We start from the raw sequence: 57,671 nt of genomic DNA, 5'->3' as shown, positions 1-57,671 counted from the left end.
GGAAACAATCACTGAAGCATTAAAACAAGGAGGTATTACCTTAATGATGGATCGTTTATCAAATCCAGCTAAATTAAGAGCAAATGCCTTAGCAAAAGAATTGAAAGTGATTATGACGGATCTTTATCGTAAACATATGGATGATATTATATCTGGTGAGTTCTCATCAACCATGATGAAAGACTGGGCAAATGATGATGTTAACCTACTTAAATGGCGCAAGGAAACTGGTGAAACCGCATTTGAAAAAGCGGCTGAATATCAAGGTAAAATTGACGAACAAGCTTATTTTGATCAAGGCGTAGTGATGATTGCAATGGTAAAAGCTGGTGTTGAACTTGCGTTCGAAACTATGCTTGAATCTGGTATTTTAGCTGAATCAGCTTATTATGAATCATTACATGAATTACCACTTATTGCTAATACCATTGCGCGTAAACGTTTATATGAAATGAATGTGGTAATTTCTGACACAGCTGAATATGGTAACTATCTATTTGCTAATGCCGCTGTACCACTATTAAGAGAAAAATTTATGCCAATGTTGCAATCAGGCGATCTTGGTAAAGCGATCCCTGAAGGTAGTGTTGATAATGCACTATTACGCGATGTGAACGAAGAAATTCGCAATCATCCAATTGAAATAATTGGTCGCAAACTACGTAGTTATATGACAGATATGAAACGTATTAATGTTGCAAGTTAATTAATGATGATTTCATAAAATAACAAGGTGCTGAAAAGCACCTTTTATATTTAAAATCTATAGCTAAACTTTATCGTAAAAAACTTTCAGGAAATCAAATGTTTTAGTATAAAAATAAATTAATCTAAAGGGATATAAATTCATTAAAATAGATATAAATATGATTGAGTTTAGTTTATTTCGATTTTTTTCTTATATCTTTAAAGTTTTTAAAAATTATATAATTAAATGATTTTTGCTTTAACTTTTTATTTATTTTTTAACTAAGTTATGTTATCTTCTTGAATTAATTTAATTCACTTGACGAGGATAACATATCAATGAAAATGGCTTTTCGACCAACTGATTGTTGGCGTTGGTATTTTGACAGTGAATACGATAGTTTAATGCTTGAAGTTTCATCTGAAATGTTATTCCGTTCTTGTTATCCAAGTAAAATGTTAATCCCTGATGTTTTTGGAGAATTTCCATTTTCTGTTAGTGATGCAACGTCTTATTACCTATTTCGTGATAGTTGTCAGTTACTTAATTTGAGTGATTCACAAAAAATTGAACTATCCATTAATGCAATTGTGGCAGCTAAATTTTTAAAACCTCAAATGCCCAAAAGCTGGTATTTTTCTCAGCAGCCAATGCTACATACACCTAAAGTAGCCGATATTGTTGAGGTAAGTTTGCAAGATGGTGGTCAAAAGGTTTGTTTGATGGTTGTTGAAGCGGGTGAAAATGCATCGCTTTGTATTATTGCGCAACCTTCGTTTATTGCTATGAATAAAACGTTTGTGTTTTCTGAAGCAATTAAAGTGATGAATGATAGATTAATGCCCGTAAAGAAAAACTTAACTGAACAAAAGCTAGTGTTAGATAATTTAGGATTTAAAGCTATTTCTTAAGTAATCCAATTGTAATATCTCCCTTAGGTATACAGCTACAAGCTAAAATTTTATTATGACGTTTAATCGCAGATTGTGTTAATGCACTGACTTCACCTTGTTTTAATTCAACCAAACAACGCCCACAAACACCTGCACGACAAGAATAAGGTAAAGCTATTTTATGCTGTTCTAGCTGCTCTAAGATAGTTTGCTTATTATTAACTTTAATCGTTTTATCTTCAAAAGTGATTGTGCAAAGTTGTGCTTCACTTTTTATTTTCGGTGGAAAGGCCTTAATATAGTTTTTGGCTATTTGCCTTTCCATGATTTTTACTTTATCGTGAATCGAAATAGTTCCATGATTCCGAGCAATCATATTTACACCAAAATCGATTTGACCTTGCTCATCGGCTCTAAAATATCGTAACGTTTTAAGCGGTTCATTATTAGCTAATGGTTCTGCCGAATTGACATCAATTGTTGTTAGTACACAGCGAGTGCAAGGTTTAACAATATCAAAAATCACCTCACCAACTTTGATTGTTTTCCAACCATCTTCAGCAAAAGGCAGTGCACCTTGTATAATAATATTACCGCGAAATTGCCTAATATCCAGCTTTTCTGGGCATTGATGTTGTAAATATTCAAATGAAGCCTTGTTTAATAATAAATAGGGATAACCATCAGCAAAACTAACAGGTACTTCAGGATAGCGTTTTGTTCGACGGGTTAATGGTTGACCGACCCATCGCAACTGTACATCTTTGTGCAGAATTTGACTAAAAAATTGGTTTACTCTTATAGGGGCAATATGTGAAGTAAAATAGTTTCCCCAAACTTCGGTTGGTGCATTGGATAATGAAAATTCATCAAAATTAAATTTTATCGTTTCTGTTAAAGATCGGGATACAAATACTTGATTTTTTATTACTGAAGTTTTTAGCTTTAAAAGCTCAGGATATTGCCTTGCGGTAATAAACGTGCCATCGGGTTCACTAATCATCAAAATGCGATCATACTCAAAGCCTCCATCAATGGTATTTGCCTTTTTAAGGGGTACTCCTTGCATCGATTTGATTGGATAGATATAGAGCTGATCAATAGAAATCATAATATATTAAATTAATTATAAATAGGTTGGCATAATTATATACTGAATGCCAACCTATTTGTAGGCAACAGGCGTCTGAAGTTAATTTAAAAAAAGAATGAGTATATATTTGTTGTTAAACACACGACTTAAGGCATCAACTCTTTATAGCTAATCTCTAGAATATAATAAAAAATTTTGCCATTTGGGGTGATAACGGTTATTTCATCATCAACTTTATGACCTATTAGTGCTCTTGCTACAGGGCTGTTAATTGAGATCCAATTTTTTTTAGGATCAAACTCATCAGCTCCCACAATGCGATAAACATATAGATTTCCATTTTCATCTTCTAATTTTACCCATGCACCAAAAAATACTTTGCCTTCTTGTCTAGGGTCTGGTTCAACAATTGTTAGTGTTTCTAATCGTTTGGTTAGAAAGCGAACTCGTCTATCGATTTCTCTTAACCTTCGTTTGCCATAGATGTATTCGGCATTTTCACTGCGATCACCAAGTGCAGCTGCATCCGATACCGTTTGGGTAACTTTAGGTCTTTCTTCTTTCCATAAATATTTTAGTTCACGATCGAGTGCTAAATAGCCCTCTCTTGTTATATAATTAGCTTTTTGCATGTTGAAGATAAATTCTGTTAATTGACAAAATATTCAGAGATACCATGATAAATAATCAAATTAGCCATATTATAGCTGGGGAACTCAGTGTAAAACCAGAACAAATTTTAGCTGCGATTCAATTATTGGACGAAGGTAGCACTGTTCCATTTATTGCTCGATATCGAAAAGAGGTAACGGGTGGGCTTGATGATACCCAATTACGTACTCTTGATAGCCGTTTAAGCTATTTACGTGAACTTGAAGATCGCAAGAAAACGATTCTAAAGTCCATAGAAGATCAAGGTAAACTCACGCCAGAATTAAGCAAAAGTATTACACAAACACTCAGTAAAACCGAACTTGAAGATCTCTACCTACCTTACAAGCCCAAACGTCGTACTCGCGGACAAATTGCCATTGAAGCAGGTCTTGAACCATTGGCAAATGACTTATGGCAAAATCCAATGCTTGCTCCGGAAATCGAAGCCGAAAAGTATATCAATTCAGACCAAGGCATTGCTGATACTAAATCAGCACTAGATGGCGCGCGTTATATTTTAATGGAAAGATTTGCTGAAGATGCGGCATTACTGGCAAAAATACGTCATTATCTTTGGAATAATGCTCATTTAGTTTCGCAAGTGGTGAGTGGTAAAGAAGAAGAAGGCGCAAAATTCCGAGACTATTTTGCGCAAAGTGAACTTATTTCTAAAGTTCCATCTCATCGTGCATTAGCGATGTTCCGAGGACGAAATGAAGGTTTTTTACAACTCTCGTTAAATGCCGATCCACAATTTGAAGAAACACCAAAAGAAAGTTATTGTGAACAAATCATCACTGAATATTTAGATGTTCATTTTAATGATCAGCCAGCAGATAAATGGCGTAAAGCCGTTATTAATTGGACATGGCGCATCAAAATTCTAATGCACATGGAAACCGAATTAATGACAACATTACGTGAACGCGCCGAAGAAGAGGCGATCAACGTATTTGCTGCCAATTTGCATGATATGTTAATGGCTGCTCCAGCTGGTATGAAAGTGACCATGGGGATGGATCCAGGATTACGTACAGGCGTCAAAATTGCTGTTGTTGATGCAACCGGTAAATTAGTTGCGACCGAAACGATTTATCCGCATACAGGTCAAGCGGATAAAGCAGCCATGATAGTGGCATCGCTTTGTATTAAATACCAAGTCGAATTAGTGGCTATCGGTAATGGTACGGCATCGAGAGAAACAGAGCGTTTTTATCTCGACGTTCAAAAAAAATACCCAGAAGTTAAAGGTCAAAAAGTTATTGTCAGCGAGGCAGGGGCGTCAGTGTATTCAGCTTCTGAACTTGCAGCACAAGAGTTCCCCGATCTTGATGTATCGATCCGTGGTGCGGTATCAATTGCAAGACGATTACAAGATCCCTTGGCAGAGCTTGTTAAAATTGATCCTAAATCAATCGGTGTTGGTCAATATCAGCATGATGTAAGCCAAACTCAGTTAGCTAAAAAACTTGATACGGTTGTTGAAGATGGTGTAAATGCCGTTGGCGTTAATTTGAATACCGCCTCAATGATGCTACTTGCACGTATTGCCGGACTTAATAAAGTGATTGCCCAAAATATTATTGATTGGCGTAATGAAAATGGACAATTTACCGATCGTAAGCAGTTATTAAAAGTTTCGCGTTTAGGTCCTAAAGCCTTTGAACAATGTGCTGGCTTTTTAAGAATTATGGATGGTAAAAATCCGCTTGATGCATCTGCTGTCCACCCAGAAGCTTATCCTGTTGTAGAGCGAATATTAGAAAAAAATCACAAAACTTTAAAAGAAATCTTAGGCGATACAAACTATTTAAAATCACTTAACGCAGTCGATTATATTGATGACCATTTTGGTGTACCAACAGTCACAGATATTATTAAAGAGCTCGACAAGCCAGGCCGTGATCCAAGACCTGAATTTAAAACTGCTCAATTTGCTGATGATATCGAAACCATGACAGATCTAAAAGTTGGCATGGTTATGGAAGGCGCAGTAACCAATGTAACCAACTTTGGCGCTTTTGTGGATATTGGTGTTCACCAAGATGGTTTAGTGCATATTTCGGCACTGTCAGATAAGTTTGTTGATGATCCAAGAACAGTAGTAAAAGCGGGTGATATTGTGAAAGTTAAAGTAATAGCTGTCGATATCCCACGCAAACGTATAGCTTTAACTATGCGTCTTGATGATCCAACATCATTAACTAAGCAAGACAATAATCGATCCTATAAGATTCGAACGCAAACTAGCAAACAAAATAGCCATAGTGCAACACTTGGAAATAGCGCAATGGGTAATGCATTTGTCGCAGCATTTAAAAAAGGCAAATAGCAATAAGTTGAATCCATTAAAATTAAAAAAAGGGGGAACAATGTTTCCCTTTTTAATTAGTTTATTTTCATACTGTTTTTTATTGTTATTATTTGCTGACGGTAAAAAATTATAAATATACAGTGGGCAAAGTAATCTGTTTGAATCCACTTTGTTTTAATTGCTGGGCAAAAAGCTCGATTTGTTGTTTACTGGCAGACTGCCATGTTTTAGCAATGCCATGTACGCCATGGTTATGAAATGCATTAATTCTTATTCGAATATTGGGATCTAAATCAATTAAGAATTTGGCAATATTTTCTGCGTTGTCTTGTAGATCGGTGTGTTCAGGAATAATTAAAAATCTCACTTCATATAATTTGTTAATTTTTACAAGGTATTTAATTGTTTCTTTTACGCGCAGATTGTCTCGCCCCGTTAGACTTTTATGGACATCATTATCCCAAGCTTTGAGATCAATCATCGCACCATCCATAATGTTTTCTACTTTTTGCCACCCAGTTTTGGCTAAGTAACCATTGCTATCAATAAAACAGGTAAGGTGTTTTAAATCATTGGTTTGTTTGATAGCACTAAATAGTTTTTCAATAAAGGGTAACTGCATTGTTGCTTCTCCACCACTGAGCGTAATACCATTTAAAAATGGTAGATATTTTCGAATGGTGATTAAAAGATCATCGACACTATATTTGTAAGTCATTGGTGTTGAATGATGTACGCAAGTATTAATACAAGTATCACATTGTTGGCAAACTGAAGTTTGCCATATAACTTTATGGTTGGTAAAGCTTAATGCTTTATGCGGGCAAGACTTTACACAATTCCCGCACTCCTTACATAAAGATATAGTGTAAGGATTATGGCAATTTAAACATTTAAAATTACATCCTTGTAAAAAAATGACAAACCGATTCCCAGGTCCATCAACACAAGAAAAGGGTAACAGTTTATTAACGATTGCCCATGAATTGTTCATGACTAATGACTCGTGGTGTACGACATAAATAGCTATTATTTTCTTTGTCGTCGGCAGCTTCTGCTCCTAAAGGGGTTGTATTAATACGAGAACCTTCTTGTTTGTATTTGGCAATATCAGAAAGCCTAACCATATAACCAGTTACTCGTACCAAATCATTACCACTGATATTGGCGGTAAATTCTCGGAAACCAAATTTAAAGGCCGCTTTACAAATTTGCAATAATGCGGACGGATTATCTTTAATGGTTTCGTCAAGAGTCAAAATATCACTAATGCCTGATGTATAATAATGATGATGTTTAAACAATGCCATAATATGGGTAACAGGATCGGGCTCATGACCATAAGGAATTCGTAATCCAGGAGTTGCACCTCTGTCCGAACTAATGCCTGATTGGGCATGTAACATAGCTTTTCCTTTCCAAGCATATTTAATTTCATGACTATCAACAAATTCGGCTAGTTGTTTAGAGATCGTATTAGCCAGTTCATTAGCATCCTCATTTTTACCATAGCGTCCTGCAAAACCTGATTTTTCTTGCAAAATATTTACGGCTTCAGCCATCGCATAGATACCAAACATAGGCGCAAATCGATTAACTTCAATGATCCCTTCGTTAATTAAAAAGCTATTGCTAAAAAAGTTGGATCTTTCAAAAAGAAACGCTGATCTTTCTTTAATTAAATTCAATTGTAATTGACAGTAGTAAGGAAGGACATTTTGTAAAAAATCATCAATATTTTTACTACGTAATGCCACTTCTTTTAAATTGATTCTTGATAATGTGCTACCACCGCCCGCAATTGGTAGTGAATTATAACAACTTACTACACCATAGCCTTTGTCATCAAAATCTTTCTTGATCATCATATTATTGGCAATATGTGGTTTTGCAGTATCACAAATATTGTCAATAACCGTTAATAATAATGATTCTGGTGTGATGTTTTCATCATAGATAAAGGTTAAGTTTGGTGCGACTTGTTTTAACTCTTTATCCACGCGCAAGATTACACGACTGATAATATTATCGGTTGGTCCTATATTGGCATGCATAAAGGCATCGGGTAAATTTCGATCTAGCATTATCCAAAAATGTTTTAATCGCTGATAAAGCTGATCTTCTGTAAGACTGCCAACGTAAGGAAGTAATATTTGATCTAAACAGCCCAAATAAACTGGCATACCCGTTACTGAAGGCACATGATGATAAGCAATGGTGAGCATATTTAATGCATCATCAAAAGTTTTGGCTGGGTCAAGTTCAAGCCATTTTGAGCCTTGTTTTAAGAATTTAGTATAATCGGGTAGCACATAACGTGGTTTATACGGTGCGTGACCCTCATACATATCACAAATAACACGTTCATTTAAGGCTTGTTGGGTTTCACTATCTAGATCTACATAAGGCAGATTATTTTCCGCAGCAAGCGCAAGCAAGTTAGATTTTTGTTTTGGTGACAAGTTGGTATCTGTCACAATATTGTAACAATTTTGTTGAAATTCGGTCATGCTCATAATTGCCTCAATACTTATTTATCAGTAATAAATTGTGTTGGTTCATAATCAGATGCGTTAATTGGAGAATTTTCCTCAAAATATTGTTTTACAACATCAGCATCTCGATAACCAGTATCCACATATGTTGGTGATGTATTAGTTATTGGATAACCGTCACCACCTGCTGCTAAAAAGTCAAGTGTGGCAATGCGATATGATTTTTGTAAATCAATAGGTGTATTATTAATTTTTACCTCTGCGATATTATCGCCAGATCGTATTAAGATGACATTTTTCAAATGGGGAAATCCACCCGAACCTTGTTTTTTATTGAGTACCACTTTAAGGTAATCGATTAATTCGCTACCTGTTAATTCAAAATAAACAACACTATTGCCAAAAGGCTCAACTTTTAGAATATCGCGATAAGTAATATTACCTTCAATTAACGAATCGCGAATCATGCCTCCAGACATAATACCAATATCCGCATTGGTTTTTTCAATAAAAGCGCTGAGTAACAACTGCCCCATATTACTCTGTTGATATCTTACAACACCGCGATCACCTTCAAGTCGACCGGTTAATTCACCAATTTTAACTAGTAATTGTTGTTTGCCTTGTTCTTGATAAGGTTTTAAATTTTCCAGTAAATTTTTATCTTGTATAATCTCTTTAGTGTAATATTCAAGGCGTTTTGTGCCGTTACCATTATCCACTTCTTTTTTTAGATTGATTGGAATTAATTGGTAATTTTGCAAAGTTATTTTGCCATTTAAAAAGACAAAATCAGCGCGCCCAACATATTTCCCCCATTCGTGAGCTTGTACAATCCATGTGCCGTTTTGTTGATCGGGTGCGCAGGGAGTGCCTGGTACATATTCGGTAATGCGTTTATTCGGGCTAGCCATACAAACGGGATTTTGCGAATGACCACCGACAATCATATCTAATTCGCCTCTTTGTAAGCTTCTGGCTAATTCAACATCCCCTGGTGCCATAGATCCATGTTCGCCATTTTCGTAATGACCCATATGTGTTACGGCAATCATCATGTCTGGACGTTCAGTTTTTTTTATATGGGCAATAATTTTTTGTGCTTCGGGTAAGGTTTTTCGAAACTCAACTTCATCGGTATTTTTAGGTGAAGCTAAAAAAATGGTATCATCAGTAGTTAATCCAAATACCGCTACTTTGATACCATTTAAATCAAATATTTTGTAAGCATCAAAAACACGATTCTCTGTGCCTTTAAAGTAAGTATTAGCAGATAAAAATGGAAAATTGGCCCATTTTTGTTGTTCACGAATAACAGTTAAAGGATGATCAAATTCATGATTACCTACCGCCATCGCATCGTACCCAACTTCATTCATACCTAAAAAATCGGGTTTGGCTTGAAGTACATCAGATTCAGGAACACCAGTATTAATATCACCACCAGACAGAAGCAACAATTTTCCTCCTTTAGCCGCTACTTCCTTTCTTATTTCATCGACAACTGTTTTTTGTGCAGCAAGACCATATTCACCAATATCATTTTGCCAAAAACGACCATGATGGTCGTTAGTGTGTAAAATAGTAAATTGATAAGGCTTGTTTTTTTCCCAACTCGACGTTGTTGAAGGTTTAGTTGAAATAGCCGCTATAGCGTTAACTGAAAATATCCCCAAAACTACAATCAGTGATATTTTTTTATTCAAATTTGAATGATACATGGTGTCTCCTAAATCCTTATTGCCAATGATTACTCCGTAATCACTTTATAAATTAATTGTGTTTCATTTGCACAATCACTAACAATAATATTGTCATACAATTTTTGCTTTATCGTATCAAGCTTATCGGTATTGGCATGAATTGTTAACAACGCTTCACCTTCGGCAACTTTATCGCCCACTTTTTTATGTAATATGATTCCAACAGCGGGATCGATGATATCTTCTTTGGTTGCGCGTCCTGCACCTAGTTGCATTGCAGCGATCCCGATTTGATCTGCGATAATTTTTGATACATAACCTGATTTTAGTGCTGGTAGGGCAATTTGGTAAGGTGCACTAGCTAATTTTTCAGGATGATCAACCATTGAACTATCACCGCCTTGTGCTTCAATTAAGGTTTTGAACTTCTCGATAGCTTTGCCGTTTTTAATGACTTCTTGAAGTTTTGCTCTGGCTTCTTCTAATGTTTTTGCTTTATTGGCAAGCACAACCATTTGGCTACCTAATGTTAAAACCAATTCAGTTAAATCAGTAGGACCATGACCTCGTAAAGTATCAATGGCTTCTTTTATTTCAAGTGCATTACCAATTGCAAAACCAAGTGGTTGTGACATATCTGAAATGATTGCCATGGTTCTGCGGCCAATTTGGTTGCCAATATTCACCATTTCGTGGGCTAATTTTTCTGAATCAGCCATATTTTTCATTAGTGCGCCATCGCCTGTTTTGACATCAAGCACAATAGCATCAGCGCCTGCCGCTAATTTTTTACTCATGATTGAGCTAGCAATTAGCGGAATAGAGTTAACAGTGCCTGTGACATCGCGTAATGAGTAGAGTTTTTTATCTGCTGGTGTTAAGTTGCCCGATTGACCGATTACCGCCAGACCTTTTGTATTAACTTGATTAATAAAATCTTGTTTACTTAATTCAATTTTAAATCCTGGGATAGACTCAAATTTATCAGTGGTACCACCTGTATGCCCAAGTCCACGACCTGACATTTTAGCTACTGGCACATCTAAGGCTGCAACTAAAGGAGCAAGAACTAAGGTTGTTGTATCGCCCACACCACCAGTTGAGTGTTTATCAACTTTAATGCCTTGAATTGATGATAGATCAACGGTATCGCCCGAATACATCATTGCACTGGTTAAATCTGCACACTCTTTTGATGTCATACCTTGATAATAAATGGCCATTAATAAAGCACTAACTTGATAATCGGGGATGGTGCCATTAGTATAGTTGGTGATAAAAAATTGGATTTCATCTGTGGTCAATGCATTGCCATCACGTTTTTTTTCAATAATATCTACAAATCTCATAACGATTCTCTCTTAAAATCAATAAATCAAGTTAGTGTATTGCTCTGTTCATACCAAGTATGATTGTTTAGTTTTTGTCGAAAATAGTCGACTAAAAATTGGATACTATAAATAAATCTCAAATTATATTTACCATTTTTTTTATTCATTTTCCTTTAAAACAAACCAAAATTAATCTAGATCACTTGGTGAAAAAGACCAAGGTAATAATTCACCCACCGTTGTTTCTTGGGTTTTTCCTTGCATATTGGTCAAAATAACAGGCATATCTTTAGCACAAAACTCGCTAATAACTTGGCGACAAGCCCCACAAGGCGAAATCGGACCCTCGGTATCACCAATGACTACCAATTTTTTAAATTTTGTTTTACCTTCAGACACCGCTTTAAAAATTGCCGTTCGTTCTGCACAATTGGCCAATCCATAAGAGGCGTTTTCAATATTACAGCCTAAAACTGCTTCATCATCTTCGGTAATGAGCACGGCACCAACCTTAAATTTAGAATAAGGCACATAAGCTTGAGAACGGGCGGTTTTAGCAAGTTCAATCAGTTTTTCAATTTTCATATTGATAATCCTTGAATCGTAATAATACTAATTAAATTTTGGGCTGAGTGTTAACTGGCGACTGCAAATCTATTCGATAAACCCCTAAACCAGATGTATCTGTGTCGATAAAGCGAATAGGGTATAATGAATGTTTTTCAATATAAGATTTAGCTTCATCCGCGGGTGATGTTTCAAAGCGAATATCCAATTTTATGTCACTAGTAATTGGGGCAATTTGCCAATTATTATCAACGGTAACATTCACTATGCCATATTTTTGGGTGATATTGGTGATATAAGCCGAAAGAATCAATCTTAAATCATCTGGCGAATTAAATTTGATATTTTTTTCACCAGTACCCGGAAATATGCCGCTATAAGCACGATAATTATTGGTGGCAATTAAGAATTTTTGATTAGGGACAATTGGTTTTTGCTGATAAGTCAGATGGCTAATTCTTTCAGAGGTTGGATTAATTAACTGACAATTTGCATCATAACGTGGTGGTTTGGTCACATCTATTTGATAATTCACTCCATCAATAATATCAAAATTATAAGTTCTAAATTTGTCCCAATTAATTAAATATTGTGGTTGTGATGAATTTTTATCTATTTGATTATACATACCGGCTGAACATTCCAGCCACTCTTTAACATCTTTACCTGTAATTTTTATGGCTGACAAAATATTAGGATAAAGGTAGATATCTGCGGCATTTCTAAACGACAAATCGCCTTTTTTGATATCAACAAAAGCACTTGGATCGTTTTTCCTGCCACCGGCTTTAAATGGTGCAATAGCTGATAGAACGGGTAGACCATCAAGGTCAGGATCCCCTTGAATAAACTGCTTAACGTAATTGATTTGCGCATCGCTAATAATTTGTAAGGCAGAAGTATCTTCGACCAGGGCTAAATAGCTCGTAATATCAGTTGAAACTTTACCAATTGGCTTGCCAACAAATTCACGCGTGCCTTTATGGTCTTTTTTTAGAATATTGACAATCTTTTTGTCGGCTTCAACTAGTGCCTTCTTATTTTTTACATCATAAATAGGTCTAGCTTCGGATTTACCTGAGGTTACTTGCCAATCGGATTTATTACCCTTTAGCACTAAATCCACCACACCTAAATGGCTACCCCATTGACCAGGCATCACAGCTGGGACATGATTAATATTGCCGGTTTTAAGATCCGTATTTGGCAGTGATTTAAACTCTTCACTAGGAAATACGCCGTGAGAGTGACCAAACATAATCGCATTAATACCCTCTACTTGGCTCAAGTAGTAAACCGAATTTTCAGCTAACGCTTTATAAGGTTCAGTCGATACGCCAGAGTGAGGAATCGCAATAATGACATTGGCACCTTGTTTTTTCATTTCGGGCACTAATAATTTGGCAGTTTCAGTAATATCTTTAACGACAACTTTGCCATCAAGGTTAAGTTTGTCCCATTGCATAATTTGTGGTGGAACAAAGCCAATATAGCCAATCTTAATTGTATGCTTCTTGCCCTTCCTATCAACCACTGGAGTATCTACAATAATATATTGTGTAAAAAATGGTTTATTGGTTTTGGCATCATAAACATTTGCGTTAACGTAAGGAAATTTAGCTCCTGAAAGGCTTTTTTGCAGAAATTTCAATCCAAAATTAAATTCGTGGTTACCAATATTACCGACAGTATAATTAAGCGTATTGAGTGCTTTATAAACAGGATGAATTTCGCCATCATTAAGACCTTTATTTACTGCGTAATCAGCCATTGGACTACCTTGAATCAAATCGCCATTATCAACAAGAACACTATTTTTTACCTCACGTCTTGCTTGATGAATCAAATTGGCGGTTTTTACTAACCCAAACGTATCAGCTGGTTGATCTTTAAAATAATCATAATTCATCATGTTACCGTGTAAGTCAGTGGTTTCAATAATCCTTAAATCGACCGTCGCAGCATTAACAGCGCCAGATATACATAGGGTTAAAAAGGTTAGGATTAATTTATTTTTTTTCATGCAAATCTCCTATTATTCTGACAAATTAATTAGTTAACGGGTATGGCTAGTAATAGTTTTTGATATTCTAAAAATCTGTCAATGATTGCTGGATGATATTTTTTGTCATTAATAAATTTTTTTAGCAACTGCTTATCTTCAGAGGTAAAACACGAAAGAACCTGCTCAGTCAAACGACTTTTAACCGATTCTTCAATAAATGCGGCTTGAATGCCACACAGCGTTATATCAAGCAATTCTAATCGTGAAAATGCAAAGATGGATTGAGCAATGTGATACTCTTTTTCAATATCGGTGCCAAAAATTCCAGCATCATCTGTATTGAGGGTAATGCGAACGCCTTGGTCATAAAGCTGCCTTATTGGGTGCTGATAAATATCACCATGCAATTCATTAACTAAAATTCGATTACTCGTTAAAGCAATTTCGAGAGTAATTTTTTTATCGACCAGTTCACAAATAAGCGCTTTGTTTTCAATAGCACGAATGCCGTGTCCGATTCTATTTGCACCGTGCTTAAGGGCTTGCACAATACTCTCGGCTGAATCAATTTCACCAGCGTGATACGATTTCTTTAAATTAAGCTTAGCCGCCAAGTCATGGGCATCTTTAAAATCATCAAAATGTCCGGTCATTTCGTTGCCAGCAATATTAAATCCTGTAATAAATGGATGATGATTATGTTGAATAAAACGCAACGTATCATAAACAACTTTTGCACCTAAGTGCCTAACGCCAATAACATGATATCTAACCGTAATGTCATAATCATTTTGTACCTTTATAATCGCTTTGTCCATTTGAAAAAGAGTCTGATTAAATCTTTCTTTATTCCAAATAATTTCGCCATTAACTTCAGTTGTGCAAATATGATAGGGGGACAGGAACAGTTCGCAATAAATTAATCCTTGCTTGGCATTTCTATAAAGAAAATCGTAAGTAATGGAATAATAATCTTCAGGGTCTTTTAGAAAGTTAGAAACGGTATCATACGTTTTGATAAACTCTTCAAATTTGGACTCATCATACAAATATCTACCATTTTTATATTCTTTAACGTTATATTGACCAGGTTGATAACATAATGTATCAGGAAAAGGAATATTATTTTTTCGAGCTAGCTGATGAGCCATAATAGGGGTAATACTTCCTTCAATGTGCTCATGTAATATGACTTTGGGTATAATTTGATCGTTCATTAGGTATTTAATCTATTTTAAATGAGTTAAATTGGCTTTAGTAATAATGACATTAACACACTTATCAAAAACTCAAAATAGCATACTTAGTATTGCTAATTATAAATGGGGCTATTTTACATTGATAAGACACCTGTCTGCTATATCTTTTGTATTACTTATTTATATTTTTGTGGAATGAATCATATTTTTAAACTAATTTTTTACTGATAAAAAGGCAACAACGTTTATTGTTGCCAACATATTGATGTAAGTGGAGATGTCCGCTACACATTGAATTATTAATTAGCTAGTTGATTTGTTTTCACGTTAGGATTTTCGTTTTTAAAAAGCAGCATAAACACAATAGCTAAAACCAAAGCATAACTTGCAAAAACAAGCCAGACTGTTTGCCAATCAATGCCACTTGTAGTTGTGTAATGATCGACTACAAAGCCACTAATTACCGAACCTAAATAAGCACCAAGCCCATTGGTCATGGTCATAAATAGTCCTTGAGCACTATTACGAATAGTTGGCGATACCGATTTTTCAACATACATCGAACCTGATATATTGTAAAAGTCGAAGGCACAACCATAAACAATCATTGAAAGAAGTAATAGTATAAAACCGACTGGAGATGGATCACCATAAGCAAATAAACCAAAACGTGCAACCCAAGCAAACATACTAATTAGCATAACGTATTTGATACCTAAACGTTTCATAAAGAAAGGTACAAATAAAATAAATACCACTTCTGAAATTTGAGAAATAGATAATAGTACGGAAGGATACTTAACCACTAAGCTATCGGCATATTCAGGAAATTTTTCAAAATCATGTAAAAATGGATTACCAAAGGTGTTGGTGATTTGTAAAATGCCACCTAATAAAACTGCAAATAAAAAGAAGATAGCCATTCTAGGTTGTTTGAATAAAACAAAAGCATCTAATCCTAATGAGCTAATGATGTTTTTTTCATCATTCGTGTTTTTTGTTGTTGGAATTAATGGTAATGAAAATGAATAAAGGCTGAGTAACAAAGAAGATGCAGCAGCGATATAAAGTTGCATACTACTAAGTTCTAACCGTAAAAAACTCACAAGCCACATAGCAACAATAAAACCGATCGTGCCAAAAATTCTGATACAAGGGAAGTGAGTAATGACATCAAGTCCTTGTGATTCTAAGCATGAATAAGAGATTGAATTTGAAATGGCGATAGTAGGCATGAAAGCTAAGCAATGAACAAGTATCACTATCATCATCATGAAAGGTGATGTGACAGAAGCCGCAATAAATAGCGTTATCGCACCGATTAAATGACAAAGCATATACAAACGATTAGCAGGTATCCATCTGTCAGCGACAATACCAAGTAAGCTTGGCATGAATAACGAAGCGATGCCCATTGTTCCATATATTGCTCCTACTTCAATACCAGTAAATTCTAATTTACGCATCATGTAAGAACCTAGGGTGATTAACCAGCTTCCCCAGATAAAAAATTGCAAGAAAAATATAACTTTAAGTTGAAACTTAATATTCATTTATGATTCCTTAATAAACGCGATCTTGTATAACCTATTATCCAAATATTAATAAAATAATTATTTGATCAAAATAAAAAATGGCAGATTTCCTGCCATTTTTTAGTTTTGATTTAATAAAACAGACTCTAGTGCAACGGTGATCATTTCTTTAAAGCCTAACTGTCTTTGCTCTGCTGACATTGCTTCGCCTTTTCGAATATGATCTGAAACCGTGCAAATGGCCAGTGCTTTTGCACCATATTCGGCAGCAACCCCATAAATGCCGGCAGCCTCCATTTCAACGCCTAAAATATTGTACTTTTCCATAACATCAAACATATCAGGCTCAACACTATAAAAAAGATCTGCAGAAAAAAGATTACCAATTTTAACATTTACACCTAATTTTTTTGCGGCATTAACGGCATTACAAGTTAAATCAAAATCGGCGATAGCGGCAAAATCATGATCTTTAAAACGTAAGCGATTGACTTTTGAATCGGTACAAGCGCCCAAACCAACAATAACATCACCCACGTTAACATTAGGACTAATTGCACCACACGAACCAATACGAATGATGTTTTCAACACCGTAAAATTTAATCAGTTCAGTTGCGTAAATTGAACAAGATGGAATGCCCATTCCATGCCCCATAATTGAAACTTTTTGACCTTTGTAATAACCCGTAAAACCTAACATGGCTCTTACATTAGTAATTTCTTGTGCGTTTTCTAAAAAGGTTTCTGCAATGAATTTTGCTCGTAGCGGATCGCCAGGCATTAAAACGGTTTTTGCAAAAGCATTATCAATGGCATTAATATGCGGGGTAGACATCAACTTCTCCTGATATTTGTTTCTAAATCGATATTATTTGAACTTAAGTTACTTATTTTTTTATAAATGATTTACCGTAATCCATTGGCGATAAATCAAAATAATCGGCAACACTTTGCCCAATATCGGCAAATGTTTCACGATGACCTAAAGATCCAACTGGCACACTATCTCCATAAACAATGACAGGGATATGTTCTCGAGTATGATCAGTACCAGGCCAAGTTGGATCGCAACCATGATCGGCACTAATAATAAGCAGATCGCCGGGTTTAATAAGTGCCAACATCTCAGGAAGGCGACGATCAAAATATTCTAACGCAGCAGCATAACCCGATACATCACGGCGGTGACCATAAGAGGAGTCAAAATCGACAAAATTAGTAAATACAATGGTGTTATCTTTAGCTTGTTTGATTTCTTCAAGTGATGCATCAAATAAAGCTTCAATACCAGTCGCTTTCACTTTTTTAGTAATCCCAACTTGTGCATAAATATCGGCGATTTTACCGATTGACACTACAGTACCGTGTTTTTCATCAACCAGCTTTTTAATCATCGTTGGAGCCGGTGGTTCAACAGCAAGATCGTGACGATTACCCGTACGCACAAATTCACCTGTTTTTTTACCAACAAATGGTCTAGCAATAACGCGACCAATATTGTAGTTACCTTTATTCAGTTCGTCACGAGCAATTTCGCAAATTTCATAAAGTCTATCTAAGCCAAATGTCTCTTCATGACAGGCAATTTGGAAGACTGAATCCGCAGAAGTATAAAAAATAGGTTTGCCAGACGCCATATGTTCTTCACCAAGCTCATCAAGAATAATCGTGCCTGATGAGTGACAATTACCAAGATAACCGGGAAGATTTGCGCGAGAAACAATTTTATCTAAAAGATCTTGAGGAAAACTGTTAGTTGTATTAGTAAAATAACCCCAGTCAAAAAGGACTGGTACACCGGCAATTTCCCAATGTCCTGAAGGTGTATCTTTACCCGATGAGATTTCACTGGCATAACCGTATGAACCAATAATTTCGCCTTCTGTCATCATGCCTTTAGGATATGCTCCGGTCGACTCATAGGCGGCTTCTATTAAGCCTAATTTTCCTAAATTAGGTAATTTTAATGGTCCACTTCGACCTTGTTCCGCTTTACCTAATGCACAAGCTTCTGCAATATGGCCTAAAGTATTAGCTCCTTCATCGCCATATTTCTTTGCATCTTCAGCGCCGCCGATCCCAAACGAATCTAGGATCATAATAAAAATTCTTTTCATAATTTCCTCTAACTCATAAGCAAAAATTAACTTGCGCACAATTAATATAATCAATAACAGCCTACCAAATGACAATGGTTGTTTTTTATACTACAAATCGATGATTTAGGCTATAATTCATAAAAACATTGCTTGGCTAGTTATAATACACGATAACAAAAAACAAAAAAGATTTAAGCATTGCTTTAGTCGAATATTTGTATAAATAATGTGATGAACTTTAACTTAGTCATTCTTTTGTAGCCAAAATGTAAATAAATCGTTTTTTGAAGAACACGATTAATAGCAAATTTATAGAAAAATTCAAAATCGTTCACGACTAAATAATTAATCAAATAAGCTTAACCAATGTGGTAATATAGACAGCAAATGCGATAGGACCCAAACTATAATAATAACCTATAATATCGGTTGACTTTTGGGGAACTATTTTCACAAAAATAAAGGTAGTTATCAATGAAACAAAAAATTCCTAATACATTTGGTCTAACTGTTTTTGCACAACAAGTTGTTACTATAACCACAGTTGAACAGTTACAACAAGTTTGGCAAGATAACACCCAAAATTCACCGATTATAATTATTGGCGAAGGTAGTAACACCCTTTTTACCTGTGATTTTGATGGTATTGTTATTGTTAATCGCATAAAAGGTATTACTATAACCGAAACAGAACAAGCGTGGTATTTAAAAGTGGGGGCAGGTGAAATTTGGCATGATTTAGTGTCAACAACTATTGCGCAAGATATATCGGGACTTGAAAATCTAGCATTAATTCCGGGTTGCGTTGGTTCGGCACCGATCCAAAACATTGGTGCTTACGGTGTTGAGTTTCAAAACGTTGCTGATTATGTAGAACTGCTTGAGCTTGCTACAGGCAAAATCATCACTGTAACCGATGGTCAATATGGATATCGTGAAAGCATCTTCAAAAAAGCATATTTGCAAGGTTATGCGGTCATCAATGTTGGTATTAAATTACCCAAACAGTGGCAACCAGTATTAACTTACGGTGAATTACGAAACTTTGATCCAAAAAATGTCACCCCAAAAATGGTCTTTGATAAAGTATGCGAAATTCGCCGCAGTAAATTGCCCGATCCAAAAGTTCTTGGCAATGGAGGGAGCTTTTTTAAAAACCCCGTAGTCGATAAAATTGAGGCAGATAAGCTACTTGAAATTTATCCGAATATGCCAATATATCCACAAGCCAATCATCAAATAAAATTGGCCGCAGGTTGGCTTATCGATCAGTGTGGTTTAAAAGGCTATCAAATAGGCGGAGCTGCCGTGCATCAACAACAAGCGCTCGTATTAGTCAACAAAAACCAAGCAACAGCGCAAGATATAGTTGAATTAGCTCGTTATATAAAAAAATGTGTATTACAAAAATTCTTGGTGAGTTTATCGCCAGAAATCCGATTTATCGGCAACTCGGGCGAAATTGATGCTGGCAGTTATTTATAATTAATACCAAATTATAATTGCCCGCAAATTATAACCCATAAATTATATGCGATAACATTATGAAACATTCGTATTCATTTCCTATTTTATTAACGAGTTTACTCTTTGTGACTATCTCGTTATCAGCTCTCAATACGCAAGTGCCATTGTGGCTAGTGCGTAATGAGTTTTCGCTTGGGCAAATTGGTCTTGTGGGATCAAGCTATTTTACTGGTAACTTGATTGGTACCGTTTTTGCCAATTGGTTTATTAGTAAATTTAATGCTCGCCACACTTATACCTACAGTTGCATTATTTTTGCCATTGCAACTATTGGTTTAAGTTTTTCAATGAATTTTTATAGCTGGGTAATGTGGCGCTTTTTTATTGGCATTGCATGCGCTGTCACTTGGGTGGTGATTGAAAGTTGCATATTACTCACCGGTCCAGTGCATACACGTGGGAAAATGCTTGCAGTTTATTTAACCACTTATTATTTAGGCACGGTTTTGGGGCAAGCTTTGTTACAGTATTTTCCACAAGATGTCTTGTATTTTGGATTGGTTATTATGTTACTGATGGGGCTAGCGATTTTATTTATTTTGCGTACACATTATAAATTACCAAAAAGAAAAAAAAGCAGCTTTGATATTATGCCAATGATATTAAATAAACCCTCTCGGCTTGGATTAACCGGGTGCGTTATTGCCGGTATGTTAATTGGATCGTTATATTCACTCTTGCCAGTTTATTATTCAAACTTGGGTTATAGTGATATTCAAGTTGCTAATTGGATGATTTTACTTATTTTATCTGGTGTGGCAGCACAAATGCCAGCCAACTGGTGTGCCGACAAATTTGGGCGTCAAGTTGTATTGCTAATTGAATCGCTGCTCATGTTGGCCGCATGTATCATGCTTATATTCAATTGGTTAGATGCGTTGGCAATTATCTTATTAGGTGCAACGATTTACACCATTTATCCCATATCCATGGCTTGGGCTTGCTCGTGTGTTAAGAAGCAAAATATTGTGGCTATGAATCAAGCAATGTTATTAACCAACACGTTAGGAAGCTTAGTTGCTCCTGCGGTGATTGCATTCATCATGGATAAAACAAGTAATACCTATTTATTTGTTAGTTTTACTATAATTTCGTTATACTTCGTTATCTTATTAGCTAAAAAAAGAGGAACGAATGCGCAGCTACAAAAATCCACTTAAATTAATTGAAATACTAGCCGATGGTCAGTTCCATTCAGGGGAAGAATTGGCAACCATATTTGGCATAACACGTGCTGGTATTAATAAATATATCAAACAACTGCGTGAGTGGGGAATAGCGTTAACGTCTGTGCAAGGTAAAGGTTATTGCTTGGTATCTCCTCTTAATTTGCTTAATAAAGCAAAAATAGACCAGTATTACCAGTCAAATAGTCACTGTGAAATATTACCGATTATTGATTCAACCAATCAATATTTACTTGATCGAATAGGTCAATTAACAACGGGTGACTGCTGCGTGGCTGAATTTCAATCAAAAGCGAGAGGAAGGCGTGGGCGAAAATGGTTTTCACCTTTTGGAACTAACCTATATTTTTCAATGTATTGGCGATTAGATCAAGGCATAGCGGCGGCAATGGGGCTGAGCTTAGTTGTTGGTATTGTCATTGCCGACATCTTACGTACATTATCAGGTCAAGACATTAAAGTTAAATGGCCAAATGATCTTTATCTTAATGATCAAAAATTGGCCGGTATTTTGGTTGAGCTCGCGGGTAAAACCGGCGACTGTGCCCATGTTGTGATTGGTGTTGGCGTCAATCTAACCATGACAAACCCCGATACCAACATAGTTAACCAAAAATGGGCTAATTTAGGTAACGTTGATCGTAATTTACTTGTTGCACAAGTCGCCAAAGTCTTAAAAAGACAATTAATCGAATTTGAAAAACATGGTTTAGCGCCATTTATTCATGATTGGAATAGACTAGATAACTTTGCCAATCGCCCAGTAAAACTATTAATTGGCAATAATATCATTCGTGGAATAGCAAAAGGCATTGATGATCAAGGTGCCTTATTACTAGAACAAAACGGTAAAATCCATGCCCATATTGGTGGCGAAATATCATTAAGAATTGATGAGTAATAACCAAAATATTATTTAAAAAACTATTCCGCTTGTTACAAGCGGAATAGTTTAAGTAAACAATTTTTTAACTTTTATTTTTAAATTTTAAAACTCTAAGCGCATTAGCGGTAACAATCGCAGTCGTGCCTGAATCAGCCAACACTGCTAGCCATAGCCCAGTAAAGCCAAACAAACTGGTCACCAAAAACACGAGCTTAATTCCCAATGCAATGGTAATATTTTGTTTAATATTACGACGTGCAAAACGCGTTAAACGAATTAACTTGGGCAAACTTAGCAAGCTATTTTTAGTTAATGCGGCATCGGCAGCTTCTAGCGCAACATCTGTGCCACTCCCCATGGCAATACTCACTGTTGCGGCTTTCATGGCTGGTGAATCATTAATACCATCGCCCACCATAGCAATTGACGTTGTGTTTCGGATCTTTTCAATGGCAATCAACTTATCGGCAGGCAACAGTTCAGCGCGGTAATCCATACCTAACTTATCGGCAATAGCTTTAGCTGCTCGCGCATTATCACCTGTTAGCATCAAAGATTTAATACCAAGCTGATTAAGTTCATTTATTGTCGTCGTTGCATCAGGCCGCAGCATATCTTGAAGAGCAATAATGCCCATCAGTTGTTGACTTGCTACCGCAACCACCACGGTTTTACCGGCACTTTCAAGCTCCGCTATGATTTTAGCGTGTTCATCATTTAAAGGCGTTGAAACGGTCGCAACTTTGCTTGGCGAAACAATATAAAAAGTCTGATTATCAATCTCCCCTTGAATACCAATCCCCGCGATTGCTTTACGATTATCGGCCTGATTAATGCTTAGCTGATTTTGTAAGGCATAATCAACAATAGCTTTACCAATAGGATGATGCGAACCACTTTCAACCGAGGCAACCAGTGTCAATAATTGTTCTTTTGAAATATCTTGTGAAATCACATCGGTTACTTGTGGTTTACCTTCAGTTAAGGTACCTGTCTTATCAAACGCAACCAGTTTAACCGAACCAATATGCTCTAACGCTGCACCGCCTTTAATTAGCACACCTTGCTTTGCCGCATTAGACAGAGCAGATGTTATTACCGCGGGGGTTGAAATCACAAGTGCACAAGGACAACCAATTAATAACAATGTCAGGCCACGATAAAAACAAGTATACCAATCAGCATTGAGTAACAAAGGTGGCAAAACAATCACCAATAAAGCAAATAAGGCGATTGTAGGTGTATAATAACGGCTAAATTTATCAATAAAACGTTCAATAGGTGCTTTGCGCTCATCGGCATCTTCAATCATTTGTAAAATGCGATCAACTGCATTTTGCCCGACTTCTGATACCACTTTAAGTTGAATTGTATTATCAACCACCAGCGAACCAGCCAAAATCTTATCGCCTGAAAGATAATTAACCGGAATGGATTCGCCAGTTAATGCGCTTTCATCAATATTGGCTTGTTCGCTCATCAAAATCACATCAGCAGGCAACCTCCCTCCTGATGAAATTTCAATAATATCATTGGGTTTTAAACTATGACTGGCAACGGTTTTTCGTGCTCCATCAATGATTATTACAGTCTCTTCTGGCATGAGCTGAGCGAGCGAGGAAATGCCTTTTTTTGCTTTACTTGTTGCAACACCTTCTAGCATTTCACCAATCATAAATAAAAAAATGACCATGGTGGCTTCTTCGGCTGCACCAATAAATAAAGCACCAATAGCTGACACGCTCATTAACGACTCAATCGCAAATGGTGTACCACTGCGCGTTAAAACCACCGCTTTTTTTAAAATAGGAATTAACCCAACAATTGCCGTCACTATAAAGGTGTATTTGCCAACGTTTTGATTACATAATAAAAGGATATAGCTCACCACAATTAAAGCACCTAATCCCCCTAAAGGGATTAATACTTTTTTATCAAAGCTATGGAAATGCTTATGATGATGAGAATGTTCGGGGGATGATTCAAAAATAGGTTTATAACCTAACTCAGTTACTTTATCTTCAATCAATTTAATGGTTTGTTCATTCTTTTGCGGAATAAACACCACTAATTTTTCGGTGGAAAATACCATCTTGATTTGGTTAATATTGGGTAACGCTTTTAAGCTGTTTTCAATTTGTTGCGCACAGTGTGCACAATCCATGCCTTTTATTTTCCAAGTTAATTTAGTTTGATTGCTTTGCCTGTCGGGGTCATCGGAAGGATCATCAAACTCATTTTTGGGGCTAGTCGTATGGGTATCGCCACCAGAACAATGCGTTGAATCTTGATGACAATTTAGCTCATGAGATAAAGGTGTATGATTATGCGCCAGATTTTGACAGTTATCATGACAACACTCATGGAAATGATGTTCGTGGTACATATATTTGTTATTATATAACATAACGTTACCTCGTTTTTGGGATGATTTTGATTGTACGCCAAAAAATAAAAAAGGAAATCATTTTTGTTTTTATACACCAAAAAGAGTGGATTAGTAACTTAGTTTTTTAAAATTAAAAACTATCAAAAATCAACAAAAACATCTTTTTATGCTCAATCATATATTTTTCTGCAACTTTTCTCCAAGATTTTTCAAACTTTTTTGCCAAATCTTAATTGATATTATTATTTTTCTTACTTAAGTTCTGCCGAGTAAGGTGAGTAGTCTACATTAAATAGACGAGTTAATTGTTATCCGTTTTATTCGACATTAACCCTCTCTTATTGTACATAAAACAGTCGATAATTTTGTTCTTGGAATACTAAGGCTGTAGGAATTAAAAGGATCAAAATTGTTACAGAAATTAAAAAAACGTGTTGCACTACATGGTTTTAATATCGTTTAACAAAATATAAGACTCAATGCTTTAACTTTATCTTATAAATTGTTATTTGTGATAATGATCGCAATTTAAAAAGTAAATTCCCTTTAATCTTAATATGGTCAAACTTTATCAAATTTTTATATATAAAAGGAAAGTTTTATGAAAAAGAATATTTTTGTATTGAGTTTAATTGGAATGTTTTCACTGTTCCCAAGTCTTAGTGCAGCTACAGAATCTACAGACTTAGTTGAAACACAATATTACAGTTCGCCCAATAAAGTTTATGAAAAAAATGAACAACCTCAAATAACCATCGCTAACTTTAATATCGCTGGCGGACTAAGAAAACACAAAGTTGATCTTGATTTGGTGTCCAAAGCAATTAAAGCAATGGGTGCAGATATAGTTACGCTCGAGGAAGTTGATCAAAACACGACACGTAGTGATAATTTAGATCAAGCAAAAATTATTGCTGAAAAAGCAGGAATGTATTATGTCTTTGGTAAAGCAACAGAGATGAAAGGGGGCAACTACGGTAATGCAATTTTATCCAAATATCCAATCGAGAAAACTAAAGTATTTCCGTTACCTTCGGGTAATTTTGAACAAAGAATACTCATGTTAAGTAAAATTAATGTACCAGGTTTTGATTCACCTATTTATGTGTTTAACACACACTTTGATTGGCACGAAGAAGATGACGTAAGAATGTCGCAGGCTAGATTTATTAATAGCATTGTTTTTGATGATCTTGATTTGGATGATGAGTTTCCAAACCTTGCATCAAGTATAATGCTACTACTTGGTGATTTTAATTCAGTAAAAAATGATCGCGTAGTGAAAGAATTTGAAAAATATTGGAACTTAGTTAAACAAGAAAATGTGGATACAAGAACATGGCCAGCGGGTAATCCTGGATTAGATCTTGATCATATTTTTACTAGTCGTAATCAAATTTGGAATGTTGAAAAATTAGTTATTCCTAATAATGGCGAAGAGTGGAACGGCATAAGTTGGCCATTAGTCAGTGACCATATTCCTGTTATTGCTAAATTAAAACTCATTGAACAATAAAAAGCGTTTGAAAACCCATGTTCTTATTTCAATAGAGAATTAATTTTATAGTAACTATATAATTATCTTAATTAATCGAATTGTAAGTAGGCTATAGGAATCTAAAACCTGTCGCTGTACTGGAATAGAATTTCGGGAGGGGGTTGTTGTTTACTGTTTTAAAATTATGCTCTCTTTATAAACTGAGAGCATAATTGGAAATAAATATTTGAATAAATTTTATTGTAAATATCTTATTTTTTATTCGTAATGCCGAATGGAATATGTACTGATGGTAAAATTTGGGAAGGTTTTTCTAAATGAGATTCTTGATCATCAAAAAAGACATGTGGTTTCATGATTTCTAAGACCTTATTTTTTTCAATCCCTCCTAGAAAAAATGCTTCGTTAATTTCAATTCCTAAATCTCTCAAAGTATATATAGCTCTTTCATGAGAAGGTGCGCTTCTGGCTGTTACAATAGCTGTTTTTAATATTGGTTTATAATTTGTATCTTGTTCAATTTTTTTATGTTCTAATTTTTGTATTTCAGCTAGCCGACGAATAAATTTGTTTAGTGGACCTGGATTATGAAGAATATTTTTCTTAGTTCTTTCATTATCATGAAAATCATCTAAATTCTGTGTAATTTGATAAATACTTTCTGATTCATCATCAACTATTACACCATCAAAATCAAATGCAATACGAAGTTCTAAATCTTTGGAATCATCATCTGTGATATTATTTTCAATTACTCTACCTGCGGGATAACCCGCCTTTATCGCTTGAATTACGTCAAAAGAATTTGCAGATAGGAACAATTCAATATCAAAAGCTGGAATGTATTTCAATGGTGATGATCCTTGCAAAAAAACAGCCCTTGTCATGTTTAATTGATGATGTTCAATTGATTTCATGACTCTTAGTCCCGTGTCAGGATCATTTCTTGATAATAAAATTACTTCTACTAATGGATCATTTAGTGATGGAGATAAAACATTTAAAGATAATAATCTTTTGATAAAAGGAAAAGCTACGCCTTCTTTGAGTGGTTCATTTTCCTTATCTCTTTGAAATTTTCGATATTCTTTATCACCTTTTTCTCGAAAAATTTTATCTGATTCTTCTAAATCGAAAAGTGCGCTAGATGCAAGACCAATAACAAGTCTTTTTGTTAAATCATAAGCCATTTATTTATAATATTCCTTTCATTGGATGAATAAAACTATATGTGAATTTTTTACTTATTACAATTAATTTTATTCAATAAGTTAATAGTAAAGATTATTACTAATAGTTAGTTTATTACTTAATAGATAGGTTTTTCATCTTACTTTTATGTCGATATTCAGTATATAATCTAAAAAAACAACCTAATGGAGGGTTTTTATGGTTCATGAAACTTCGTTTCGTCAAAAGCAAAGTACTATTTTTTTTGCTTTTTTAGTGACCACTTTTATTGTTGGTATTGCAGGTGCTTTACAATCCCCCACATTAAGTCGATTTTTAACTTTTGAAGTCAATGTTGATTCACGTTTAGTAGGGCTTTTTTTCTCGATTAATGCTTTAGCGAGCATTGTGGGTAGTTTTTTATTGGCTAAATATTCCGACCAAAAGGGTGACAGGCGTTATATTGTCATTTTCTGCTGTTTAATGGGTATTGCTAACAGTGTCATCTTTGCCTTTTCACGTCACTATTTGGTGTTAATCACCCTTGGGGTGCTGTTTGCTGCGTTATCGTCTGCTGCTATGCCACAAATTTTTGCCCTAGCGCGCGAATATGCGGTTAAAACGGGACGTAATGTTGTGGCCTTTAATTCACTTATTCGTGCTCAACTTTCGTTAGCTTGGGTGTTTGGCCCGCCAATTTCATTTGGTTTAGCCGTTAAATTTGGCTTTACGGTTATGTATTTAACCGCCATGAGCATGTTTATAGTCGCGATGCTGTTTGTTGCCATTTTTTTACCTTCAGTTGCAAAAAATCCCACTTCACAATTCAATAGCGCAACAGAGCTACAAGCGGCAAATCAACCAATTTGGAAAAACAGGAATGTGCTGTGCTTATTGTTATCCACCGTATTTATGTGGACAGCAAACATGATGTATATCATCGATATGCCGATTTATGTGGATGTTGTATTGCATCTATCTGATTCATTGCCAGGGATGCTAATGGGGCTTGCTGCGGGTATTGAAATCCCCGTTATGATCATTGCAGGATATTTAGTGCCTTATTTAGACAAACGAAATCTGTTTTTTATTGCGATTATCTGTGGCTTAATTTTTTATATTGGTATGATTTTTTGCACAGATAAATCCGCATTATTAGCATTACAGCTATTTAACGCGCTATTTATTGGGATTGTGGCCAATATTGGCATTATCTATTTTCAGGACTTATTGCCAACTCAAATGGGAGTGGCTTCAACTTTATTTAATAATGGTGTTATCTTTAGCATAATTATCGCTGGAATGTTGCAAGGATTTGTCTCAGAAGCCTATGGACATGAGGTTATCTATTGGATTGCGTTAGTTATGGTTGCGATATCATTATTATTTTGTGCATTGGTGAAAGATGCAAACAGTAAAGCAGCTGAAAGGCGAGTAATCAGCTAGATAATTAACCACAAAAGAATTAACAACGAAAAGATTATTAAATGTAACTTCGTCTTTCCCAAATGCGAGAAAGACGAAGCCTCGGAAACCATTAAATATCAAATGTGTTTAACAGTTTTTCATAAAAGGCATAATCTGTCCTTTCATAACTCAATGGTGTAATGGTAATAAAGTCGGCATTAGTGGCATCAAGTTCTTTATTTTCATCAATTATTTGCAAATTACGTTTAGCTCTGAACCAAAAGTAATCATTACCTTCGGGATCTTGGGTTGGCATCACTACAAAACGACTTACATCGCTATCGCCTTGTTTGGTTATTTTCAAACCTTTAACTTGATGTGCCGCACAGGCAGGAAAATTAACATTAAAGCAGATATTTTTCGGAGCCGATAATGAAAGTAATTTAGCAATAACTGATTGTGCATGGTGCTTAGCACAATCCCAATTAGTTGGCTGATTATCTTCAGTGGTTACTTGACTTAAAGCAATCGCAGGAACGCTCAACGTCATTGCCATCATTGCTGCACCAACCGTGCCAGATAAGACTGTTTCAAAGCCTACATTCGAACCATTATTAATTCCCGATAGCACAAGATCAGGTAAATGATCCGCCATCAAATATTTAATCGCAAATAACGAACAATCGGCAGGTGTGCCATAAACGGCAAATTCGTGTTTACCACGCTGAGTAACTCTAAATGGCGATTTTAGGCTTACCGAACACGATACACCACTTTGATCTATCGCTGGCGCAACAAGCCAAACCTCGTGGGCAATTTGCTTTGCGATTTGGTGCAATAGCTTAATGCCCGGTGCATCAAATCCGTCATCATTCACTAATAAAACGCGGTTAACTAGCTTATTTAGTATATTCTTTCCTTATTGGGCAAATGTATTGCATTCATTAATTGCACCGCTATCAAACCCACGTTTAAACCAAGTATAACGTTGCTTAGATGTGCCGTGTGTAAAACTATCGGGCACCACATATCCTTCGCTTTGTTGTTGCAAGCGATCATCGCCAATAGCTTTTGCCGTGTTTAAGGCTTGTTCAATATCACCTGTATCTAGTCGGTTTTGTTGCTGCATTGCATTGCCCCACATGCCAGCAAAACAATCGGCTTGCAGTTCTAACTTAACGGATAATTGATTATTCGTTATTGCTGATTGATCCTGTTTTAAATGCTCAACTTGGCTAAATGTTCCCAGTAAATTTTGTACATGATGACCAATTTCGTGCGCAATCACATAGCCCTGAGCAAAATCGCCACCACCGCCAAGTCGCTGTTTCATCTCTTGATAAAACGACATATCGAGATAAACGGTTTTATCAATACTGCAATAAAATGGCCCCATAAAGGTTTGCCCAGTGCCACACGATGTTCTTGTTGTACCTTTGTAAAGTACTAATTTTGGTGGCGTATAGGTTTTACCTAAACGTTGAAATTCTTGATGCCAGTAATCTTCAGTACTGGCTAAAATGACGGATGTAAATTTAGCGGCATCTTCATCGTCAATTGAATATTGATTGGAATTTTGCTCGGTATTACTGGTATCAATTAGGCTTGAATTTAGCAAACCAGTCAAATCAACGCCATAATAGCCCGCTACTAACACCACAATAAATAGAACAACTTTGCCTTTACCTCCAATTGGGATTTTTGTTCCCATTTCACTTCCTGATTGCGAACGACGATCTTCAATATTATCACTCTCTCTTTGGTCTCTCCAGCGCATAGGGATCACCTTATCAGTTTTAATTTAATTATTTTAAAGGATAACAAACAAGGATTCTAGGTTAAGTTATTATTGTCGTTGCAAATTGAACAAATTAATGAAATTAAATGAATAAAAATAGACACAGTATTTGTTTTTAAATTGGTTATTTTCTTGTTAATTTTAGGTATATAATGGTATTAAAAACCATCGTATCTTCATTCTAATGTTAGGGTATTACTATGCCATATTTATTGCTTACATTAGCAGCTTGTTTTTGGGGCGGAAATTATGTTGTTGGGCGCGTTTTAGTTACACAAGCCGATCCTATGGTAATATCTGAAGGTCGATGGATTATCACTGCACTGTTATTATTGTGTTTATATCACCAACAACTCTGTCATGATCTGCTTAAAATTAAAAAATCAATTTGGCCGATATGTTTGCTCGCTATTTTTGGGCAAATTTTATTCCCTTTGACACTTTATATTGGATTACAATATACCTCATCGCTTAATGCCTCAATTTACCTTTCGGCAACACCATGTATGGTGTTGGTTATGAATAAATTATTATTTAATGATACGATTTCAAAAAATAATATTGTAGGAGTTTTATTTAGTACCATTGGTGTAATTTATTTGATTTTACAAGGAAATCTAGCCAATTTAAGTGAACTTAGTAATATCAATAAAGGGGATCTGTGGGCAATGGCTTCAGCAATGAGTTGGGCTTGTTATAGCGCATTTTTGCGGTTAAAAGATAAATCAATATCAGGTAACGCTTTTGTGACTGTCAGTGCTCTGTTAGGTTCAGCAATATTACTGCCTATTGCATTAGTGTATTTTTATTTTTATCCTGTGACTAATTTAGCGCATTATGCGACTCCCAATTTTTTGCTTGGTTTACTCTATATTGCTATTTTTGCATCTTGGCTATCTTATTTGTTTTGGAATAAAGGCATAGTTGAAATTGGTGCAACGAGAGGGCAAATTTATACTCACATCATCCCCTTGTCAGCCGGCATTTTCAGTATTGTGTTTTTACATACACAAGTTGCCTATTTTCATCTTGTTTCGATAGTATTCATTGTGATTGGGATCTATTTTTGTTCAAAAAAATAAACCGACAATCATGTTTAAAATATTGCATTATTAGCTAACCCATTCACTGCATTTTACAAAATAGGGTTATTTTGCTATAATTGGTATTCAATATTCACAAAAAGGAATTGTTTTGTTGTGATTTGATAAAAAACAAAATAGACAATAAAACATTAGTTTTTGCTTTTTTATTATCCTCTTTTTTTATCTTTGCTGTATTTTGCTTCAATTTTAATTAACTGATAAACACTGTTCAAAGTGTAATCTAAAAAGTATTGTTCTTTATGTATTAAAAGGTAACCGTTTACCTTGTTGCATCATTCCTTTTTATTATTTGTATGTAAACAGGCGGTATTTTATGAAAAAAACAAGAAAATCCAAAAACAAACCATTAAACATTAACGATATTACAATAATTGATGATAGCAAGTTAAAAAAAGCCATTACTGCAGCAGCGCTGGGTAATGCGATGGAGTGGTTTGATTTTGGTGTGTATGGCTTTTTAGCTTATGTGTTAGGGCAAGTTTTTTTCCCTGATGCATCACCTAGTGTTCAAATGGTGGCCGCGTTAGCCACGTTTTCGGTACCGTTTTTAGTTCGGCCGTTAGGGGGATTGGTTTTTGGTATTCTTGGCGATAAATTTGGACGACAAAAAGTATTATCTATCACCATTATTATTATGTCGTTAAGCACTTTTTGTATTGGCTTAATTCCTTCTTATGCTTCAATAGGTATTTCTGCACCTATATTATTACTGCTAGCTAAATTTGCTCAAGGTTTTTCAATTGGGGGCGAATATTCTGGCGCCGCCATCTTTGTTGCCGAATACTCGCCAGATCGTAAACGTGGTTTTATGGGGAGTTGGTTAGATTTTGGTTCTATTGCGGGTTTCTTAGTGGGTGCTGGTTTAGTAGTGCTTTTATCTAGTATTCTTGGAAAAGTTGCATTTCATGATTGGGGCTGGCGAGTTCCATTTTTATTTGCTTTACCACTTGGACTAATTGGGATTTACTTACGTCATGCTCTAGATGAAACACCTGCATTTCAACAGCATACTGATTTAATGGATCAAAATGATCGCAATCATATTTCTAATCAACCTAAAATGACGTTTAAACAGATCATAACCCAATATTGGAAAAGCCTATTGGTCTGTGTGGGACTCGTGATTGTTACTAATGTGACTTATTATATGTTGCTTACTTATATGCCTAGCTACTTATCTCATAACTTAAATTATGATACCGATCATGGTGTGCTAATTATTATTGCCATCATGATTGGTATGCTATTTGTGCAACCATTGATCGGTTTTATTAGCGACAAAATAGGTCGTAGACCATTTATTATTGGCGGTAGCCTAGGCTTATTAATTCTTTCTTATCCTGCGTTTGTTATGATCAATAGTGACATTATTGGTCTTATTTTCTTAGGGTTACTGATTTTGGCTGTGTTACTTAACTGTTTTACTGGTGTTATGGCTTCTATTTTACCGGCTATCTTTCCGACCAGTATTCGTTACAGTGCTCTGGCCATATCCTTTAATATTTCGGTATTAGTTGCTGGTGCGACACCGACTGTTATCGCTTGGTTGGTTGCAGAAAGTAATAATCTATATATGCCAGCCTATTATCTAATGGTTGTGGCATTAGTTGGCTTACTTACAGGCATAAAGATGAGAGAAACAGCAAACCAACCATTGCGTGGTGCAACGCCAGCGGCATCAGATCGTTCAGAAGCCAAAGAAATCTTATCGGATCACTTTGACACCATAGAGCACAAAGTCGAAGATATTGAACAAAAAATAGAAACTTTGCAGGAACAACGACAGAATTTAGTGGACCAGCATCCGAAGTTAGATTGATCTTTTTATTTATTTGGTTTTGTATGTTTTACTTTAAAAACCCTGCAAAAAAGGGTTTTTACAAGCAAAATCCTATTTGCCTTTTGCTAAACAAGGCTCATAGTATATGGGTTTCTAGTTTACCGCCGCATAGGCAGTATTAGCAATGCTGGCATTATCACTGTCTGACAGTATGATGCTCACTGTGCATAAACATTTGATTTTATTTGAAATAAAAAATAAATAAAATCAATAAGCTACCTGAAAGTTTTTTATGTGAAAAAGTTCTGATCTTTGACAGTAGCCAGAGGCTATTGCTGCTATTTATTTGGTATCGGAATATGCCGATCATTCAGCGTTATTAGAACACCTAGCAAAGGATAGGGCATATGTTATGCAGCAAAGTACAAAACCAAACAAGTGCAAAATCTAGCTATAAAAAAGTTATTTGATTACCAACTTACTATGATATTGCCGACGATATTCTGTTGGCGTTCGCTCTGTCTTTTTTTTAAAAATCCGACAAAAATAATTACTATCTTTAAACCCCGATGCTAGAGCAATTTCTTTTATATTTAGATCATAATCCTTTAATAGCAATTTGGCATATTCTAAGCGAATATGATTTAGATATTCATTTAACCCTATTTTTCCCTCGCTTTGAAATAGGTGTGATAAGTAATTGGGTGAAATGTAAAACATATTTGCCAAAAAGTCACGCGTTATATCTTCACGAAAGTGTATATCGATATATTGGCGAATAGCTTCATATAGGCTGGTTGTTTTGGATGAAGTTTTGATTTCGGTATTGAGCAAATCTAACGTATTGCTAAGTAAACTGTGAATCAGGTAGTAAGCAGTTTGATTTTGTTTACATGATTGTTTTTGCCAAATGAGTTCATTCAGTGCTTGAATAATAAATGTACCAACCCGAGGACCACGTCTTGGCGTGTTAATTTGCCCAAGTGAAATTAGTTGTGTACCATCCCAATGCAATAAGCTTATACTAATTTGTTGTTTACCAAACAAGATGTTTAATAAAGTAACAGGGCTTGTCCAAATGGGTTTGTTCCAGCTTTGAGCGGAAATATATAAAAGATCATTAGTCGATAATATTTTTTCAATAATTTTTCCATTGTTATCCGTCCATTGCATTTGTTGCGTTCCTTCTAATATGATTTCAATTTGCGGAAATTTGACTGGGTAGGTATCCAAAGGGGCGCAATTACTGTTATTTACAAAATAGATACGATTGATTGTTTGCTGACGAATTACAAACTTGGTTAATGCGTTGTTGATGGATTTTATCATAAGCATAAATTAAGTAGTGTAGGTTTGTTTAAATTATATACAGTTTAAAAAAGATGAAAATTGTTATAACTCGTTTCTATTTAATAAGTTATTTTAAATTTTTAATTGTGTGATCTAAGTCTCATTTTTTTATATAGCGTACAAAAGTCCAGTAAATGGCAAGTTCGTCTTCTAGGCGGTAGAATTATTTTTTTTTACGATGTTTGTTATGTAAATGTTGTTATATGTTAACAAATTTGTTCATTCTGAATTAGGAGTTAACCATGGAATTATATTTAGATACCGCCGATATTGCTGCCATCAAACGTTTAGCTAAAGTGTTGCCTATTTGTGGCGTGACCACTAATCCGAGCATTGTGGCAAAATCAGGTAAGCCTATCTTTTCATTATTGGCTGAATTACAAGAGGTGCTAGGTACAGATAAATTGTTGTTTGCCCAAGTGCTTTCAAGTAATGCGGACGAAATGATAAAAGAAGCTCATCAGCTTAGAAAGGCTGTGCCGTCGATTGTGACTAAAATTCCCGTTAATGCGCAAGGCTTGATTGCGATAAAAGAACTAACCGAACAAGGTATTCCTACGTTAGGCACGGCTGTTTATGGTGCAGGACAGGGCTTTTTAGCGGCATTAGCTGGGGCTAAATATATCGCACCTTATGTCAACCGCATCGATGCTCAGGGTGGAAATAGCAAAGATACCGTGCTTGAGTTGCAAAAATTGTTAGATTTGCATTGTCCTCAGTCGATGGTATTAGCCGCCAGTTTTAGAACACCAAGGCAAGCGTTAGATTGTATGCTTGCGGGTTGCAAATCTATTACGTTGCCAGTAGATGTGGCGGAACAGTTTATTTCTGATCCAGCTGTGGATGCGGCAATTAATAAGTTTGATCAAGATTGGTGTAATGCCTTTGGTACGTTAACGTTTTAAGTTTGTTTGTTAATTTAGTTTTGTTTAAACTTATTCCATCGCTTTTAGGTGGAATAACTTTATCTGTTTTTTCAATTGTAAAAATAGCATTACTCGAACAATTTTTGTTGTATGATGAGTTCAATTAACTATAAATATAAGGATCGGCGTGATGGATGAAAAAACAAAAAAAAACGAAGCAAACAAAAAAGTCATAGTCAATGCGTTATTAACAGTATTGAAGGTTGAAAAAATATCTCCCAGTTTTATCCGCGTGCAGTTTAGTAGTAATAAACCGGTTAATATCGATCCCTTATGGGTTTGCCCGTATTTAAAATTACTCTTCCCTGATCCTTCAACCGGCTTAATTATCTTTCCTAAGCTTGATGATAATAATAAAATTGTTCTTGACGATAAGCTACGTGTGCTTGTTCGTAACTATAGTGTGCGTGAATTTGATAGTGTCACCAATCAGTTTTTTGTGGATTTTACTATTCATGACACTGGTTTGGCTTCGGTATGGTCGCAAAAAGCCAAGGTTGGCGATCAAATCGGTTTAATTGGCGCTGCCAGTAAGTTGTATTTTACTAATGATTGTTTGGTGTTAATTGGTGATATTTCTGCCGTGCCAGCCATTTGTTATACGCTTGAACATCTTCCCAAAAAACATAAGGCTTTTGCCTTTATACAGGTTAATCATAAAAGTGATATGGTATCGTTGCCAGATAATAAAAATATTGCAGTAAATTGGTTTGTACAAAATTCGGACAATCCCCATCAATTAGTTGATGCGGTGATCAACGCTGATTTATCTGGAAAAAATAAGCTGTTGTTTTGGGGGGGAATGGAGCGTTCATTGGCACAACCTGTTCGCCATGCTATTAAGGGTAAATATACACATTTATCGCCTGATGCTTTTCAAATTACCAACTATTGGCGAAAAGGTTTTGCCGAAGGTCAATTTAAGCATCGTGAATAATTAACGGTTGCTATTTTTATGAATATTTTGGCTCATTTGCATTTGGCTACGTTAGCGCACAGTTCGTTAATCGGGAATACAGTAGCAGATTTTGTTAAAGGAAATCCCTATTTAACTTATCATTCCGATATTGCCGATGGCATTATGTTACATCGCAAAATTGATAACCTAATTGATAACTTGCATGAAGTTAAGCAAGCTAAGTTACTATTTCGGAAATCGCATCAACGCGTTGCACCCATTACATTAGATATTGTGTGGGATCATTTTTTGTCAAAGCACTGGGTTAATTATGGGTTGCTGCCCAGTGTAACTCAATTTAATCAAGTGACAAAAGCGCATATCCAACCTTATATTGACGCTTATCCCGTTGATTATCAGCATTTTATGAATGCGATGTGGCAAGGTTCATGGCTCGAAAATTATACTTCTATCGACTTTGTTGGCAACGTGCTCAGTGGTATGGCAAATAGAAGACCAAAACTGTATTTGTTAAAAGAAACTATTGTTGATATTAAACAGCATTATACTCAATTAGAGTCGCTATTTTTTTTGTTATATCCCAAAATCTGTTTGGCGGTCAAAGAGGGCATTAGCTAAGTTTTGGGGGGCGCTATCGGTTTAAGCTGCAGTGCTACAGTATAAACCGATAGCGATTTTGAGGACGTATTTATTGTTAATTTGGTAATATTAGCGTACCATCAGTTTGTTGAATTACATCGTTGCGGTTTGGCGTTTGTGTTATCGGTTTTAGATTTTTGCTAGTTACTTGTGGTGCATAACCACTTTTACCTCCGCGCGCTTTGGCTCGTACCACTTGGCTTACAGGTAGCGTAGCTTTAGTGGTTAAGTTAGCCCACAACCATTCGATGGCATCTTCACCATAATAATCAATCGGTAATAATGTATTGTCAAATGGTGCTCTTCCGTCTAAGTAACTGGCATTTTCAACTTCGATGTATCGTAGTTGCGATTGTTGGTCTTCAACTAAGCTATTTAATGCTACATAAGCGCGCGAAGTGTAATTTGGAAGTTGTTTAACATTATTACGACCATGCACAATAAAGGTTTTTATGCCATGTAAGTTACCTGATGCCATAACTTGTTTTATACCTTCCTCAACACGCGGTTCTTGGGATTTTTTATAAACACAAATCGATCCTTTAGTGCCATAATCAACCATATTGTTTGTTTGAGAACTAGAATAAAATTCACGTCTTGGGGTGTTAAGGTCATTGTTTTCAACGAGATCTAAAATTGTCGCATCATGACTGTTCCATAGTGGTAAATGTCCGTTTGCCATTCCCCATATTTGCTCAAACGAAAATTCTTTTAATGGCGCCACTTTACCACTGTAGTATATTGGGTTTTGTTGGGTACTGGCGACTGAAAAATCACACATGTTTTCGGTGACATCGTATTTGCCATAAGCACTAATATATTGGTAAGGTAAACCGATGGATTCAGTATAGTAAAAATAAGGTAGTTGAATGTCCATCTCTGGCGTCCAGCCATATTTGTGTAGTTTTTTTAGCGCTTCTTCGGGCGTGCCTGTTGTGAGTAATTTTGCCTGTTTTAGGGCATTACAGCGTTGTTGTGAATAATGGAAATAATCTGCATAAGGTACGTAAGAGTCGTCTTTATGTCCTTTTATCGCAGGGATAGCACATGGTATATATAACGCACCATAAGCGCTGTAATTTGCAATCGATTTGGCTTCAAGTTTTTGTTGGTGGTTGCTGCCTATTTTGAGCATGATTGGGAATTTATCAAGATTGGGTTGTATTTGTGGATTAACTGCTACAATACCGTCAATTATATTTTGCTCATCTAATTCACCGGCTTTTAATGCAGCACCGCCACCATCGCCTGCGCCATACACTAAGACTAGAGTGTTGTCTTTGTTAAATATTGCTAGATTATTGGACGAAAACATACTATTAAGTTCATAAAAGGCAAATTCTAGGGATTTTAATACATGCTCACCCCATCGAGCTTCGGCATTCAGTTTTGAGTGAAGCTGTTTTATGGCATAACGATGAGGGTATTTTTTGATGTATTGCTTTCTATTGTTAATTGAAGGATAAAATAAGATATTACCGCTTTGCACTTCTCCCCATACCGTAAAGCCAAGTTGGCGTTCGATATCATAAATGCCGTTGCCTAATCCTTTATCATTATATACCACTGCACAGTTGTGACGAAGTCCCCATAACCCACGAATTTGTACATCTTTGGCATTTAATACTCCGTCTGAATCACTGGCAGGAACAGCAACAATGCAGGGTTTATTTTTGTCAAAATCAATTGGAATTTGTAGTAACATGCCAACGCCATCTTGGCTTTGTAAGGCTAATATTTCGGTACCTGCAATTTTACCGTCAAATAGAGGAGTTAATTCTTGCTTTCTAAAACCAAAGAAAGTTCCTTCGCCGATTTTGGTGTCAATATAGCGATTTAACTTTGCTTGTCGACGTTCTTGAAAATTCGGTTTGGCTGGAATTGCAACTTCTGGCGTGATAATAGAAATTGATAATGGAGTAAAACCGAGTCCAGCAGTAACAAGATCGTTGCTATCGCCATCATAATAAGCCAATGTATTGCGAACTAGCCATTTAGGTTTTTTTATTGTGTTATCAATTTGGGTAAAGTTATTGCTATTAGCTTCAACATCCGCATTGGCTGTAGTTGCTGCCACAGTAGTGGGGATGTTGTTATTTTTGTTGGTGTTTGAAATGGCCTGGCTATTTTCGCTGTCGCTTTGGTTTTTAATTATGTTGGTCATAGTACTTTTTTGAGATGTGCTTACTTCAGCCCATTCTACTGCTTGGGGTGATTTTGTAGTGTTGACCTGTGCCGCTAATGGCGTGGTGACAGCGGAAAAAAGTATTAATAAAGCGAATGTTTTCAATTCTATTTGTTTCATTTTTAATTCCATTATAATGATATTTTGCCCGATTTGATTATTATCATAATTCGGTCATTTATCAGCTAATTAATATACCCATTATTATGGTTTTAATTTTGTCCAGTGTAATTATACACTATATTTTGTTATTCGTTATTGGGCAAATTTAGATCGCAAATTGCCCAAAAGGCGGCAATAATTTTTTCAGATAATCGTCTTTTTTGTACGCAAATACCCACATCAAACGGTTCCATTAAGTTTGTTGACCATTCGGTTATGCGCTCTCTTATTCGCTCAGGGCTGTTGTCCATTACAACTTTAGGTAATAAGGCTACCCCACAACCTAAAGCAACCATCGATACAATGGCTTCGTGACCAGCAACTGTTGCATAAATTTTTGGATTGGTGATTTTTTTTTGTTTAAACCATAAATCGATACGATGCCGGCTTGGCCCGTGTTCTGGCAATATAAATGGAATATTATGCCAATCTGGCTGTTTTTGATGTAACTTGTCGCTAAATGAACTATTAAGTTTAGGTATAAGCAAGACCATTTCAATTTCGCCAAATTTTAAAAATTCAATCCCTTTCGGTAGCTGCTTGGGTTTGCCAGCTATGGCTAAATCGGATGCATTTGTTTGTATCTTTTCCACGGCGTCAGCAGCATCGCCGGTTGATAGTTTAATTTCAACCAGCGGATAGTGGATCCTAAAGCGATCGAGTATTTCCGGTAAGTGGCTATAAGCGGCGGTGACTGAACAAAAAAGTGTAAGTTCGCCAATAAGTTGTTGGTTGGATTGATCTAAATCGTGTTTTAACTGTTGGTGCAAGTTTATAACTTGTTGCGCAAAGCGTTTAACTTTTTCGCCCACTTGAGTGATTTGAACTTGTCTGTTGTCGCGAATAAATAGTGGATGTCCAAAGTGCTCCTCAAGCCGTTGGATCTGTCTTGATAAGGTTGATGGGCTAACATGCATGGCATGTGCGGTGATACCAAAGTGACAGGTTTCGCATAAATGTAGGTACAATTTTAAATCACGAATGTTCATAGTAAGTTCCGATTTTATACTAAAACGCATGCTTTCCTGAAACTTTTTGACAAGAAGCAGTAAATTATACATGACTTATTAGAGAAAATATTATGCTAGATAAACAAATAAGGCAAATGGCATTGTGTATATAACATTAATAGCAAAACAGACAGATACCTGCTAGAATGGGTGATTATTTTTGTGTGGTTAATACAGTTTTATGACAGAACAAGCTTATTTAGACGAAGTTAATGCACGTCGCACTTTTGCGATTATATCTCACCCCGATGCCGGTAAAACAACCATTACCGAAAAGGTACTTTTATTTGGTCACGCAATCCAAACAGCAGGTACAGTTAAAGGCCGTGGTGCTAATGCCCAGCATGCCAAATCAGACTGGATGGAAATGGAAAAACAGCGTGGTATTTCGATTACGACATCAGTGATGCAGTTTCCTTATAATGATTGCTTAGTTAATTTATTGGATACTCCTGGGCACGAAGACTTTTCTGAAGATACTTACCGTACTTTAACTGCAGTTGATAGTTGTTTGATGGTGATTGATGCAGCAAAAGGGGTTGAAGATCGCACACGTAAATTAATGGAAGTCACGCGTTTACGTAATACGCCAATTTTAACCTTTATGAATAAGTTAGACCGTGATATTCGTGATCCGATGGAATTGCTTGATGAAGTCGAAAATGAGCTAAATATAATGTGCGCACCGATTACGTGGCCAATTGGGTGTGGCAAGTTATTTAAGGGTGTTTATCATTTAGCGAAAGATGAAACCTACCTTTACCAATCTGGTCAAGGCCATACTATACAAGAGGTTCGAATTATTAAAGGGTTAGCTAACCCTGATTTAGATTTAGCGGTCGGTGATGATTTAGCACAGCAACTGCGTGAAGAGCTTGAATTAGTGCAAGGGGCTTCCAATAAATTTGATCTAGATGCTTTCTTGTCGGGTGATTTAACGCCAGTCTTTTTTGGTACGGCATTGGGTAATTTTGGGGTTGATCATATGCTTGATGGCTTAACTGCTTGGGCACCAACTCCTCAACCTCGTCAAACCGATAAACGTGAAGTTGAATCATCAGAAGAAAAATTCAGTGGTTTTGTCTTTAAAATCCAAGCCAATATGGATCCTAAGCATCGAGATAGAGTTGCTTTTATGCGCATTGTGTCAGGCAAATATGAAAAAGGCATGAAGTTACGTCATGTGCGTATCGCTAAAGATGTTAATATATCTGATGCTTTAACATTTATGGCAGGTGATCGTGAACATGTTGAAGAGGCCTATGCCGGCGATATTATTGGTTTACATAATCATGGTACGATTCAAATCGGTGATACCTTTACGCAAGGCGAAGACCTGAAATTTACTGGTATTCCTAACTTTGCACCAGAACTATTCCGTCGCATTCGTTTAAGAGATCCTCTCAAACAAAAACAATTATTAAAAGGACTTGTTCAACTTTCAGAGGAAGGAGCGGTACAAGTATTCCGCCCATTAGCAAATAATGATTTAATTGTGGGCGCTGTTGGTGTGCTACAGTTTGATGTGGTCGTTGCGCGTTTAAAATCGGAATATAACGTTGAAGCCATTTATGAGCCTGTGAATGTGACAACCGCTCGTTGGGTTGAATGTAGTGATGTAAAAAAATTGGAAGAGTTTAAGCGCAAATGCGAGCAGAACTTGGCTTTAGATGGGGGAGATAACCTTTCTTATATTGCGCCAAGTATGGTTAATTTAAATTTGACCGAAGAACGATATCCTGATGTTGAATTTCGAAAAACTCGGGAACATTAATTGTATTTATTACATAATAGCGAAATTTATCATTATACCTAGGTACTTTGATAAATTCGCTTTCTATTTTTTACAGTTGTTTTTTTGACGATGAAGTCAAGTGAGTGAATATTATGGATTTCGAAAATAAAAAAATAGTGAATTTAATAATTGGTAGCTTTATTGGATTATTAACTATGACTACTTCACCTGTATCGTTTGCCATTGAAAATAAGCTTGCAAGACCAGTTTTGTTAGAAAGAGTACAACAAAGTGATCGTGACAATCGCCAATATGAAGTGATTGAAATGACAAATCAAATGCGGGTGCTGCTTGTGTCTGATCCTAATGCGGTTAAGTCGCTTGGTTCATTAGCATTGCCTGTGGGTTCACTCCAAGATCCTAAAGATCAGCAAGGCTTGGCGCATTATACTGAACATATGGTTCTAATGGGATCAACAAAGTATCCTGAACCAGCCAGTTTTTCGCAGTTTTTAAGCCGTCATTCAGGTAGTTATAATGCCAGTACTGCCTTATATAGAACAGCCTTTTATTTTGAAGTTGAAAATAGTGCATTAGATACAGCACTTGATTATTTAGCCGACGCTATTGCTGAGCCTAGATTAGATCCTAAATTTGCCGATAAAGAACGTAATGCGGTTAATGCTGAACTTACAATGGCTAGATCGAACGATGGTTTTCGTATTGAACAAGTTAATTCCGAAACTATTAACCCTAATCACCCATCGGCACAATTTTCGGGCGGCAATTTAGAAACATTAAGTGATAAACCAAATAGTAAATTACAAGATGCTTTAGTGACTTTTCATAAAGATTATTATTCATCTAATATCATGGTGGGGGTAATTTATAGTAATCAGTCAATCAATAAATTAGCAAAATTGGCTGAAAACACCTTTGGTAAAATCCCTAATAAAAACATTAATGTTCCAATAGTTGATAAGCCAGCGATCACACCAAATGTGCTAAGCAAACAGATTGCAATGGTGCCAGCGCAACCTAAGAAATTGCTATTTTTACAATTTCCAATGGAAAACAATTTAGATAAATTTGCTGATAAAAGTGATGAATATATCACTTATTTAATTGATAATAGTAGCCCCAACACGTTGTCTGATCAGTTACAAAAGCAGGGGCTTATTGAGGGTATTAGTTCATCTATCAACCCTATCCGTTATGGTAATAGCGGTATGTTGAGTATTAATGTGAGCTTAACCGACGATGGTCTCGCTCAAAAAGATAAAGTTATTGGAGCTATTTTTAATTATTTACAGTTAATTCAAAAGCAAGGAATTTCTGATGCTTATTATGAAGAACTTAAGAAAGTTTTAGCGTTAGAATTTAAGTATCAGGATGTTGAGCGTGATATGTCTTATGTGGAATGGCTATCTGATCAGATGTTGTTGTACCCCGTTAAAAATATATTAAATTCTGATTTTATTGCTAATAATTTTGATAAAACAGCGATCACCGCTCGCTTAAAAAACCTAACGCCCGATAACGTTAGAGTTTGGATTATTTCACCAAATCAAACAACTAATAAGACGGCTTATTTTGTAGACGCACCTTATAAAATCGATAATATTACTAGTGAGCAAAAAGCAAGTTGGTTGGCTTTAGGCAAAAATTTCACATTTAGTTTACCTGAATTAAATCCTTATATTCCTGACGATTTTTCAATTGTGAAGCAAAACCGTGCTCAAGCTCAACCAGCTGGGTTTAGTAAACGTGGTAATCATCTTCATTTTGTTAGTCAATATTTCAAAACTGAACCTAAAGCGGCGATTGTGGTTTCGTTACGGAATAACGAGGCTTTTAGTGACGCTAAAGCAGAAGTCGCTTTTAATCTACTTGATTACATTGCAAGTCGTAATTTAGAACAATTACGATTTCAGGCTAGGGTTGCGGGTATTTCATTATCAACGAATAATGATGATGGCCTGATGATTTCAGCTAGCGGCTTCAGTCAGCATCTACCTAAAATGGTGACAGCAATACTTAATAGTTATCGCAATGTGACGATTGATGAGCAAAGTTTAGTATTAGCTAAATCTTGGTATTTGCAAGAATTGGATAAAGTTGAGCATGCTAAAAGTTATTGGTTGGCGGTTAACCCTGTTAATGCGTTGTCAGATTTACCGTATTTTGAGCGGGATGAAAGGCGCCAATTTGCAGCAAACATGACTATTAATGATGTGTTAACTTACCGCGATAACTTATTAACCCGCTCAGTACCTTATATGCTTAGCTTGGGTAATTTGTCTAACGAGGACTCTTTAGATCTTTATCATTCCATTCAGAAAACACTAGTACGTGATGTTGAATTTACTCCTGTTGATAATATTCAGATTAAAAAATCATTGGAGGCCAAAATGACTCAACATGCGAAAAGCACTGATAATGCTTTGATGATGAGCTATATTCCAACCGGTTATGATCGAATTAGTAGTAGCATGATAAGTTATACTCTGTCTAAAATCATATCACCCTGGTTTTTTGATCAATTGCGTACTAACGAGCAACTTGGCTACGCTGTATTTGCTGGCCCTGTTACAGTAGGGGATTCAGTAGGGATGAGTTTTATCATTCAAAGCAACCAATACGATCCAGCTTATTTATTTAAGCGTTATCAAGAATTCTATCCTGTTATATTAAATAAGCTTAAAGCATTATCTAAAGAAGATATAGATCAATATAAAAAAGCGGCACTTGATGAATTGAAAATGCCTCCGCAAACATTGGATGAAGAGTTTAGTCGTTATATGGCTGACTATCAGAATTCGCGTTTTGCGTTTGATTCACGGAACAAAAAAATTGAACAATTGAAAAAAATCACTCAACAAGATTTAGTTGATTTTTATAATCGTTCAGTGATGGATAAAAAAGGTTTTGTATTTGCATCGCAAGTTCTTGGTAAGCGTGAAGATAGTGCTAAACAACCAGAAGCAATTTCTGAGTTTACTGAATTTGAAAATGTATCGGCATTGCAAAATGAGTTATTAAAATAAGTATTATTTAAGTTGTTGATGAAAATATAGGTTACATCTGAAACATTTTGCCAAAAATTGGCATTGCTATCACCTTGTGATACACTGCCAAAATCCCAATAGTTTGAGTATATTATGATTACTGGATCGATTGATTATTGTACTATAGGTCAACGTTTACGTGCGTATCGGATTGCCGCTTCGCTGAAGGCTGAAGATGTTGCTGACAGTCTTAAAATTTCAAGAGCAGCAGTCTATCGGTTAGAAAAAGGCGAAATCGTTAAAATCGAAACTTTAGAACGGTTGGCCTTGTTACTTGATACTTCTTTTGCGAGTTTGCTTGGAATTGATACCGAATATTACTCGAGTGGTGACGGTTTTTTTGAGCGTATGCGCCAGTTAGAAGAACAATCAACCCATATCTATTCTCACTTCGATCCTTTTTCATTTTTATTAACTTCACCAGATTATCTTTCTCATTTAGCTCTGATGCTCAATGAATCAAGCGAGTCGATTGATCATCAAAAATATTCAGTCATTTTGTCGATTTTAAAAGAACGTAAAAAGCAGTTTCATCAATCAGTCCCAAAGGTCATCAATTTAATTAGCTTACGTAATGTAGAGCGGTTTTTGCATATTGGTTTAGTGGGAAATTTGACAATTTCGCCAGGAAAGAAGTCAGAAAGGATGTTATTAGCACGTAAAGAAGTTTATCATTTAATTGAGCTAATAGAACAACAATCCTTTGTGCCAACCATTGCTATTACACAAGAAGCAATTCCATCAATTGCTTTTCAGATTTTTTATCAAGATGGAAATCCTATTTCATTAGCGATGAGCCCGTTTCGATTAGGTGAGTTACCTAATGTGACTACTGGTATTGCATCAATCACGTCATCCTATGATGCTATTAAACGGTATCATCATTTATTTGATAAGTTATGGCAAAATAGCGCTAAAGATAAGCAAGCAATTGATTTATTAAAAGCGACGTTAGAAAAATTTTAAAGAATATTAAAGAGAGTCATTATGTTATCCTTAACATTACAACCAATAAAAAAATTTAGTGGTACGATTAATTTGCCAGGTTCAAAAAGTGTTTCTAATCGTGCGTTATTACTATCAGCACTAAGTAAAGGTAATACTCGTTTAACTAATTTACTGGATAGTGATGATGTGCGTTATATGCTTGATGCACTTGCAGCATTAGGTGTTAAGTATCAGTTATCGCACGATCGCACCATTTGTGATGTTCAAGGTATAGGGGGGATGTTGCAATCTGACCATACATTAGAGCTTTTTTTAGGTAATGCTGGTACGGCAATGCGTCCTTTAGCTGCTGCATTATGTCTTGGCCCTAATAATATTGTGTTAACTGGTGAACCTCGTATGAAAGAACGTCCAATTGGCCATTTAGTTGATGCATTGCGTCAAGGTGGAGCTAATATTGATTATATCGAAAATGAAGGTTATCCACCACTACATATTCAAGGTGGTTTTATTGGCGGTAACATCCAAGTTGATGGTTCAGTATCTAGCCAATTCTTAACCGCGTTGTTAATGGCTTCGCCACTGGCACAAAATGATACTGAAATTACTATCATTGGTGATTTGGTATCTAAACCTTATATTGATATCACTATCAAAATGATGGCTATTTTTGGTGTATCGGTCACAAATCACAACTATCAAAAATTTACGGTTAAAGCAAATCAGTGTTATCAATCGCCGGATCATTATTTAGTTGAAGGCGACGCCTCATCGGCTTCTTATTTTTTAGCAGCCGCTGCAATTAAAGGTGGTCGTGTTAGGGTAACGGGCATTGGTAAAAATAGCTTACAAGGCGATACGCAGTTTGCTCATGTGCTTAAAAAAATGGGTGCAACAGTGACTTGGGCTGATGATTATATTGAATGTTCACGTGGTGAATTACACGGTATTGATATGGATATGAATCATATTCCAGATGCTGCAATGACGATAGCAACAACTGCTTTATTTGCTAAGGAGCCAACTACAATCCGTAATATTTATAATTGGCGAGTTAAAGAGACTGATCGCTTATATGCTATGGCCACTGAGTTAAGAAAGGTTGGTGCAAAAGTTGATGAAGGCCGTGATTATATTACTATTGTGCCTCCAGTTAAATTAACCCATGCCGAAATCGAAACCTATAATGATCACCGTATTGCTATGTGTTTTTCTCTCATAGCGCTTTCTGATACACCTGTAACAATATTAGATCCGAAATGTACAATGAAGACTTTTCCTGATTATTTTGAACATTTTAAACGATTAAGCGAAGAATAAAATGAATAAATCTATTCCCGTTATTGCTGTTGATGGGCCAAGTGGTGTTGGTAAGGGCACATTATCCCAAGCATTAGCCAATCATTTTAAATGGCATCTTTTAGATTCTGGCGCTATCTATCGTGTGCTGGCACTTAGTGCGCTTAAGCAAGGTATTGCGCTAGATGATGCTTCCCAACTTGAGCAATTAGCCCTTAATTTACCGCTAACGTTTGATACCCATAGTTGTGATGTTAAAGTGCTATTAAATCATGTTGATGTTACTAAAGACATCCGCACAGAACAAATAGGTGGCGCAGCATCAAAAGTGGCGGCAATTAATTCGGTTAGAATAGCTTTATTACAGCGTCAGCGTGACTTTAAGCAAGCACCAGGGTTAATTGCGGACGGTCGTGATATGGGGAGTGTGGTGTTTAGTGATGCACCTGTTAAAATTTTTCTTGATGCAAGTGCACACTCTCGCGCAGAAAGGAGAATGAAACAGTTGCAAGATAAGCAAAATCATGTTAAATTCGCCGAAATTTTGCAGGAGATAACTGCGCGTGATGAACGCGATCGTAATCGAACTGTTGCGCCACTCAAACCTGCAATTGATGCTCTAATAATTGATACCACATCACTGTCTATTCAAGATGTTTTTAATCAATCTATTAAGTATATAAACGAAAAACTTGCGTTGTAAATTTGCTTTCAGCGTTGATCAAGCTCCAATATAGGGATGTTTGGAGTATTTTAAACAACCCCACAAGACAAGATGTAATGTGGACGTTAATATTAATTTAAGTATATAAATATGACTGAATCTTTTGCTCAACTCTTTGAAGAGTCTTTAAATCAACTAGACACTCGTTCTGGTAATATGATCCGTGGTACTGTCGTTGCAATCGACAAAGATGTTGTTTTAGTTGATGCTGGTTTAAAATCTGAATCAGCAATTCCAGTAGAGCAGTTTAAAAATGCCCAAGGCGAATTAGAAGTTCAAGTTGGCGACGTTGTTGATGTCGTTCTTGACTCAATTGAAGATGGCTTTGGTGAAACAATCTTATCTCGTGAAAAAGCTAAACGCCATGAAGCGTGGTTAACACTAGAAAAAGCAGTTGATGATGCTGCAACAGTTTTAGGTGTTATCAATGGTAAAGTTAAAGGTGGCTTTACGGTTGATCTTAATGGGGTTCGTGCGTTCCTTCCTGGTTCGCTTGTTGATGTTCGTCCATTACGTGATACTTCTCATATTGAAAACAGAGAAATCGAATTAAAAGTTATTAAATTAGACCAAAAACGCAATAATGTTGTTGTTTCACGTCGTGCGGTTATCGAATCTGAGAATAGCGCAGAAAGAGAACAACTTCTTGAAAATTTACAAGAAGGTTCTGAAGTTAAAGGTATTATCAAAAATCTTACTGATTACGGCGCATTCGTTGATCTTGGTGGGGTTGATGGTTTACTTCATATCACTGATATGGCTTGGAAACGTGTTAAACATCCAAGTGAAGTGGTTGAAGTAGGTCAAGAATTACTTGTTAAAGTACTTAAATTTGACAAAGATCGTTCACGTGTATCGCTTGGCTTAAAACAATTAGGCGAAGATCCATGGGTTTCAATTGCTAAACGTTACCCAGAAGGCACTAAAGTAACAGGTAAAGTAACTAACCTAACTGACTACGGTTGTTTTGTAGAGATCGAAACAGGCGTTGAAGGTTTAGTTCACGTTTCTGAAATGGATTGGACAAATAAAAACATTCACCCGTCAAAAGTGGTTAGCTTAGGTGATATGGTTGAAGTTATTGTTCTTGAAATAGATGAAGAGCGTCGTCGTATTTCTCTTGGTCTTAAACAATGCAAACCAAATCCATGGTTACAATTTGCTGAATCACACAACAAAGGTGATAAAGTTAGCGGTAAGATCAAATCAATCACTGATTTTGGTATCTTCATTGGTTTAGAGGGTGGTATCGATGGTTTAGTTCATCTTTCAGATATCTCTTGGAATATGCCTGGCGAAGAAGCTGTTAAAGCTTATAAGAAAGGTGATGATATCGAAGCTGTTGTTTTACAAGTTGATGCAGAGCGTGAACGTATTTCTTTAGGTGTTAAACAATTAGAAGACGATCCATTTAGTAGTTTTGCGTCTAACTACAAAAAAGGCACAATCGTTAAAGGTACTGTAACTGCAGTAGACGCAAAAGGTGCAACTATCGAAATCGCTGAAGGTATTGAAGGTTACTTGAAAGCACAAGATATCGCTCGTGAACGTATTGAAGATGCAACAACTGCATTAAAAGTTGGTGATGAAGTTGAAGCTAAAATTGTTAATATCGATCGTAAAACTCGTGCAATTTCGTTATCAGTACGTGCAAAAGATGAAGCTGACGAGAAAGAGGCACTTGCTGCTGTAAATAATTCAGCAAGTCAAGAAGATGCATCATTTACTAATGCAATGGCTGAAGCTTTTAAAGCAGCATCAAAAACTGAGTAAAAAATATTTATGTAAAGAGTAAAGAGGGCTTGCCCTCTTTTTCTTTTATGGGATAAAATAAATAAGTTACATGCCACATAAATAAATTAGGAGTGACCATGAACAGATCAGATTTAGTAGAACGAATTGTTAACTGGCGAACACATCTTCCTGTGCAATTAGTTGATGATTCAGTTAGAGATATCATCGAACAGATCGCTTTAGCCATGGAAAGTAACGATCGTGTAGAAATTCGAGGCTTTGGCAGTTTTAGTTTGAACTACCGAGCTCCTCGTAAAGCAAGAAACCCAAGAACTGGCGGTAATGTTGAAGTTAAACATAAATATATTCCTCACTTCAAACCGGGTAAAGAATTGCGTGAAAGAGTAAATAAAGCTGCAAACGCATAATATTTAATTTTCTACTTAGATAAAAGCCTTTGAGTTAAATCAATGGCTTTTTTATTTAGAGTAACTTAACTTCCGCTATTTGACAATTATTATTAATTAGTCAATTCAATTCTTCCTTAATTAGTGAAAAACATCGACTCTTCGGTAATAATCCGCATTAACGATCTCGCTTTTTAAAATTTGAAACATTGCAAACCTTTTTAGAAAATTTCATTAAGTTTAATAATTAAAATGGAATATAGATCGAAAAATCCAAAATCAATTATTTCTTTGATGATATCAAGTGATAGGCTGGCTATTTTTAATATAAAGATAGTAGGCGCTAGTGCGAAAATTTTGTTCTTTAGATTTAATGGCTATCATGTTTTCGTTAGGTTGCTTGCCATTACTGTTTTTGCCACAATTATTGTCTAATTGGCAGTGGTATTGTATTGCTGTTATTTTATTTATTTTGGTACTGGTTGTTCCGATTAAATTGCGTTATTTTTTGTTTGTTTGGGTTATGTTTTTTTTAGGATTTTTGTGGTCTAATGCTTATTGTAAGCAATATTTATCGAACATTTCTTCTTATATTGATAAAACGTTAGTCGTTAGAGCAAAGGTGGTTAATATCAATACTCATCAGGCAGTAACAGTCATTGAGCCTTATTATTTGCCATTTTCTATTTTTTCCATTTCAGAAGTTATGCTGTCAAATAATATTCCGATTTCGATTTACTGGGATAGGCTGGAACTCCCAAAGTCAGGGCAGATTTGGCAATTAACACTAAAAACAAAAGTTGTGCATGGTTATTTAAATGATGGAGGATTTGATAGCCAGCGCTTTTCAATAGCAAACCGAAGTATATTATCAGCTAAGTTAATTGATGCCAGACTGTTAGATAGTCAATCAGATTTAAGGCAAACTATTGTTGATTTAGTACTCCCTTATATAGATTTATTTGATTATCGAGGTATTTTGCTTGCCCTTGCTTTTGGTGAGCGCTCTCAATTAGACGACTCGCATCGTATGGTAATGATGCAAACAGGTGTTGCCCATTTAATGGCAATATCGGGTATGCATATTCTAGTTGTTTTTAGTTTTAGCTGCTTTTTGGTTAAAGCTTTACTATTTTTTATTCCACAGCGTTTTATCTATTTTTTTGTGCCAATTATTATAGGGTGGTTATGTGCACTCTTTTATGCATGGTTAACTAATTTCAATCCTCCTACATTGCGTGCTATATTAGCTTTATCAATTTGGATTTATTTACGTTATAAAAAACATCAAATAAGTGCATGGCAGAAAGTTAATCGAATTATTGCGTTATTATTGTTGTTTGATCCGTTGATGATTTTATCTGAAAGTTTTTGGTTATCTTGCTATGCAGTAATTAGCTTAATTTTTTTGTTTGATTGGTTGCCACTTCCTAAATCAGTAAAGAACAAAAAGCGTTGGTATGTGCTTAGGTTATTGCATTTGCAGTTTGGATTAACCTTGTTATTGCTTCCCATTCAATTTTTAGTTTTTCAGGGTTTTAGTGCGGTTTCAATTTTAACCAATTTAATTGCGATTCCTATTATTTCGTTATTTACTTTTCCCGCTGTTTTACTGGCGTTAATATCTAGTGTTGTTAACTGTTTTTCTAGCGCATTGTGGTTTTGGTTTATTGCTGATAAATCCCTGGAATGGTTATTTTTAAGTTTAAATCGGCTTAATTTGCTATGGCTTAAAATTCCATCAGACTTTTATTTATTAAGCCTTTTAGGTTGGCTAGCGGTAGTTATAATTCGTACTAGAATGTGGCGCCACTTTAGCATTACTTTGTTAGTCATTTTAATGATAATAGTCACGCCATTTTTTAAACAGCAGCAATATCGATGGCGGTTAGATATGTTAGATGTCGGTCATGGATTGGCTATTGTTATTCATGATGGCAAGTCAGCCATTTTGTATGATACGGGAGCTACATGGGAAAAAAGTTCCGCTGTGAAAAAAGTTATTATTCCTTTTTTGCAATGGCATAATTTGAATGTACAAGGCATTATTATTAGTCATCAACACAATGATCATGTTGGTGGTTTGGAATTACTGAAAAGTCTTTATCCTAAGGCATGGTTAATGAGTTCTTCTTATGATTTGAATAATGATTATCCATGTTTAGCCGGTAATCATATTATTTGGAATGATCTGACGTTTAATGTGTTGTGGCCTACTCAGTTGGTTAAATATGCACAAAATAAGGATTCTTGTGTGGTGCAAGTTACCGTTGGACTTTTTTCGGTGTTACTAACTGGAGATTTAGAGCGTAATCAGGAATATCAGTTAATTACAAAGTATCGAGATCAGTTAGCATCCACCATCTTGCAAATTCCGCATCATGGCAGTAGTACTTCATCAAGTTATGCATTTTTAAACCATGTTAAACCAGTAAAATCGTTGGCGTCTACATCTCGTTATAATCCTTGGAAACTGCCTTCTAATAAGGTAATAACGAGGTATCAAGATTTACACTTAGATCATTATGTTACTGCTAGAACTGGTCAAATAAGTTTATTTTTTGATAAACATACTTGGAAGTTAAAAACTATGCGAGGTGAAATTAAACCGAGATGGTATCATGATTGGTTTGGTAGTTTACCAATTTATGAGTAAAATAGAGTATCGTTTGCTATAGGCAACTATTTTAATAATTGTTATATCGACATTAAGAGATATAACAATTTTACTCAATGTAATTAAGTGAAGCTAAAGTTATGATTGAAAAACTGTGGTATGGTAAAAATCGATTATGTTGGTTACTTATACCATTTTCTTTATTATATGGTTTGGTTGCTTTTGTTCGTCGTTCTTTGTATCGATTAGGTATTTTAAAATCTTGGCACTCCCCAGTTCCTATTATCGTTATTGGCAATTTATCAGTTGGAGGTAATGGCAAAACACCACTAGTTGTAGCTTTAATTGAATCGTTAAAACAAAAAGGATTACAAGTTGGGGTTGTTTCACGAGGGTATGGTGGTAAGGCTGATAACTATCCACTTATTTTAGATAATACAACCACAACCGAACAAGCTGGTGACGAACCGGTACTTATTTTTCAACGTGCTAATGTGCCTGTCGCCGTATCGCCGCATCGCGCTGAAGCTGTTCAAGCATTATTAAAGCAGTATGAGTTAGATGTTATTTTGACCGATGATGGCTTGCAACATTATGCTTTAGCGCGGGACATTGAGGTGGTAGTGGTTGATGGAAAGCGTTTATTTGGTAATGGATGGTGGATGCCTGCAGGGCCAATGAGAGAGCGAGAAACTCGATTAAAATCAGTTGATTTAATTATTATAAATGGTGATAGCGTAAATCATTTTACGCAGCAGTACGCAGAAAAAACTTACACAATGCAATTAACACCACTGTATGCAGTAAATTTGCTTACTAAAGAACAAAAAACGTTATCTTCGTTGCAAAATATTTGTGCTATTGCGGGTATTAGTCATCCGCAGCGTTTTTTTGATATGTTGATTAAAATGCAAGTTGATGTGGTTAAAACTGCTTCTTTTGCTGATCATCAAAAATTTACTTTACCATTGTTAAACAATGTTGCAAGTAGTGAACAAACACTTTTAATGACTGAAAAAGATGCCGTTAAATGCAGGCAGTTTGCCCAAAAAAATTGGTGGTATCTACCCATTGATGCGGAAATACCAGTAGGGGCAGTAGATCAGATCTGTTTGTTATTAGCTAAGACAAAATCTCAAAGAGAATAAAACATGAAAGAAATCCTATTAAGCGCAATTGCGTGTCCTAAATGCCATGAGCAATTACAATATGATGTCAATAATCAGCAGTTAATTTGCCAAGTAGATAATTTGGTTTATGCAATCAAAGATAACATTCCTGTATTGCTAGAAAGTGAAGCAAAGCCACTCAATCAATCACAGCCTGTTCAAAAATAATAGTTAGGGTATTAATTATGAATTTTTCGGTTATTATTCCTGCTAGGTATGCTTCAAGCCGTTTGCCTGCTAAACCACTAGCAGATATTCATGGTAAACCTATGATTGTTCGTGTGATGGAGCAAGCAAAAAAGTCGTCAGCCAATCGAGTAATTATTGCAACAGATCATCAGCAAGTTTTTAAGGTAGTCAAGGAATATGGCGGTGAAGTTATTCTTACTAGTGACAAGCATAATTCTGGTACTGAAAGGCTAGCAGAGGTCATTAATGCTTATCAATTTGCTGATGATGAAATTATTGTTAATGTACAGGGGGATGAACCTTTAATTCCACCCGTTATTATTGACCAAGTGGCTGAAAACTTGGTGCAATATAAAACGGGAATGGCAACATTAGCGGTGACAATTGATTCTGTTGAAGAAGCATTTAATACTGGTGCGGTTAAAGTTGTGACTGACAAAGATGGTTATGCACTTTATTTTTCTCGTGCTACGATTCCTTGGGAACGAGATCGCTTTGCTAAATCTGATCTATTAAAACAATCTAGTATTGGTAATTTTTATCTTCGTCATATTGGTATTTACGCTTATCGTGCTGGCTTTATTCGTCAGTATATCAACTGGGCGCCATCTTCACTTGAGCAAATTGAAATGCTAGAACAACTTAGAGTACTTTGGTATGGACAAAAAATTCATGTTGCAGTGGCAAAACAACCTCCTGCAATAGGGGTTGATACGCTAGAAGATTTAGAAAAAGTAAGAACGTTATTTAAGGAGTAAGCTATGGCAAACTTCACTGGTTTTACACAAGCTGGGCTTAATTTTTTGCAAGATGTTTGGATAAATAACAGCAAATCTTGGTTTGAACAACATCGCGCTATTTATGATAACGATTTAGTTAAACCCTTCAGGCTTTTGGTTGAGCAACTAGCACCAGAGATGCTTAAAATTGATAAATGGTTTGAAACTAGACCTGCTATTGGAAAAACAATTTCACGTATTCATCGCGATACTCGTTTTTCAAATGATAAATCACTTTATCGTAACCGTTTATGGTTGACCTTTAAACAACCGAATCGAGATTGGAAAGAAGCGCCAGCTTACTTTTTTGAAATTAGCCCAAGTAGTTATCAATATGGTCTTGGTTATTATTGTTCATCAAAAAAAACGATGGATATTTTTCGAAAAGAAATTCTTAATGATACAAATAAGTTTTTAATGATGACTCGTTGTGTAAAAAAACCATTTGAACTTGTTGGTGAAAGTTATAAACGACCGTTAATCAAAGAGCAAGACGCAAAAATAGCAACATGGTATAATCGCAAAAATCTAGTTGTTATGGTGAGAAGTAATCATATTGAAGATGTGTTAAATAGCGATTTACCCAACAAATTGATGAAAGGATTTAAACAGTTAGTCCCGCTTTATGATTACTTAATGCGAGTGGAAATGTTTAAAAATATATCAAGGTTTTAGTATTGTTGTGTTTGTTTTACTATTAAATATTGGGAAAATGTAATACTAGCCTTTAGCAATGCACTAAATGTTCTCATCATCAGCTGGCCACAATAAAACGATACTACCATAATCATAAAAACATAAATATATAAATATAGGTTAATTTTGGTTGGTAATTACGTTCTTCATAGGCATATTCACCCGACAGTCTGTATAAGTTCCAACAAAAATTGCAGTTAGCTATAATTGAAATAAATGAAAAATGATATATGATATATGATGGATGTTGGCTTTGTTTGCACCAAGTCTCAATACACTTATTATTCATATAATAAAAGGCGTTATCATTCCACTCTGTGATTTTTAGGGACTCTTTGGCTTTATCTCGTTTAGATGGATTGGGGAATGTGCCTCTACTAAGTCATGATGTACCCCTGTTGAATGGATATTAAAGCGAGATTCAATCAAATCCTCATGGCTTTGCCCATTCTTGCCAAACTGCAACGGCTTTTGAGCTATTTCGTTATATTGTGCCGTTGTTTGATTTCAGCGAGCGCTTCTAATGATGTGGCATTAAACGCTTCAACCATCCATTGTGGCCAGCCTTGACCGTCAATCCTATGGGCTTTAAATGCCGCTTCTTGATCTGATTTATATTCACCGTCATCGATATTGGCTGATTTATAATACACCATAAAACTATTGATCCACCCCCAAACAAATGTGCTCGCTGCGCCAGCTCGAATAGGATCTAACATGATATGATCAATCACTTGATGCGTACCGGGTTGGCACACCATTAGCACGGTTGAAGTTAGGGCATTACGTGACATATTATGAATAATAACACCATGCAAATCATCCCAATCATACTCTTTTATACGGCGTTTTTTCGGTTGTAAAAATACCGCCGGATGCCGTAATACTTTAAAGTTAAAAAAATAACTTTCGTTAACATAGACTTTACCCGTTTTACGATTAAATATAATGGGACTACCACGCCAAGAAAAAGCATTTTGATAGATTTCTGGAAGTGCATATGAATAGATAACAAATGAAACTAATAACATGCCAACTAATACTATAAAAAAAACATTCCATTCAGATTTTTTTAGTAATATTGAAAAAAAGCCAAAACTAAAGAAGATTAATACCATAAACATTAAAATTAATGATATAGATAAACACAAATAAAAAGCTTGATCAGAAGGAATCTTACGAATAAAGGCACAATAGTTATTATTGGCATAGCTTAAGCGACGATCATGCAGAGGCACACTATAAGGGCCTTTATCTAGATCGCCAAACCAACCAAAGATTTGTGGACGGTATTTTGATGGCATTTTATTCTCCTTTCTATTTATTCATCATGAAATGGGTTACTGCTGCGATTTATGATGAGTGAGATTTCGTCATCATCTTGTGCATTAGAGCTGATATTGATTTGATAGCTATTTACTAGATCATAAGCAAAGGTGCCCGCGACCCATGTTATCACCGTTAGGTGGCTATCTGACTGGTTAGGATCGGTTTTTTTCACTTCGATTTTTTCAATATCGGTAAAATGGGCTTGCCATATCGCTTTACCCATTCTTGCCAAACTGTAACGGCTTTTGGGCTATTCCGTTATATGGTGCCGTTGTTTGATTTCAGTTAACTCTTCTAATGATGTGGCATTAAACGCTTCAACCATCCATTCGGGCCAGCCTTGACCGGCAATCCTATGGGCTTTAAATGCCGCTTCTTGATCTGATTTATATTCGCCGTCATCGATATTGGCAACATCACAAAAAAACATAAAACTATTGATCCAACCCCAAACAAATGT

The 57,671-nt window shown here is 35.8% G+C and carries 47 protein-coding genes (1 of these 47 running past the window's edge); 25 read left to right on the top strand and 22 right to left on the bottom strand.

Annotated features, from left to right (window positions below):
* Positions 1-706 carry the 3' end of a ketol-acid reductoisomerase gene (ilvC, locus tag A9G23_RS01425; RefSeq protein ID WP_065585933.1) on the top strand. Its footprint begins 773 nt before the window's first position, so only the last 706 of its 1,479 coding nucleotides appear in the window; its start codon lies beyond the left edge, outside the window; it ends in the stop codon at positions 704-706.
* Between the two features lie 320 nt (positions 707-1,026).
* Positions 1,027-1,599 carry a cell division protein ZapC gene (locus A9G23_RS01420; RefSeq protein ID WP_218058776.1) on the top strand — a complete coding sequence of 191 codons (573 nt, stop codon included), beginning with the start codon at positions 1,027-1,029 and terminating at the stop codon, positions 1,597-1,599.
* Here A9G23_RS01420 and A9G23_RS01415 read toward each other — a convergent pair.
* The gene (locus tag A9G23_RS01415) at positions 1,589-2,692 is read right to left on the bottom strand and encodes a YcbX family protein (protein WP_065585932.1); all 1,104 of its coding nucleotides are present in this window, start codon (positions 2,690-2,692) and stop codon (positions 1,589-1,591) included. The genes A9G23_RS01420 and A9G23_RS01415 overlap by 11 nt on opposite strands.
* Positions 2,693-2,820: 128 nt before the next feature.
* A complete protein-coding gene (gene greB / locus A9G23_RS01410; RefSeq protein ID WP_065585931.1) occupies positions 2,821-3,306 on the bottom strand; it encodes a transcription elongation factor GreB in 486 nt (161 codons plus the stop codon).
* A gap of 44 nt (positions 3,307-3,350) precedes the next feature.
* Here greB and A9G23_RS01405 point away from each other — a divergent pair, with 44 nt between their 5' ends.
* Positions 3,351-5,660, top strand: coding sequence for a Tex family protein (locus A9G23_RS01405; protein WP_065585930.1), 2,310 nt, complete (start codon positions 3,351-3,353; stop codon positions 5,658-5,660).
* Between the two features lie 109 nt (positions 5,661-5,769).
* Here the strand turns inward: A9G23_RS01405 and A9G23_RS01400 are convergent, their stop codons facing one another.
* The 10 genes from A9G23_RS01400 to A9G23_RS01355 all read right to left on the bottom strand — a co-directional run bounded on the left by A9G23_RS01400 (position 5,770) and on the right by A9G23_RS01355 (position 18,596).
* Complete coding sequence (locus A9G23_RS01400; RefSeq protein ID WP_065585929.1) at positions 5,770-6,636, bottom strand: YjjW family glycine radical enzyme activase; 867 nt, start codon at positions 6,634-6,636, stop codon at positions 5,770-5,772.
* Positions 6,611-8,158 carry a YjjI family glycine radical enzyme gene (locus A9G23_RS01395; RefSeq protein WP_442899754.1) on the bottom strand — a complete coding sequence of 516 codons (1,548 nt, stop codon included), beginning with the start codon at positions 8,156-8,158 and terminating at the stop codon, positions 6,611-6,613. The genes A9G23_RS01400 and A9G23_RS01395 overlap by 26 nt, the downstream gene beginning before the upstream one ends.
* A 14-nt stretch (positions 8,159-8,172) precedes the next feature.
* Positions 8,173-9,858 (bottom strand): bifunctional UDP-sugar hydrolase/5'-nucleotidase UshA, encoded by a 1,686-nt coding sequence (gene ushA / locus A9G23_RS01390; RefSeq protein ID WP_065585927.1) that lies wholly within the window; start codon positions 9,856-9,858, stop codon positions 8,173-8,175.
* Between the two features lie 29 nt (positions 9,859-9,887).
* The gene (locus A9G23_RS01385; protein ID WP_065585926.1) at positions 9,888-11,189 is read right to left on the bottom strand and encodes a pyrimidine-nucleoside phosphorylase; all 1,302 of its coding nucleotides are present in this window, start codon (positions 11,187-11,189) and stop codon (positions 9,888-9,890) included.
* A 171-nt stretch (positions 11,190-11,360) separates the two neighbouring features.
* The gene (locus A9G23_RS01380) at positions 11,361-11,756 is read right to left on the bottom strand and encodes a cytidine deaminase (protein WP_065585925.1); all 396 of its coding nucleotides are present in this window, start codon (positions 11,754-11,756) and stop codon (positions 11,361-11,363) included.
* 31 nt (positions 11,757-11,787) lie between these two features.
* Positions 11,788-13,761, bottom strand: a complete 1,974-nt coding sequence (locus A9G23_RS01375; RefSeq protein WP_065585924.1) for a bifunctional 2',3'-cyclic-nucleotide 2'-phosphodiesterase/3'-nucleotidase — start codon at positions 13,759-13,761, stop codon at positions 11,788-11,790.
* A gap of 29 nt (positions 13,762-13,790) precedes the next feature.
* Positions 13,791-14,960 (bottom strand): adenosine deaminase, encoded by a 1,170-nt coding sequence (add, locus tag A9G23_RS01370; protein ID WP_065585923.1) that lies wholly within the window; start codon positions 14,958-14,960, stop codon positions 13,791-13,793.
* A gap of 281 nt (positions 14,961-15,241) precedes the next feature.
* Complete coding sequence (locus A9G23_RS01365) at positions 15,242-16,495, bottom strand: nucleoside permease (RefSeq protein WP_065585922.1); 1,254 nt, start codon at positions 16,493-16,495, stop codon at positions 15,242-15,244.
* Positions 16,496-16,597: 102 nt separating this feature from the next.
* Entirely contained in the window at positions 16,598-17,314 is a 717-nt protein-coding gene (gene deoD / locus A9G23_RS01360; protein ID WP_065582920.1) for a purine-nucleoside phosphorylase, read from the bottom strand.
* Between the two features lie 52 nt (positions 17,315-17,366).
* A complete protein-coding gene (locus A9G23_RS01355) occupies positions 17,367-18,596 on the bottom strand; it encodes a phosphopentomutase (protein ID WP_065586023.1) in 1,230 nt (409 codons plus the stop codon).
* A 456-nt stretch (positions 18,597-19,052) separates the two neighbouring features.
* On the opposite strand from A9G23_RS01355, the gene murB reads away from it, so the two are divergent.
* Genes murB through birA form a run of 3 tightly spaced genes read left to right on the top strand, consistent with a single transcriptional unit; the run spans position 19,053 to position 22,193 of the window.
* Positions 19,053-20,063, top strand: a complete 1,011-nt coding sequence (gene murB, locus A9G23_RS01350) for a UDP-N-acetylmuramate dehydrogenase (RefSeq protein WP_065585921.1) — start codon at positions 19,053-19,055, stop codon at positions 20,061-20,063.
* A gap of 59 nt (positions 20,064-20,122) precedes the next feature.
* Positions 20,123-21,265 carry an MFS transporter gene (locus A9G23_RS01345; RefSeq protein WP_065585920.1) on the top strand — a complete coding sequence of 381 codons (1,143 nt, stop codon included), beginning with the start codon at positions 20,123-20,125 and terminating at the stop codon, positions 21,263-21,265.
* Positions 21,240-22,193, top strand: coding sequence for a bifunctional biotin--[acetyl-CoA-carboxylase] ligase/biotin operon repressor BirA (gene birA / locus A9G23_RS01340; protein ID WP_065585919.1), 954 nt, complete (start codon positions 21,240-21,242; stop codon positions 22,191-22,193). The genes A9G23_RS01345 and birA overlap by 26 nt, the downstream gene beginning before the upstream one ends.
* A gap of 67 nt (positions 22,194-22,260) precedes the next feature.
* Here the strand turns inward: birA and A9G23_RS01335 are convergent, their stop codons facing one another.
* Complete coding sequence (locus tag A9G23_RS01335) at positions 22,261-24,585, bottom strand: zinc/cadmium/mercury/lead-transporting ATPase (protein WP_065585918.1); 2,325 nt, start codon at positions 24,583-24,585, stop codon at positions 22,261-22,263.
* A 583-nt stretch (positions 24,586-25,168) separates the two neighbouring features.
* Between A9G23_RS01335 and A9G23_RS01330 the strand changes: the two genes are divergently transcribed.
* Entirely contained in the window at positions 25,169-26,083 is a 915-nt protein-coding gene (locus tag A9G23_RS01330; RefSeq protein WP_065585917.1) for an endonuclease/exonuclease/phosphatase family protein, read from the top strand.
* A gap of 233 nt (positions 26,084-26,316) precedes the next feature.
* On the opposite strand, the gene A9G23_RS01325 is transcribed toward A9G23_RS01330, so the two are convergent.
* Complete coding sequence (locus A9G23_RS01325) at positions 26,317-27,255, bottom strand: 5'-nucleotidase (RefSeq protein WP_065585916.1); 939 nt, start codon at positions 27,253-27,255, stop codon at positions 26,317-26,319.
* A gap of 199 nt (positions 27,256-27,454) precedes the next feature.
* On the opposite strand from A9G23_RS01325, the gene A9G23_RS01320 reads away from it, so the two are divergent.
* Entirely contained in the window at positions 27,455-28,681 is a 1,227-nt protein-coding gene (locus tag A9G23_RS01320) for an MFS transporter (RefSeq protein ID WP_065585915.1), read from the top strand.
* Positions 28,682-28,772: 91 nt separating this feature from the next.
* On the opposite strand, the gene surE is transcribed toward A9G23_RS01320, so the two are convergent.
* Positions 28,773-29,519 carry a 5'/3'-nucleotidase SurE gene (gene surE, locus A9G23_RS01315; protein WP_176700583.1) on the bottom strand — a complete coding sequence of 249 codons (747 nt, stop codon included), beginning with the start codon at positions 29,517-29,519 and terminating at the stop codon, positions 28,773-28,775.
* 42 nt (positions 29,520-29,561) lie between these two features.
* Entirely contained in the window at positions 29,562-30,419 is an 858-nt protein-coding gene (gene ypfJ, locus A9G23_RS01310) for a KPN_02809 family neutral zinc metallopeptidase (protein ID WP_065585913.1), read from the bottom strand.
* 221 nt (positions 30,420-30,640) lie between these two features.
* Here ypfJ and A9G23_RS01305 point away from each other — a divergent pair, with 221 nt between their 5' ends.
* Both A9G23_RS01305 and proP read left to right on the top strand, forming a co-directional pair.
* Positions 30,641-31,522 carry a DMT family transporter gene (locus A9G23_RS01305; protein ID WP_065585912.1) on the top strand — a complete coding sequence of 294 codons (882 nt, stop codon included), beginning with the start codon at positions 30,641-30,643 and terminating at the stop codon, positions 31,520-31,522.
* A gap of 337 nt (positions 31,523-31,859) precedes the next feature.
* Complete coding sequence (proP, locus tag A9G23_RS01300) at positions 31,860-33,365, top strand: glycine betaine/L-proline transporter ProP (protein WP_065585911.1); 1,506 nt, start codon at positions 31,860-31,862, stop codon at positions 33,363-33,365.
* Between the two features lie 423 nt (positions 33,366-33,788).
* On the opposite strand, the gene A9G23_RS01295 is transcribed toward proP, so the two are convergent.
* Positions 33,789-34,655: a helix-turn-helix domain-containing protein gene (locus A9G23_RS01295; protein WP_065586022.1), complete on the bottom strand. Its 867-nt coding sequence runs from the start codon at positions 34,653-34,655 to the stop codon at positions 33,789-33,791.
* Positions 34,656-34,918: 263 nt separating this feature from the next.
* On the opposite strand from A9G23_RS01295, the gene fsa reads away from it, so the two are divergent.
* The 3 genes from fsa to A9G23_RS01280 all read left to right on the top strand — a co-directional run bounded on the left by fsa (position 34,919) and on the right by A9G23_RS01280 (position 37,139).
* Positions 34,919-35,581: a fructose-6-phosphate aldolase gene (gene fsa / locus A9G23_RS01290; protein WP_065585910.1), complete on the top strand. Its 663-nt coding sequence runs from the start codon at positions 34,919-34,921 to the stop codon at positions 35,579-35,581.
* 151 nt (positions 35,582-35,732) lie between these two features.
* Entirely contained in the window at positions 35,733-36,539 is an 807-nt protein-coding gene (locus tag A9G23_RS01285; protein WP_065585909.1) for a siderophore-interacting protein, read from the top strand.
* 18 nt (positions 36,540-36,557) lie between these two features.
* Positions 36,558-37,139, top strand: coding sequence for an acyl carrier protein phosphodiesterase (locus A9G23_RS01280; protein WP_065585908.1), 582 nt, complete (start codon positions 36,558-36,560; stop codon positions 37,137-37,139).
* Positions 37,140-37,215: 76 nt separating this feature from the next.
* Here the strand turns inward: A9G23_RS01280 and A9G23_RS01275 are convergent, their stop codons facing one another.
* Positions 37,216-39,465: a 3-hydroxybutyrate oligomer hydrolase family protein gene (locus tag A9G23_RS01275; protein WP_065585907.1), complete on the bottom strand. Its 2,250-nt coding sequence runs from the start codon at positions 39,463-39,465 to the stop codon at positions 37,216-37,218.
* Positions 39,466-39,593: 128 nt separating this feature from the next.
* The gene (ilvY, locus tag A9G23_RS01270) at positions 39,594-40,496 is read right to left on the bottom strand and encodes an HTH-type transcriptional activator IlvY (RefSeq protein ID WP_065585906.1); all 903 of its coding nucleotides are present in this window, start codon (positions 40,494-40,496) and stop codon (positions 39,594-39,596) included.
* A 202-nt stretch (positions 40,497-40,698) separates the two neighbouring features.
* On the opposite strand from ilvY, the gene prfC reads away from it, so the two are divergent.
* The 12 genes from prfC (at position 40,699) to A9G23_RS01210 (ending at position 55,861) form a co-directional block, all read left to right on the top strand.
* Complete coding sequence (prfC, locus tag A9G23_RS01265; protein ID WP_065585905.1) at positions 40,699-42,291, top strand: peptide chain release factor 3; 1,593 nt, start codon at positions 40,699-40,701, stop codon at positions 42,289-42,291.
* Between the two features lie 176 nt (positions 42,292-42,467).
* Positions 42,468-45,299 carry a pitrilysin gene (gene ptrA / locus A9G23_RS01260; protein WP_176700582.1) on the top strand — a complete coding sequence of 944 codons (2,832 nt, stop codon included), beginning with the start codon at positions 42,468-42,470 and terminating at the stop codon, positions 45,297-45,299.
* A 114-nt stretch (positions 45,300-45,413) separates the two neighbouring features.
* A complete protein-coding gene (locus A9G23_RS01255; protein WP_065585903.1) occupies positions 45,414-46,286 on the top strand; it encodes a helix-turn-helix domain-containing protein in 873 nt (290 codons plus the stop codon).
* A 21-nt stretch (positions 46,287-46,307) separates the two neighbouring features.
* Positions 46,308-47,588 (top strand): 3-phosphoshikimate 1-carboxyvinyltransferase, encoded by a 1,281-nt coding sequence (gene aroA, locus A9G23_RS01250; protein ID WP_141674885.1) that lies wholly within the window; start codon positions 46,308-46,310, stop codon positions 47,586-47,588.
* A gap of 1 nt (position 47,589) precedes the next feature.
* Entirely contained in the window at positions 47,590-48,270 is a 681-nt protein-coding gene (cmk, locus tag A9G23_RS01245; protein ID WP_065585901.1) for a (d)CMP kinase, read from the top strand.
* A 111-nt stretch (positions 48,271-48,381) separates the two neighbouring features.
* Positions 48,382-50,064, top strand: coding sequence for a 30S ribosomal protein S1 (gene rpsA / locus A9G23_RS01240; RefSeq protein ID WP_065585900.1), 1,683 nt, complete (start codon positions 48,382-48,384; stop codon positions 50,062-50,064).
* 98 nt (positions 50,065-50,162) lie between these two features.
* Entirely contained in the window at positions 50,163-50,453 is a 291-nt protein-coding gene (ihfB, locus tag A9G23_RS01235; protein ID WP_065585899.1) for an integration host factor subunit beta, read from the top strand.
* 325 nt (positions 50,454-50,778) lie between these two features.
* Complete coding sequence (locus tag A9G23_RS01230; protein ID WP_141670004.1) at positions 50,779-53,088, top strand: DNA internalization-related competence protein ComEC/Rec2; 2,310 nt, start codon at positions 50,779-50,781, stop codon at positions 53,086-53,088.
* 101 nt (positions 53,089-53,189) lie between these two features.
* Positions 53,190-54,197, top strand: a complete 1,008-nt coding sequence (gene lpxK / locus A9G23_RS01225) for a tetraacyldisaccharide 4'-kinase (RefSeq protein WP_065585897.1) — start codon at positions 53,190-53,192, stop codon at positions 54,195-54,197.
* A gap of 3 nt (positions 54,198-54,200) precedes the next feature.
* Positions 54,201-54,386, top strand: coding sequence for a Trm112 family protein (locus tag A9G23_RS01220; RefSeq protein WP_065585896.1), 186 nt, complete (start codon positions 54,201-54,203; stop codon positions 54,384-54,386).
* 17 nt (positions 54,387-54,403) lie between these two features.
* Positions 54,404-55,165 carry a 3-deoxy-manno-octulosonate cytidylyltransferase gene (gene kdsB / locus A9G23_RS01215; protein ID WP_065585895.1) on the top strand — a complete coding sequence of 254 codons (762 nt, stop codon included), beginning with the start codon at positions 54,404-54,406 and terminating at the stop codon, positions 55,163-55,165.
* A gap of 3 nt (positions 55,166-55,168) precedes the next feature.
* A complete protein-coding gene (locus A9G23_RS01210; protein ID WP_065585894.1) occupies positions 55,169-55,861 on the top strand; it encodes a DUF2461 domain-containing protein in 693 nt (230 codons plus the stop codon).
* 497 nt (positions 55,862-56,358) lie between these two features.
* On the opposite strand, the gene A9G23_RS01205 is transcribed toward A9G23_RS01210, so the two are convergent.
* From A9G23_RS01205 to A9G23_RS11425, 3 genes are all read right to left on the bottom strand, one after another.
* Complete coding sequence (locus tag A9G23_RS01205; protein WP_065585893.1) at positions 56,359-57,186, bottom strand: DUF6708 domain-containing protein; 828 nt, start codon at positions 57,184-57,186, stop codon at positions 56,359-56,361.
* Between the two features lie 17 nt (positions 57,187-57,203).
* Positions 57,204-57,443, bottom strand: a complete 240-nt coding sequence (locus A9G23_RS01200; protein WP_141674884.1) for a hypothetical protein — start codon at positions 57,441-57,443, stop codon at positions 57,204-57,206.
* Between the two features lie 18 nt (positions 57,444-57,461).
* The coding region (locus A9G23_RS11425) for a hypothetical protein (protein WP_176700581.1) at positions 57,462-57,671 on the bottom strand (210 nt) is incomplete at its 5' end.

It is taken from the genome of Gilliamella sp. App4-10 (genome assembly GCF_001690495.1).
Taxonomy (GTDB): Bacteria; Pseudomonadota; Gammaproteobacteria; order Enterobacterales; family Orbaceae; genus Gilliamella; species Gilliamella apicola_G.
Note: the sequence above shows the minus strand (reverse complement) of the source record. Positions and strands in the feature narration are given on the sequence as shown.

Coding starts and splice junctions, on each gene's coding strand:
- A9G23_RS01420 (WP_218058776.1), top strand. CDS start 1,027: ATGAAAATGGCTTTTCGACCAACTGATTGTTGGCGTTGGTATTTTGAC.
- A9G23_RS01415 (WP_065585932.1), bottom strand. CDS start 2,692: ATGATTTCTATTGATCAGCTCTATATCTATCCAATCAAATCGATGCAA.
- greB (WP_065585931.1), bottom strand. CDS start 3,306: ATGCAAAAAGCTAATTATATAACAAGAGAGGGCTATTTAGCACTCGAT.
- A9G23_RS01405 (WP_065585930.1), top strand. CDS start 3,351: ATGATAAATAATCAAATTAGCCATATTATAGCTGGGGAACTCAGTGTA.
- A9G23_RS01400 (WP_065585929.1), bottom strand. CDS start 6,636: ATGAACAATTCATGGGCAATCGTTAATAAACTGTTACCCTTTTCTTGT.
- A9G23_RS01395 (WP_442899754.1), bottom strand. CDS start 8,158: ATGAGCATGACCGAATTTCAACAAAATTGTTACAATATTGTGACAGAT.
- ushA (WP_065585927.1), bottom strand. CDS start 9,858: ATGTATCATTCAAATTTGAATAAAAAAATATCACTGATTGTAGTTTTG.
- A9G23_RS01385 (WP_065585926.1), bottom strand. CDS start 11,189: ATGAGATTTGTAGATATTATTGAAAAAAAACGTGATGGCAATGCATTG.
- A9G23_RS01380 (WP_065585925.1), bottom strand. CDS start 11,756: ATGAAAATTGAAAAACTGATTGAACTTGCTAAAACCGCCCGTTCTCAA.
- A9G23_RS01375 (WP_065585924.1), bottom strand. CDS start 13,761: ATGAAAAAAAATAAATTAATCCTAACCTTTTTAACCCTATGTATATCT.
- add (WP_065585923.1), bottom strand. CDS start 14,960: ATGAACGATCAAATTATACCCAAAGTCATATTACATGAGCACATTGAA.
- A9G23_RS01365 (WP_065585922.1), bottom strand. CDS start 16,495: ATGAATATTAAGTTTCAACTTAAAGTTATATTTTTCTTGCAATTTTTT.
- deoD (WP_065582920.1), bottom strand. CDS start 17,314: ATGTCTACCCCGCATATTAATGCCATTGATAATGCTTTTGCAAAAACC.
- A9G23_RS01355 (WP_065586023.1), bottom strand. CDS start 18,596: ATGAAAAGAATTTTTATTATGATCCTAGATTCGTTTGGGATCGGCGGC.
- murB (WP_065585921.1), top strand. CDS start 19,053: ATGAAACAAAAAATTCCTAATACATTTGGTCTAACTGTTTTTGCACAA.
- A9G23_RS01345 (WP_065585920.1), top strand. CDS start 20,123: ATGAAACATTCGTATTCATTTCCTATTTTATTAACGAGTTTACTCTTT.
- birA (WP_065585919.1), top strand. CDS start 21,240: ATGCGCAGCTACAAAAATCCACTTAAATTAATTGAAATACTAGCCGAT.
- A9G23_RS01335 (WP_065585918.1), bottom strand. CDS start 24,585: ATGTTATATAATAACAAATATATGTACCACGAACATCATTTCCATGAG.
- A9G23_RS01330 (WP_065585917.1), top strand. CDS start 25,169: ATGAAAAAGAATATTTTTGTATTGAGTTTAATTGGAATGTTTTCACTG.
- A9G23_RS01325 (WP_065585916.1), bottom strand. CDS start 27,255: ATGGCTTATGATTTAACAAAAAGACTTGTTATTGGTCTTGCATCTAGC.
- A9G23_RS01320 (WP_065585915.1), top strand. CDS start 27,455: ATGGTTCATGAAACTTCGTTTCGTCAAAAGCAAAGTACTATTTTTTTT.
- ypfJ (WP_065585913.1), bottom strand. CDS start 30,419: ATGCGCTGGAGAGACCAAAGAGAGAGTGATAATATTGAAGATCGTCGT.
- A9G23_RS01305 (WP_065585912.1), top strand. CDS start 30,641: ATGCCATATTTATTGCTTACATTAGCAGCTTGTTTTTGGGGCGGAAAT.
- proP (WP_065585911.1), top strand. CDS start 31,860: ATGAAAAAAACAAGAAAATCCAAAAACAAACCATTAAACATTAACGAT.
- A9G23_RS01295 (WP_065586022.1), bottom strand. CDS start 34,655: ATGATAAAATCCATCAACAACGCATTAACCAAGTTTGTAATTCGTCAG.
- fsa (WP_065585910.1), top strand. CDS start 34,919: ATGGAATTATATTTAGATACCGCCGATATTGCTGCCATCAAACGTTTA.
- A9G23_RS01285 (WP_065585909.1), top strand. CDS start 35,733: ATGGATGAAAAAACAAAAAAAAACGAAGCAAACAAAAAAGTCATAGTC.
- A9G23_RS01280 (WP_065585908.1), top strand. CDS start 36,558: ATGAATATTTTGGCTCATTTGCATTTGGCTACGTTAGCGCACAGTTCG.
- A9G23_RS01275 (WP_065585907.1), bottom strand. CDS start 39,465: ATGAAACAAATAGAATTGAAAACATTCGCTTTATTAATACTTTTTTCC.
- ilvY (WP_065585906.1), bottom strand. CDS start 40,496: ATGAACATTCGTGATTTAAAATTGTACCTACATTTATGCGAAACCTGT.
- prfC (WP_065585905.1), top strand. CDS start 40,699: ATGACAGAACAAGCTTATTTAGACGAAGTTAATGCACGTCGCACTTTT.
- ptrA (WP_176700582.1), top strand. CDS start 42,468: ATGACTACTTCACCTGTATCGTTTGCCATTGAAAATAAGCTTGCAAGA.
- A9G23_RS01255 (WP_065585903.1), top strand. CDS start 45,414: ATGATTACTGGATCGATTGATTATTGTACTATAGGTCAACGTTTACGT.
- aroA (WP_141674885.1), top strand. CDS start 46,308: ATGTTATCCTTAACATTACAACCAATAAAAAAATTTAGTGGTACGATT.
- cmk (WP_065585901.1), top strand. CDS start 47,590: ATGAATAAATCTATTCCCGTTATTGCTGTTGATGGGCCAAGTGGTGTT.
- rpsA (WP_065585900.1), top strand. CDS start 48,382: ATGACTGAATCTTTTGCTCAACTCTTTGAAGAGTCTTTAAATCAACTA.
- ihfB (WP_065585899.1), top strand. CDS start 50,163: ATGAACAGATCAGATTTAGTAGAACGAATTGTTAACTGGCGAACACAT.
- lpxK (WP_065585897.1), top strand. CDS start 53,190: ATGATTGAAAAACTGTGGTATGGTAAAAATCGATTATGTTGGTTACTT.
- A9G23_RS01220 (WP_065585896.1), top strand. CDS start 54,201: ATGAAAGAAATCCTATTAAGCGCAATTGCGTGTCCTAAATGCCATGAG.
- kdsB (WP_065585895.1), top strand. CDS start 54,404: ATGAATTTTTCGGTTATTATTCCTGCTAGGTATGCTTCAAGCCGTTTG.
- A9G23_RS01210 (WP_065585894.1), top strand. CDS start 55,169: ATGGCAAACTTCACTGGTTTTACACAAGCTGGGCTTAATTTTTTGCAA.
- A9G23_RS01205 (WP_065585893.1), bottom strand. CDS start 57,186: ATGCCATCAAAATACCGTCCACAAATCTTTGGTTGGTTTGGCGATCTA.